General features: G+C 41.1%; 46 protein-coding genes, 1 tRNA gene and 1 pseudogene (2 of these 48 cut by a window edge). 25 read left to right on the plus strand and 23 right to left on the minus strand.

Features of this window, described 5'->3' with window-relative positions; translation table 11 throughout:
* From V7K62_RS14015 to urtE, 10 genes are all read left to right on the plus strand, one after another.
* Positions 1 to 139 carry the final stretch of a bifunctional metallophosphatase/5'-nucleotidase gene (locus tag V7K62_RS14015; protein ID WP_334864875.1) on the plus strand. Its footprint begins 1,907 nt before the window's first position, so only the last 139 of its 2,046 coding nucleotides appear in the window; its start codon lies off the left edge, out of view; its stop codon occupies positions 137 to 139.
* Between the two features lie 4 nt (positions 140 to 143).
* Positions 144 to 1,028, plus strand: a complete 885-nt coding sequence (locus V7K62_RS14020) for an isopenicillin N synthase family dioxygenase (RefSeq protein WP_334864877.1) — start codon at positions 144 to 146, stop codon at positions 1,026 to 1,028.
* Positions 1,029 to 2,189, plus strand: a complete 1,161-nt coding sequence (locus V7K62_RS14025; protein WP_334864879.1) for an NAD(P)/FAD-dependent oxidoreductase — start codon at positions 1,029 to 1,031, stop codon at positions 2,187 to 2,189. It abuts the gene before it with no gap.
* Between the two features lie 556 nt (positions 2,190 to 2,745).
* The gene (urtA, locus tag V7K62_RS14030) at positions 2,746 to 4,062 is read left to right on the plus strand and encodes an urea ABC transporter substrate-binding protein (RefSeq protein ID WP_334864881.1); all 1,317 of its coding nucleotides are present in this window, start codon (positions 2,746 to 2,748) and stop codon (positions 4,060 to 4,062) included.
* Positions 4,063 to 4,202: 140 nt separating this feature from the next.
* Positions 4,203 to 5,363: an ABC transporter permease subunit gene (locus V7K62_RS14035; RefSeq protein WP_334864883.1), complete on the plus strand. Its 1,161-nt coding sequence runs from the start codon at positions 4,203 to 4,205 to the stop codon at positions 5,361 to 5,363.
* 27 nt (positions 5,364 to 5,390) lie between these two features.
* Complete coding sequence (urtC, locus tag V7K62_RS14040) at positions 5,391 to 6,509, plus strand: urea ABC transporter permease subunit UrtC (protein ID WP_334864885.1); 1,119 nt, start codon at positions 5,391 to 5,393, stop codon at positions 6,507 to 6,509.
* Positions 6,484 to 7,230, plus strand: a complete 747-nt coding sequence (gene urtD / locus V7K62_RS14045; protein ID WP_334864887.1) for an urea ABC transporter ATP-binding protein UrtD — start codon at positions 6,484 to 6,486, stop codon at positions 7,228 to 7,230. The genes urtC and urtD overlap by 26 nt, the downstream gene beginning before the upstream one ends.
* Positions 7,231 to 7,293: 63 nt before the next feature.
* Positions 7,294 to 8,748 carry a DNA methyltransferase gene (locus V7K62_RS14050; RefSeq protein ID WP_334864889.1) on the plus strand — a complete coding sequence of 485 codons (1,455 nt, stop codon included), beginning with the start codon at positions 7,294 to 7,296 and terminating at the stop codon, positions 8,746 to 8,748.
* Between the two features lie 24 nt (positions 8,749 to 8,772).
* Entirely contained in the window at positions 8,773 to 9,885 is a 1,113-nt protein-coding gene (locus tag V7K62_RS14055) for a hypothetical protein (protein WP_334864891.1), read from the plus strand.
* A 175-nt stretch (positions 9,886 to 10,060) separates the two neighbouring features.
* Positions 10,061 to 10,759 (plus strand): urea ABC transporter ATP-binding subunit UrtE, encoded by a 699-nt coding sequence (urtE, locus tag V7K62_RS14060; protein ID WP_322684458.1) that lies wholly within the window; start codon positions 10,061 to 10,063, stop codon positions 10,757 to 10,759.
* Here the strand turns inward: urtE and V7K62_RS14065 are convergent.
* Both V7K62_RS14065 and V7K62_RS14070 read right to left on the minus strand, forming a co-directional pair.
* The gene (locus tag V7K62_RS14065; RefSeq protein WP_334864895.1) at positions 10,722 to 11,450 is read right to left on the minus strand and encodes a hypothetical protein; all 729 of its coding nucleotides are present in this window, start codon (positions 11,448 to 11,450) and stop codon (positions 10,722 to 10,724) included. The genes urtE and V7K62_RS14065 overlap by 38 nt on opposite strands.
* A gap of 180 nt (positions 11,451 to 11,630) precedes the next feature.
* The gene (locus tag V7K62_RS14070) at positions 11,631 to 12,413 is read right to left on the minus strand and encodes an ABC transporter permease (protein WP_334864896.1); all 783 of its coding nucleotides are present in this window, start codon (positions 12,411 to 12,413) and stop codon (positions 11,631 to 11,633) included.
* A gap of 149 nt (positions 12,414 to 12,562) precedes the next feature.
* Between V7K62_RS14070 and V7K62_RS14075 the strand changes: the two genes are divergently transcribed.
* Together V7K62_RS14075 and V7K62_RS14080 are read left to right on the plus strand one after the other, a co-directional pair.
* Positions 12,563 to 13,174 carry a DedA family protein gene (locus tag V7K62_RS14075; protein ID WP_334864898.1) on the plus strand — a complete coding sequence of 204 codons (612 nt, stop codon included), beginning with the start codon at positions 12,563 to 12,565 and terminating at the stop codon, positions 13,172 to 13,174.
* 142 nt (positions 13,175 to 13,316) lie between these two features.
* Positions 13,317 to 13,850: a hypothetical protein gene (locus tag V7K62_RS14080; protein ID WP_334864900.1), complete on the plus strand. Its 534-nt coding sequence runs from the start codon at positions 13,317 to 13,319 to the stop codon at positions 13,848 to 13,850.
* Here V7K62_RS14080 and V7K62_RS14085 read toward each other — a convergent pair.
* Positions 13,847 to 14,404, minus strand: coding sequence for a hypothetical protein (locus V7K62_RS14085; RefSeq protein ID WP_334864902.1), 558 nt, complete (start codon positions 14,402 to 14,404; stop codon positions 13,847 to 13,849). The genes V7K62_RS14080 and V7K62_RS14085 overlap by 4 nt on opposite strands.
* Before the next feature lie 427 nt (positions 14,405 to 14,831).
* Positions 14,832 to 16,451, minus strand: a complete 1,620-nt coding sequence (locus V7K62_RS14090) for a tetratricopeptide repeat protein (RefSeq protein ID WP_334864904.1) — start codon at positions 16,449 to 16,451, stop codon at positions 14,832 to 14,834.
* Between the two features lie 206 nt (positions 16,452 to 16,657).
* Between V7K62_RS14090 and V7K62_RS14095 the strand changes: the two genes are divergently transcribed.
* Positions 16,658 to 17,116, plus strand: coding sequence for an endonuclease domain-containing protein (locus tag V7K62_RS14095; protein WP_334864906.1), 459 nt, complete (start codon positions 16,658 to 16,660; stop codon positions 17,114 to 17,116).
* A gap of 280 nt (positions 17,117 to 17,396) precedes the next feature.
* A complete protein-coding gene (locus V7K62_RS14100) occupies positions 17,397 to 17,606 on the plus strand; it encodes a hypothetical protein (RefSeq protein WP_334864908.1) in 210 nt (69 codons plus the stop codon).
* Positions 17,607 to 17,643: 37 nt separating this feature from the next.
* Here the strand turns inward: V7K62_RS14100 and V7K62_RS14105 are convergent, their stop codons facing one another.
* The 5 genes and pseudogenes from V7K62_RS14105 to V7K62_RS14125 form a co-directional block, all read right to left on the minus strand.
* Entirely contained in the window at positions 17,644 to 18,468 is an 825-nt protein-coding gene (locus V7K62_RS14105) for a hypothetical protein (RefSeq protein WP_334864910.1), read from the minus strand.
* Positions 18,469 to 18,494: 26 nt separating this feature from the next.
* The gene (locus tag V7K62_RS14110; RefSeq protein WP_334864912.1) at positions 18,495 to 18,878 is read right to left on the minus strand and encodes an IS1595 family transposase; all 384 of its coding nucleotides are present in this window, start codon (positions 18,876 to 18,878) and stop codon (positions 18,495 to 18,497) included.
* Between the two features lie 157 nt (positions 18,879 to 19,035).
* Positions 19,036 to 19,167 (minus strand): annotated as a pseudogene (locus tag V7K62_RS14115) (DUF4058 family protein); the annotation flags it as partial.
* 355 nt (positions 19,168 to 19,522) lie between these two features.
* The gene (locus tag V7K62_RS14120) at positions 19,523 to 21,031 is read right to left on the minus strand and encodes a UbiD family decarboxylase (RefSeq protein ID WP_334864914.1); all 1,509 of its coding nucleotides are present in this window, start codon (positions 21,029 to 21,031) and stop codon (positions 19,523 to 19,525) included.
* A gap of 1,285 nt (positions 21,032 to 22,316) precedes the next feature.
* Positions 22,317 to 23,039, minus strand: coding sequence for a carbonic anhydrase (locus V7K62_RS14125; RefSeq protein ID WP_334864916.1), 723 nt, complete (start codon positions 23,037 to 23,039; stop codon positions 22,317 to 22,319).
* Positions 23,040 to 23,372: 333 nt separating this feature from the next.
* Between V7K62_RS14125 and V7K62_RS14130 the strand changes: the two genes are divergently transcribed.
* Positions 23,373 to 24,695 carry a hypothetical protein gene (locus V7K62_RS14130; protein WP_334864918.1) on the plus strand — a complete coding sequence of 441 codons (1,323 nt, stop codon included), beginning with the start codon at positions 23,373 to 23,375 and terminating at the stop codon, positions 24,693 to 24,695.
* Between the two features lie 974 nt (positions 24,696 to 25,669).
* On the opposite strand, the gene V7K62_RS14135 is transcribed toward V7K62_RS14130, so the two are convergent.
* Both V7K62_RS14135 and V7K62_RS14140 read right to left on the minus strand, forming a co-directional pair.
* Positions 25,670 to 26,398, minus strand: a complete 729-nt coding sequence (locus tag V7K62_RS14135) for an ABC transporter ATP-binding protein (RefSeq protein ID WP_334864920.1) — start codon at positions 26,396 to 26,398, stop codon at positions 25,670 to 25,672.
* Between the two features lie 77 nt (positions 26,399 to 26,475).
* A complete protein-coding gene (locus V7K62_RS14140; protein ID WP_104907250.1) occupies positions 26,476 to 26,700 on the minus strand; it encodes an indolepyruvate ferredoxin oxidoreductase subunit alpha in 225 nt (74 codons plus the stop codon).
* 381 nt (positions 26,701 to 27,081) lie between these two features.
* On the opposite strand from V7K62_RS14140, the gene V7K62_RS14145 reads away from it, so the two are divergent.
* Positions 27,082 to 27,234, plus strand: coding sequence for a DUF6888 family protein (locus V7K62_RS14145; protein ID WP_334864922.1), 153 nt, complete (start codon positions 27,082 to 27,084; stop codon positions 27,232 to 27,234).
* A 127-nt stretch (positions 27,235 to 27,361) separates the two neighbouring features.
* On the opposite strand, the gene V7K62_RS14150 is transcribed toward V7K62_RS14145, so the two are convergent.
* From V7K62_RS14150 to V7K62_RS14170, 5 genes are all read right to left on the minus strand, one after another.
* Positions 27,362 to 28,576, minus strand: coding sequence for an ATP phosphoribosyltransferase regulatory subunit (locus V7K62_RS14150; protein WP_334864924.1), 1,215 nt, complete (start codon positions 28,574 to 28,576; stop codon positions 27,362 to 27,364).
* Complete coding sequence (locus tag V7K62_RS14155; protein ID WP_334864926.1) at positions 28,576 to 29,526, minus strand: J domain-containing protein; 951 nt, start codon at positions 29,524 to 29,526, stop codon at positions 28,576 to 28,578. The genes V7K62_RS14150 and V7K62_RS14155 overlap by 1 nt, the downstream gene beginning before the upstream one ends.
* Positions 29,527 to 29,600: 74 nt before the next feature.
* Positions 29,601 to 30,413 (minus strand): inositol monophosphatase family protein, encoded by an 813-nt coding sequence (locus V7K62_RS14160; RefSeq protein WP_334864928.1) that lies wholly within the window; start codon positions 30,411 to 30,413, stop codon positions 29,601 to 29,603.
* 137 nt (positions 30,414 to 30,550) lie between these two features.
* Positions 30,551 to 31,132: a thermonuclease family protein gene (locus V7K62_RS14165; RefSeq protein ID WP_334864930.1), complete on the minus strand. Its 582-nt coding sequence runs from the start codon at positions 31,130 to 31,132 to the stop codon at positions 30,551 to 30,553.
* On the minus strand, positions 31,122 to 31,490 hold the full coding sequence (locus V7K62_RS14170; protein WP_179063903.1) for a 2Fe-2S iron-sulfur cluster-binding protein: 369 nt from the start codon (positions 31,488 to 31,490) through the stop codon (positions 31,122 to 31,124). The genes V7K62_RS14165 and V7K62_RS14170 overlap by 11 nt, the downstream gene beginning before the upstream one ends.
* Before the next feature lie 106 nt (positions 31,491 to 31,596).
* Here V7K62_RS14170 and V7K62_RS14175 point away from each other — a divergent pair.
* Positions 31,597 to 31,681, plus strand: a tRNA-Ser gene (locus V7K62_RS14175).
* 691 nt (positions 31,682 to 32,372) lie between these two features.
* Here the strand turns inward: V7K62_RS14175 and V7K62_RS14180 are convergent.
* The 4 genes from V7K62_RS14180 to V7K62_RS14195 all read right to left on the minus strand — a co-directional run bounded on the left by V7K62_RS14180 (position 32,373) and on the right by V7K62_RS14195 (position 38,208).
* Positions 32,373 to 34,607 (minus strand): glycoside hydrolase, encoded by a 2,235-nt coding sequence (locus tag V7K62_RS14180; RefSeq protein WP_334864932.1) that lies wholly within the window; start codon positions 34,605 to 34,607, stop codon positions 32,373 to 32,375.
* Positions 34,608 to 34,723: 116 nt separating this feature from the next.
* A complete protein-coding gene (locus V7K62_RS14185) occupies positions 34,724 to 34,954 on the minus strand; it encodes a NifU family protein (RefSeq protein WP_012408256.1) in 231 nt (76 codons plus the stop codon).
* 1,075 nt (positions 34,955 to 36,029) lie between these two features.
* Positions 36,030 to 37,796 (minus strand): sensor histidine kinase, encoded by a 1,767-nt coding sequence (locus V7K62_RS14190; RefSeq protein WP_334864934.1) that lies wholly within the window; start codon positions 37,794 to 37,796, stop codon positions 36,030 to 36,032.
* Between the two features lie 175 nt (positions 37,797 to 37,971).
* Positions 37,972 to 38,208, minus strand: coding sequence for a hypothetical protein (locus V7K62_RS14195; RefSeq protein ID WP_292778184.1), 237 nt, complete (start codon positions 38,206 to 38,208; stop codon positions 37,972 to 37,974).
* 556 nt (positions 38,209 to 38,764) lie between these two features.
* Between V7K62_RS14195 and lepA the strand changes: the two genes are divergently transcribed.
* From lepA to V7K62_RS14235, 8 genes are all read left to right on the plus strand, one after another.
* Positions 38,765 to 40,576, plus strand: a complete 1,812-nt coding sequence (lepA, locus tag V7K62_RS14200; protein ID WP_334864936.1) for a translation elongation factor 4 — start codon at positions 38,765 to 38,767, stop codon at positions 40,574 to 40,576.
* A gap of 348 nt (positions 40,577 to 40,924) precedes the next feature.
* Positions 40,925 to 43,591 (plus strand): PAS domain S-box protein, encoded by a 2,667-nt coding sequence (locus V7K62_RS14205; protein WP_334864938.1) that lies wholly within the window; start codon positions 40,925 to 40,927, stop codon positions 43,589 to 43,591.
* A 267-nt stretch (positions 43,592 to 43,858) separates the two neighbouring features.
* Positions 43,859 to 45,046, plus strand: coding sequence for a glycosyltransferase family 4 protein (locus V7K62_RS14210; RefSeq protein ID WP_334864940.1), 1,188 nt, complete (start codon positions 43,859 to 43,861; stop codon positions 45,044 to 45,046).
* 70 nt (positions 45,047 to 45,116) lie between these two features.
* The gene (locus V7K62_RS14215) at positions 45,117 to 45,290 is read left to right on the plus strand and encodes a hypothetical protein (protein ID WP_334864942.1); all 174 of its coding nucleotides are present in this window, start codon (positions 45,117 to 45,119) and stop codon (positions 45,288 to 45,290) included.
* A 334-nt stretch (positions 45,291 to 45,624) separates the two neighbouring features.
* On the plus strand, positions 45,625 to 46,668 hold the full coding sequence (locus V7K62_RS14220) for a cyanophycinase (protein ID WP_334864944.1): 1,044 nt from the start codon (positions 45,625 to 45,627) through the stop codon (positions 46,666 to 46,668).
* 1,432 nt (positions 46,669 to 48,100) lie between these two features.
* Positions 48,101 to 48,877, plus strand: a complete 777-nt coding sequence (locus V7K62_RS14225; RefSeq protein ID WP_334864946.1) for a toll/interleukin-1 receptor domain-containing protein — start codon at positions 48,101 to 48,103, stop codon at positions 48,875 to 48,877.
* Positions 48,878 to 48,892: 15 nt separating this feature from the next.
* Positions 48,893 to 50,593: a CHASE2 domain-containing protein gene (locus tag V7K62_RS14230; RefSeq protein WP_334864948.1), complete on the plus strand. Its 1,701-nt coding sequence runs from the start codon at positions 48,893 to 48,895 to the stop codon at positions 50,591 to 50,593.
* A gap of 18 nt (positions 50,594 to 50,611) precedes the next feature.
* The gene (locus V7K62_RS14235) at positions 50,612 to 51,568 is read left to right on the plus strand and encodes a DUF928 domain-containing protein (RefSeq protein ID WP_334864950.1); all 957 of its coding nucleotides are present in this window, start codon (positions 50,612 to 50,614) and stop codon (positions 51,566 to 51,568) included.
* Between the two features lie 382 nt (positions 51,569 to 51,950).
* Here V7K62_RS14235 and V7K62_RS14240 read toward each other — a convergent pair whose 3' ends face one another.
* The 3 genes in view from V7K62_RS14240 to V7K62_RS14250 are tightly spaced (at most 35 nt apart) and all read right to left on the minus strand, a layout consistent with a single transcriptional unit that may run on beyond the window.
* Positions 51,951 to 54,713, minus strand: a complete 2,763-nt coding sequence (locus V7K62_RS14240; RefSeq protein ID WP_334864952.1) for a CHAT domain-containing protein — start codon at positions 54,711 to 54,713, stop codon at positions 51,951 to 51,953.
* 35 nt (positions 54,714 to 54,748) lie between these two features.
* Positions 54,749 to 56,791 carry a ShlB/FhaC/HecB family hemolysin secretion/activation protein gene (locus V7K62_RS14245; protein WP_334864953.1) on the minus strand — a complete coding sequence of 681 codons (2,043 nt, stop codon included), beginning with the start codon at positions 56,789 to 56,791 and terminating at the stop codon, positions 54,749 to 54,751.
* Positions 56,781 to 57,671, minus strand: partial view of a two-partner secretion domain-containing protein gene (locus tag V7K62_RS14250; RefSeq protein ID WP_334864955.1) — the 3' end only. 3,135 nt of this gene lie beyond the right edge of the window; 891 of the gene's 4,026 nt are visible here — the last part of the coding sequence; the start codon falls outside the window, past its right edge — the gene reads right to left on this strand; it ends in the stop codon at positions 56,781 to 56,783. Before V7K62_RS14250 ends, V7K62_RS14245 begins: the two co-directional genes overlap by 11 nt.

Raw genomic sequence — 57,671 nt, forward strand, 5'->3', positions numbered from 1 at the left:
TGATGGTTCTGAACAAGATGCATTAGCAGAATATTTGGCTGCTAACTTTAAGCAGATTCCATTTGCTCTAGAAGATGTACCACCCACCGAAGATACTCGCATTCAAAATCTGAAGTTGCGTAAAGATGTGGTGTTTTGAATCAATGGTCAGAATTCCAGTAATTAATTTAACTACTTTTACCAAGGGCAATGCAGCAACTCGGCAAGCTGTCATCAAACAAATCTATGAAGCTTGTCATGAAATTGGCTTCATGTACTTGCAAAATTCGGTAATATCAAAAGACCTAATCAAGGAAGTATTCACTCACACCAAATCTTTTTTCAATTTACCTTTAGAAGTTAAGCAAAAGCAAGCTTGGAGTGATGAATTTAGTAATATGGGTTACGTTGGGATTGAGAGAGAACGTCTTAACCCCAATAAACCAGGCGACTTAAAAGAGGCATTTAATCTAAACAAACAAGCGGCTATGGGGATAGATGCTTCTATTGTCACCTTTTATGATAATTGTACAGAATTTGCTAACACGATATTACAAGTTTATGCGTTGGCGTTGGAATTGCCAGCAGATTTTTTTACTATAAAACATAATCAACAAAATCATACCTTGCGACTATTACACTATCCCCGATTGCAGACACCACCGAAACCCGGACAAGTGCGTGCTGGTGAACATTCCGATTATGGCAGTATTACCCTACTTTTCCAAGATGACATTGGGGGGTTAGAAGTACAGACAACATCTGGAGAGTGGATTGTCGCGCCTGTAATTTCTGATACTGTAATAGTCAATACTGGCGATTTAATACAACGGTGGACAAATCATCGATTTTGCTCAACTAAGCATCGAGTGATGATTCCCAGTGATAATCGGGTAAATCAGTCCCGGTATTCTATGGCTTTTTTCTGTCATCCTAATGATGATACAGAAATTGCTTGTCTGGAAAGTTGCCAGAAAGAACAATCGCCTATCTATCCCCCTATCCTTGCGGGAGAATATCTTTTACAACGTTTACAAGCAACATATTAGATGAAAACCTACGACTGGATTGTGGTTGGTGGTGGAATTACGGGTGCTGCACTCGCTTATGAACTTACTAAAACTGGCTTTTCTGTACTTTTGTTGGAGCAATACAGCAGACCACAGAATGCAACTCGCTATAGTTATGGTGGGCTTGCCTATTGGTCGGGTACTACACCACTAACTCGCCTATTGTGCGAAGAAGCGATGTCTACGACTGGCTACGCCAACGCACGTTACGATATTTTATCTCAAGAGTTAGACGCTGATATCCAATTTCGGGAATTAGATTTATTACTTACTATTTCTGCCGATAGCGACCCAGAAGCAACTGCGGCATCATATAATGATTGTGCCATCCCACCCCGTTTACTCAGTGTCCAAGAAGCTTGTGAGTTAGAACCGCAGCTAAATCGAGAGGCGATATCTGGTGCTTTAACTGTCAAACACGGTCATATTCACCCAGAAAAAACATCACTTGCTTACATCCAAGCTTTTGAGCGGGCTGGGGGTGAAATGCAGATTACCCAAGTATTGCAAGTGTTGCAAGATGGTGTAAAAACAACTACTGCAACTTTCCACAGTGCTAACGTTGTCATCTGTGCGGGTGGACTCAGCCGCCAGCTTCTCAAATCTGCTGGTATTTCCATTAAGTTATATTTCACCCACGCAGAAATCATTGAAACTCCAGCCGTTGATGTCAGGTTACGCACCTTAGTTATGCCAGCGAATCTGCAACGGTTTCAACTAGAAGCTGAATCTACTCAAGTTGATGAATTATGGGATGAACTTGGTAATGAGTTAGTACCGCCAATTTTAGATGTGGGTGCAATTCAGTTTCAAGATGGTAGTATCCGCATTGGGCAGATTAGCCGTGCGATCGCAAATCCTCAAGCCGAGGTAAACTCAGACGTAAGCGAAAAATGGTTGCGAAGAAGTGTTGGTCAAATTATACCAGCATTGGAGAATTTACCAGGGACTTGGTATCACTGCTTAGTGGCATTTAGTAGCAATCAACTTCCCTTAATTGGTGCTATCCCAGGATTTGAAGGTGTTCATGTTTTCTCTGGGTTTAGTAATCCCCTAGTACTTATACCACCTTTGGCAAAGCGCTTTGCTAATTTTGCAACTGGCCAGGAAGATGAAATTATTACACAAATGCTAATCTAAAAGCCCCGCAGTGAAAAACACAAATATTACTGATGCTGACAGATGAGGCACTGCACTGATTTTAGTTCAATCTTATACTTGGTTAATTGACAATAGTGCATCTTGTCTGTCTAAATAAATAATTAGAGTTCGCCTAATTTTCAGTAAAGGAATAGTAGCAATGTCTTCCATTGAGTAATTAAATATAAAATAAACTCCTAGTTTCTAGTGAGCGATTTATCGCTCAGAGCAAGGATTATCAGGACTAAAGTCCTTACTAGAAACTTTAAATTTATTTATGCCTAGATACTAGCAGTTTTTAACTGTCTAGAATCAAAGATGTTTGTGGAAGACAAAGGTTTTGTTCTTCCATAACGTATTGCATAGATATGAGAATATTTATAAAGTTAATAAAGCTTAATATTAAAAAGTTTGTTTTTTATTACAAAAACAAACTTTTTTGTATATAGCGTCACTTTTTACTAGTAAACTATCGCACTAATATCACACTTTAAAGATTGATATTGTCAGCTTCAGATGAGTTGGCTGATTCATCAACAGGAAAATTCATAAAAAGATGAGAAGACAATTTAACCGACGCAAGTTTTTAATCTACGGTTCTTTAACTTTTGGAAGCAGCTTTTTTTTGAAAGCTTGCGCGAATAATTCTCCAACTGCAACACAGAGTCCAGTTGCGCCTCCAACTGCTTCGCCAGCGGCGGCTACTGCTGGTGACACTATAAAAGTAGGTATTTTGCACTCTCTGAGTGGTACGATGTCTATTAGTGAAAAAAGCGTTGTCGATGCTGAAAAATTAGCAATCAAAGAAATTAACGCTGCCGGTGGTGTCTTAGGTAAACAAATTGAAGCAATTACCGAAGATGGTGCTTCTAATTGGGATACTTTTAGAGAAAAGGCTACCAAGCTAATCGATCAAGATAAAGTCGCTGTAGTATTTGGTTGTTGGACTTCTGCTAGCCGCAAGAATGTTAAGCCAGTATTCGAGAGCAAAAATAACATGCTCTGGTATCCGGTGCAATATGAAGGTCAAGAGTGTTCTAAAAATATTTTCTACACTGGCGCGGCGCCAAATCAACAAATCGAACCATCTGTTGATTGGCTGTTAAAAAATAAGGGCAAAGAATTCTTCTTAGTTGGCTCTGACTACGTTTTTCCCCGGACTGCTAACACAATTATTAAAGCTCAACTAGAAGCTTTAGGCGGAAAAACAGTTGGTGAAGATTATTTACCTCTTGGTAACACAGAAGTTACACCAATTATTACTAAAATCAAGCAAAATTTGCCCAATGGTGGCGTGATTTATAACACCTTAAATGGTGATAGTAATGTTGCTTTTTTCAAACAATTAAAAGGGGCTGGATTGACACCAGATAAATATCCCTCTATGTCTGTAAGTATTGCCGAAGAAGAAGTCAAAGCAATTGGTGTAGAGTATCTCAAAGGTCACTATGCAGCTTGGAACTATTTCCAAACAGTAGACACACCTGCTAATAAGAAGTTTGTAGCAGCTTTCAAAAAAGAGTACGGTGAAAATCGGGTGACAAATGACCCAATGGAAGCAGCATACATTGCAGTTTATTTGTGGAAACAAGCAGTGCAAAAAGCTGGCACTACAGACATAGCTAAGGTAAGTGCTGCGGCTTATGGTCAAACTATAGATGCGCCTGAAGGTAAAGTCACAATGGATGCCAATCATCACATATCCAAAATTGTGCGGATTGGTCAAGTTAGACAAGATGGTTTATTTGATATTGTCTATGCTAGTCCGACAGCAGTTGAGCCAGTTCCTTGGAATCAATTTGTGAAAGAAACTAAGGGATTTGCTTGTGATTGGAGTGACCCTGCTAAGGGTGGTAAGTACAAGAAAACCTAATTTTTGAAATTCTCGTTTCCAGGTTCTACCTGGAAACACTGCTTCTACAGGAAGGAGGCGGAGCCTCTTAATAGGCATTCCCAGTCTCCGACTGGGAACGAGGTACTAACTACTAGCTGATAGTTTTTGTGGAGAAATAAGTGTTAGCAGGATTCTTAGAAGCTGTATTTAATGGTATTAGTATTGGCGCGGTATTATTAATTGCCGCGTTGGGACTAGCCATTATATTTGGATTGATGGGCGTTATAAATATGGCGCATGGTGAATTGATGATGTTCGGTGCTTATACAACTTATGTTGTGCAAAATGTCTGCAAACAATTAGGTGGAGTGTGGTTTGAAGTCTATATATTTTTGGCTTTGATTATTGCATTTATATTCACGGCTGTTGTGGGATTAATTCTAGAAAGAGGCGTGATTCGTTATCTCTATGGACGCCCATTAGAAACTTTACTAGCAACTTGGGGAGTAAGTTTAATTTTTCAGCAGTTTGTCCGTAGTGTAAATTGGGTATTGATAATTGGCATAGCTATATTTTCTCTGTTATTTTTTGGAGGTTTATGGATTTTAAATTCTCGCACTGATTTGGGAAGGGTTCGTAACTGGATTGTGGCGGTGATATTTTTACTATCGCTGGGGGTGACAATCACAACAGGCAATTTATTGAGTCAAACTTATCAGTTAGCAGTGACTAAACCTTGGTTTGGCGCTCAAAATGTAGATGTAACAGCACCTACTTGGTTACAAGCGGGGATATCTTTAGGTGGTGTACAATTGCCCTTTGCCAGGTTATTTATTATTGCTTTAACAATAATTTGTGTGGCGGGAATTTACTTATTCTTACAACGTTCTAGCTGGGGTTTAAGAATTCGGGCTGTGACGCAAAACCGGAGTATGAGTGCTTGTTTGGGTATTCCAACTCAAAAGGTTGATGCGATTACTTTTGCACTGGGTTCTGGTTTAGCTGGTGTGGCTGGATGTGCGATTAGTTTACTTGGTTCTGTAGGGCCAAATACGGGACAAAACTATATTATTGATACTTTTATGGTTGTTGTCGTTGGAGGTGTGGGCAATTTAGCTGGGACGATTGTGGCTGCTTTGGGTATTGGTACGGCTAATTTTTTAATTGGTTCTGGTACTTTGGCTTTGTTGTTGACTCCTGTTAAACCTTTGGCAGATTTGTTTACTTTTTTTGCGACGACGAGTATGGCGAAGGTGATGGTATTTGCGTTGATTATTGTGTTTTTACAGTGGAAGCCTGGGGGGATTTTTCCGCAGAAGGGGCGTACTGTTGATGTTTAAACCGCAGAGGCGCGGAGGGCGCAGAGAATGAGGAAGAGGGGAGGAAGGTTATTAATTGAGGTGGGGGTGGCGATCGCGATCGCACTCTTCCTTATAATTATCATGCCACTGGTGCTGTCGGAGTTTCGCCTGAATTTATTGGGGCGATTTTTGTCGCTGGCGATCGCAGCTTTGGGTATTGATTTGATTTGGGGGTATACTGGTTTATTGAGTTTGGGACATGGTATTTTCTTTGGTTTGGGTGGATATGCGATCGCAATGTACCTGAAACTCCAAGTACCTACTGGAGAATTGCCTGATTTCATGGGGCTTTATGGGGTTACAGGACTTCCCGCCTTTTGGCAACCTTTTTATTCTTTTCCTTTGACAATAGCTTTGGTGGTACTAATTCCAGGGTTATTGGCGGGATTGTTGGGATATTTGGTTTTCCGTAATCGCCTCAAGGGAGTTTATTTTTCTATCTTGACTCAAGCCGGAACTATTGTATTTTTCAACTTCTTTAATGGTCAGCAACAATTTTTCAACGGTACGAACGGACTGATAGATTTTACAACTTTGTTTGGGGCAACGGTCAGCGATGCCAAAACACAGTTTATTTTCTACACGCTGACGGTAGTGTTTCTCGCAGCCACCTACGGCATTTGTCGCTGGTTGACAAGTGGACGCTTTGGGAGGTTGTTGATAGCGATTCGTGATGATGAAAGTCGGGTAAGATTTTCTGGCTATGACCCTACAGATTTTAAGGTGGTGGTGTTTGCAGTTTCAGGTGCGATCGCAGGTATAGCAGGAGCATTCTACACCATTCAGAGTGGTTCTGTATCACCCAGAGCAATGGATATTGCCTTTTCGATTGAAATGGTGATTTGGGTAGCTGTGGGGGGACGCGCTACTTTAATTGGGGCGATTGTTGGAACTTTGTTAGTAAATTATGCCCGCACTTTTTTAAGCGAACAATTTGCTGAAATCTGGCTATTTTTCCAAGGCGCACTATTTTTGATAGTCGTCACAGTCCTTCCCGACGGCATTGTGGGATGGTTGCGTAGTCAAAATATTTCTCTTTTCCACCGTCGTCAAGAAATTGCTACATATCCCAGCTTGGAAGAAGACACCGAAGTGCAAGATGAACGCGAAAATATTGGAAACTGAAAACGTAACTGTTAGTTTTGACGGTTTTAAGGCTTTAAACCAGCTTAACTTTAGTATGGATGTGGGTGAATTACGAGTAGTAATTGGCCCCAATGGTGCGGGAAAGACAACGTTTCTGGATGTGATTACAGGGAAAGTGCAACCAACTATAGGACGAGTTTTATTCAAAGGTAAAAATATCCGTTCTTTACCTGAATATAAAATTGCCCGATTAGGAATTGGGCGCAAGTTTCAAACACCCCGTATTTACTTAAATTTAACGCCCCGTGAAAATCTAGAAATTACCAGTAATAAGAATAAAAATGTCTTTTCTACCTTATTTGAACGTTCTAATGCTGTTGAAAAGAATAATATTAAAGGATTATTAGAAACCATCGGTTTAACGCCGAAAGCAGATATCAGAGCAGCTTTACTTTCCCACGGAGAAAAGCAACGTTTAGAAATTGGGATGTTAGTAGCACAGTCACCTGATTTGTTACTCGTTGATGAACCGGTTGCTGGTTTAACAGATGAAGAAACTTATAACATCGGCGAATTACTTTTAGCACTAGCGCAGAGTCATTCAATTTTAGTAATTGAACATGATATGGAATTCGTGCGTCAAATTGCCCGAAAAGTAACAGTGTTACATGAAGGTTCCGTGCTGTGCGAAGGTAATTTTGAGAAAGTGCAAAATGACTCTCGTGTGATTGAAGTATATCTGGGAAAACAGGAAGACTAAATTTTTATCTCAAAAGCTCGACATGGTACTCTATATTTAGGCTTCTCAGAGATAGAGTTTGACATGACTGCAAAGACCATAAAAGATATTAGCAATCCTGATACCTATAAAGGTATGTATTCTTTCCATAAATACTGGGGTAAAAAGCCAACTGAAAGTATTGTTTTTTTTATACAAAATTATACAAATGAGTCAGATATAGTTCTTGATCCATTTTTAGGTTCAGGTCTTATCAGTAGAGAATGTTTGTACCGAAGAAGAAGATTTATTGGAATTGATATTAATCCTTTTGCAATTGAACATACCAACTTCTTATTAGAACTTCCAAAAGCTTCGGAATTTAAATCAGCCCTACAAGAGATTGAAACAAATATTAAACAGAAAATCAATGAGACATATTTTACCATTAATGGAGAAATAGCATCGCATTATTTATGGAGTAGTGGTGAAATTTTAAAAGTATGGATGAAGCCAAAGGTAGGTAGGAGTAGAATTGAGATAGAAACAACAAGCTTTGATTTAGAAAAAGTTGACTATTTTTCTCAATATTCAATAAGGAATATTAGAAAACTTACTTTTTTTACAAATTCAAGAATTAACTCAAATAATCAAATGTCAATCTACGATTTGTTTACTCGTAGAGCTTTGTATAATATTGATTTAATACTGGATGAAATTAAACTATTTCCAGATGCAATTCAAAAAGCTTTATTATTAACTCTTACTTCTTCATCAGGGCAAATGTCATCTATGGTATTTGCAATTACCAATCGAGGAAAAACCAAGAATCAAATTTCTAATAAAATTGAGGTCGGCAGTTGGGTGATTGGCTATTGGAGACCAGAATTACATTTTGAGATTAATGTTTGGAATTGTTTTGAGAGTAGAGCTAAAAAACTCTATAAAGCATTAATTGATATTAGCGATCAGAAATATCCAAGACATAAATCAATAAGTGCGCTCTTAGAAAGTACACAAGGAGCATTAATTATTAATGATGATTGCATAGATGTACTGAAAAAGATACCAGAAAAAACTATAAAATTGATTTGCACTGACCCTCCACATAGCGATCGAATTCCATACCTTGAATTAAGTGAAATATGGAATTCTATTTTAAATAAAAATGTTAACTTTGAGAAAGAAATAATTGTTTCTAACGCCAAAGAGAGAAACAAAAAGAAGAAGCAGTATATTGAAAACATGAAATCGTTTATAGGTGAAGCTAGCCGGATTCTTACTGATGATGGAATGTTTTTAATGTACTTCAATGCCCGCGATCAAGAAAGTTGGAAATTCTTAGAAATACTTGAAAATAATTCTAATTTAAAATTTATTGGGGCTTTCCCTATGGAATATTCTGCAAACTCAGTAGTGCAAGATAATAGAAAAGGTGGAATGAAAACAGATTATGTTCTCGTCCTCAAACGAAAAGGGTGTAGTATTAATTCTCAACAGGAACTTAATAAGATACCAGGTTGGTCAACTTCAATACCCAAAATAGCGTCAGCAATATAAAATGAAGATTTGTAAGGATTTGCTATGAATAATTTTTCTTATTGGAAAGGATTATATGACAGCGATCATTTAACAGAATTTAATACGGATTATGCAGGTCAATTATGGTTAAAAACTAAATCAATCATAAGAAAAGAATTAGTTTCAGAATTTGTCAAAAAATATTCATTGGTCTTAAATACTAGTAGCTTAAACGGACAGTTCGAGGAATTATTCCTGCTTTTGCAATCAAATCTACCTCAGTCTCATCAGCAATTGGATTTATATATTAAGGAAAAGAATGTAAAAATATTGGAGGCCTTAAATAAGGAAAGTCTCGTTTCTGAATTATATAAATTGAAAACATTTGAATGGGGAGGTGATTATCAAAATTCACTGGATAAATACTTGGTAAGCCATTATATAAAAACGAAAGATATCATATCTTATGGCATATTGATGTCTAAGTTCGAGACAGAGATAAATCGTGTTGTTCAAGGATATGTATTGAATAGTTGGTATAACCATTGGTCTAGTATTTTAATTGAGCATATCTTTAAATCGCATCCATCTATTTTACCTACTGTTGGACAAATTAAGAGTGTCGATTTTTTCATTAAAAATATACCTTTTGATTTAAAGGTTACTTATTTTCCATCAGAATATTTAAAATCAAAGAGGAAGGAAAAGAATCTTCCTGTTGAACTTACTTTTTTAAAGAAAAAAGCAAAGGAGCTTTCAATTAACTTTGATAAAACTGCAAAAACTTCCAATATATATTATGAAATAACTGAAAAGTTAAGAGATCGAAATGACAATGTATCTGAATCTGTTCTTAATCAGTTAAAATCTGAAAACGTAGCAATTGTTAACGAAGCTCAACAGAATCCTAGAAATCTAGCAAAATGGTTGTATGAGAATCAGGGAGAAATGCGTTTTGGATCAGAAAATCGCTTATTTCTTATATTAATTGATACGAATGATTTTTCAAGTTCATGGAAACTTAAAAGGAACTTAGACCTTTTAACACCGACGATAAACACTTTTCTTGATGCTTTTAGCTCAAAGCAAATATCAGATTTAAAGATGAATTTTAATTATCCTGGTAAACCAAAAATATTCAGTGCCTTAACAGATGTTATTTTCGTTGTAAAGTAAAACATTTTCATCAATATTTTTTAATGATTATGCATTTAGGTGAGCATGAATAAATAGCGGTCTAGCCTTCAATTATGAAACCCATCGGAATAATTCCATCTTGATACAAAAATATCAAAACTCTATCTTTCTCTCTGCACCTCTGCATTAAATTTTAATATCTACGTAATCTAGAATGCTAAAAATCTCTAACCTTAACGTTTACTACGGCGAAAGCCACATTCTCCGCAATGTAGATTTAAGCGTACCATCTGGGCAAATGGTTTGCCTAATTGGACGCAATGGTGTAGGAAAAACCACCCTACTCAAAACCATCATGGGTTTACTCAAACCCCGCAGCGGTACTATTAACTTAGCTGAAGAATTAATCAACTCCAAATCGCCCGACCAAAGGGCAAAGTTGGGAATTGGTTATGTCCCCCAAGGACGAGAAATTATCCCCCGTTTGACAGTTAAAGAAAATCTACTGCTGGGGCTGGAAGCTAGACGCAAACCAGTCAAAAAAGCAGAAATTCCAGAGGAAGTTTTTAGCTTATTCCCGGTGTTAAAAACCATGCTTTCGCGGATGGGTGGTGATTTGAGTGGGGGACAACAGCAACAATTAGCGATCGCCCGTGCTTTAATGGGAGAACCTCAATTACTCGTCTTGGATGAACCCACCGAAGGTATTCAACCCTCCATCATCCTAGAAATTGAAGCCGCTGTTCGTCGCATCGTCGAAACCACAGGCATTTCAGTTTTATTGGTAGAGCAACATTTGCACTTTGTCCGTCAGGCGGATTACTATTACGCCATGCAAAAAGGTGGTATTGTCGCCTCTGGTTCCACAACTGAACTTAGCCAAGATGTGATTCAGCGCTTTTTAGCTGTTTAATTTTTGAGATTTCTATATCAATTGTGTCAGAAGCAATCAAGTTTGCTGCTTCTTGTAAAAGCTCATTTTGTTCCTTTTGAATTGCTTCTAAACGACTAGAAATTTCTATTAATCGCTGTTGTTTATTTGGTGGAAAATTTTCAGGTAGTAAAGTAGGCAGATTATCAGTTGTTTTAGCACCTGTGATTCGTTGAACAGCAAAACTGCCAACTTTAGTTAAAGCTAGAAAACTAACTTTAATCAAAGCCTGAAGTAATTTTAACGGAACTTTGAGTATTGACCAACTAGCTGTTTCAATCAAGCGGACAATTGCTTTGATGATGCTCCAAAGTAGAGCAAGTGCAAACAGCAGAATTACTACACTAATAATTGGGTGATTAGCTCCCCAGCCTAGTATTTGAACTAACCGAAAAAATATCGGGTGTTGTGTCAGCCAATCACTTGCAGAAGATGTAATAGCATCTTTAACTACTCCCGATGTTGTACTCTTAAATTGCTCTGCTGTTTGCCAACTTTGTTCTAAACTTGTTGTAACTGTATCAATTGCTCTACCAGTTGTTGTATTCAAAGACTCTCCAGCTTGTTGTGCTGAATTACTTAGAGAGTTAACGCTTCCGTCGACAAAATCTTTCACATTTTGCAAGCGTTGTAAAACTCCATTAGGTAAATGTATGTCTATTTGAGATGCCATAAAACATTTTACCGAGGTTTAAATCTAACCCGCAACCCATCTTTAGGGCGATTAGTGGGAACTGCAACTACCTCTAAACTTTGATTGGGTAATATCTCCCAATGATAACAAGGGGAGTGTTTCACCTAATACAGGTATACCAAAACTTCCAGAAGGAATTTGATTACTTTTCATATCTCTCTAACTCGAAGCACTAGTATAAAATCGCAACGCAAACCGCCAAAACCAAGTAGAAGCGAAAAACAGCACTACTGCTAATATTGCCGCACCTATCAACCAACTAATTTCACTCCGACCCAACAGCGCTTGGGCTGGTACAGTAGTTAAAAAAGCTACTGGCATCACAAAGGTAAAGAAAAAGCGGTAAGCAGTGGGATATGCAGCTATGGGATATCGTCCAGCTTCCAACAAACCACGCAGCACTTCGGTAGCGTTGTATATTTTGACGAACCAAATACTCGTCGCTCCCAGCATAAACCACAGGCTGTACAAAATTACCAAGCTGAACAATAACGGCAGTATAGCAAGTAGATAGTCATCTATCCCTACACCAAGGCGTTTACCTGCATAGCCAATGATAATACCACCAAAAATTAGATCCGGCAGTCCCCAAGGTGAGAGGGTATGGGTGGAAAGCCAAAACTGACTGCGGATAGGTTTTAATAATATAAAGTCCAAAGTGCCTTCCTCTACATGGCGGACAATGCGATTCAAGTTCGACGCCAGAAAAGTAGCAGAAAATCCTTGGAGTAAGGTAAAAATTCCTAGAACTATTAAAGCTGCTTCCCATGTCCAGCCACTAAAAGTGTAGCCAGTGCGGTAAAACAAGAATAGTCCAAAGAGGCTGCCGACAAGATTTCCCAAGCTGCTGAGGGTAGCTATAAAAAAGTTAATCCGATATTCCAACTCAGATGCGATCGCAGCACCCCAAAATAGTCTTAGTACTTTCAAATATCTTTGCATCTTGCACCTTTAACCCAAAACCTGTTACCTGTCATTACATTTCCCAAAATTACATAATAACTTTATGTAAATTTAATATTACTTTTTATTCAATAAAATTGCTGAACGTTAAGATATTTTAGGCTTATTGTTTAACAGTAAAAGATTTTATGCATTTAAATTTACCAGACCTAATTACAAAAATTGGCTACTTTGGGGTATGGGCAATTATCTTTGCAGAATCTGGCTTGCTAATTGGTTTTTTTCTGCCAGGAGATAGTTTGCTATTTACTGCTGGATTTCTTGCATCTCTTCCGAACTCCGGGTTTAACATTTGGGTTTTGGTTTTTGGTGCTTTTGTTTGTGCAGTTCTTGGTGATAATGTTGGCTACGCTACAGGACACAGATTTGGCAGAAAATTATTTCAGAAAGAAGATTCATGGTTGTTTCATAAAAAACACTTGGTAAAAACCCAGGATTTTTATGAGAAACATGGCAAGAAAACACTAGTTTTGGCGAGGTTTACACCGATTATTCGCACTTTTGCGCCAATTGTAGCTGGACTTGGTGCGATGCATTACCGAACATTTATGTCTTACAACTTAATCGGTGGATTCTTGTGGACATTCGGAATCACCTTTTTAGGGTTTTTCTTAGGAAAATCTTTGCCACCTGAACAGGTAGATAAGTATTTGTTACCGATTATTGGATTAATTATAGTTGTTTCTTTAGTACCATCGATTATTCATGTAATACAAGAAAATCGAGCAAACAAAGGTTAAAATCTTCTTCGTACTTCTCTTATCCCAAGCGTATTACCCGATAAAGGTTATATGTGATAAGGGTATAGGGCAAAGTCTTTAGTCTGCAAAAATACTACTTAGGGAGAATGACACGCAAACCCGACAATTTGATAATACCCTCATGACTTCCTTAAACATCAACCTCTATCTGTTCCTAGAAAACCTCCTCTTTTTCCTAATTGCCACACTTTTTATTGTGGTTGTGAACTGGGGGTGGAAAAATACAAAGCCTTATACTCTACCTTTACCATTTCCCGGTTGGTATAAAATCTGGTTTGGTTCAGTGCAACTGCTAGCAGTAGTGCCGCCATTAGTAGCCATGCTATTGTGGGGTGTATGGTGGGGCGATCGCACGGTCTTAACTGTGCTTGGTTGGTATTTTATCGTATTAGGGTTGCAAATCATCTCTGAGAGAGTGACGCTTAGGCAGTTGCAAAATGTGGTGTGGGTGATGGTTCCTTATATATATCTCCCTTACCGCTTCTGGCAGTTGTATGAGGGTTTGACACTTTTGGATTCTACAAGCGAGTTGCAGGGGGTACGATATTTATTGGTTTTTGAATTGGTGATGTGGATTGTGAACTACGCCATAGATGTATCTCAATTGCCGCGGCTGTTTCGTTGGGAAGTACAATCAAACTCTGACGTTAGCTAGGGATTAATCGCAGAATTAGCCATTTTTACTAAAGAAGTGCGATCGCCTGCTTTCAACCCAACAACATATTGCACACCCTGTTGTCTCCAAGTCAAGGTAGCATCTGAGCAACCAGCACCACAAGTAAAATCTACAAAATAGCCAGTAATGCCCTTAGCTAAGGATACACGTTTCCCAGTCAGGCGCGGTGTTTTGTCGGTTACGGCTTCAGCCGTAACAACGCCTAAACGACAAGCAGAAGCACCATTACAGTCGGGAGTGAAACCCAGTAAAATCTCATACTTTTTTTGCGTAGCAGCTTCTATAGTTGCGTAAATTGGATTTTCCCCATCCGATTCCGGAATAAACTTCGGTAAAAGAATCCGAATTTGAGTCTTTTGCTTTAATTTAGGCAGAATAGATTTAAAAACTGGGTGTGGCTGGGTTTTAATCTGCTGTGCTATCAGTTGGGACTGGTTGTTTATATTCGCTATGGCTGACTTGTGAAAGCTGCTAACACTGACTAATAAAAATACGGCACACACAGCACTAGTATTTCTGAAGCTTGAAATCATCTTTGAAAACCTATTTGATCTAAAGTACTTATTTGTAATACCCAGTTTGAGTATAAAACTACGCATTTAACAAATGAAGCGATCGCTGGGAATAATAAATACAAAATTAATCAGCTAACCTAGTTGGCAAATGACTCAAAATCACAATAGACCTCTTCATCCCCGCTGTTTCGTGGAGGGGGCTAAGATGCAATACAGTTGAGTTAAACATTTATTTATGTTTTAGCCTTAACCCCAGCGCATTCAGCTAAAATGTGACACTTAGAGGATGTTTGAAAAGTATTTGGCTGTGATTTTAGGCACTTTGATCCCCCTTTTTAAGGGGGGAACCGGAATCAAAGTCCCCCTTTTTAAGGGGGATTTAGGGGGATCTAAAATGTTTTGATACCGACAAGAGGACTTTTCAAACAACCTCTTAGGCAATTGTCTAGAAGTTTAAAATATCTAATGATTCTTCTATTTGTAAATCTAATATTATTTCTCGTGTATCTTTGAGTGCTTCTAGCTTACCTTCTTTACGATAGATGTCTGCCGCTTTTTGAAAATCTTCAATTGCTCCCTGTTTATCTGCAATTTCTAAACTAATATTGCCACGATTATAATAAGCATCAGCATAATTTGAATTAATCTGGATTGCTTGAGTATAATCTTCAATTGCGCCCTCAAAATACCCTAAATCTGAACGAGCATTAGCACGATTGTAATAAGCATCGGCATAACTAGGATTAATCTGGATTGCCTGAGTATAATCTTCGATTGCGCCTTCAAAATCTCCTAAATCAGAACGAGCATTACCACGTTTTTTATAAGCTATAGCATCTTGAGGATTAATCTTGATTGCTTGAGGAAATCCCGGTTGAGAGCCTAATAAATAACGAGCAATCCCACGATTTTTATAAGCATCAGCATAATGAGGGTTAATTTTAATAGCCTGGGTATAATCCTCAATTGCTCCTTGATTATCTCCGATATGAGAACGAGCCTCAGCCCGATTTTTATAGGCTACAGCAACATGAGGATTAATTCTAATAGCTTGGGTATAATCATTAATTGCTTCTTCTAATCGCCCCAGTTGATAGAGCGCTAAACCTCGTTTATTATAAGATTTAGTATCATGAAGATTCATCTGGATTGCCTGAGAATAATCTGCGATCGCAGCCTCATAATCTCCTCTTTGATAGTGAGCTAAACCTCGTTTATAATATAAGTCAATATGACCATGATTAATTTCTAAAGCTTGATTATAGTTGGTAATTGCATTCGTGTATTCTCCTTTCTCAAAATATTCATCACCCAAGTTAACATAAAGTAGAATTAAATCTTCATCACAATATTCAGGTTGAAAAGAAGATTTGAACGCCTGATTAATAGTTGGCTTAGATACAATTTCCTGCTTAGGTAGATATTTGTAAATTGGTGTTTGTTGCCGAGAAGAATTATTTATAGAAGATTGTAACTGTTCTAGATAGCACCATAAACCACCGCCATATAGTAATTGTTCAATCCCAAATGAAATTTTACCAGTCTTCAACTTAATCATTCGGGTTGGGAGAAAGCCAGCCAAAAAAAGATGATACTCAGATTGTGCTTCACTCACATCCTCTTGAATCAAAATGCAAACTACAACTGCATTTTTTTCAACCTCTTCAGAACTAATTGACCATCGTACTTTGTCAATCCGACCATGACGAGATTTTACCTCAATACCAATAGACGGGTCAGAAGTCAAGGTAAAATCTATATTACCATCGCCGCCGAATCGCTTTTCATAATCGACTTCCGTAATAAAATCAGCTAAACGTTCTTTGACAACTTCCTCACCCAACTTACCTTTAAGATAGCTAAGAAAAACGTCACGGACTGGTAAAACACGCTTATATTTCTCAGCCATCAGCCAGCAAAATTCCCGTAGTGCCTTTAACCTTTCTCCAGAGATGATAGTTAATTCACTATATTGACCTTCTGTTTCACAATGAAGCAGACAACCAGATGTTAACCTTTTAACAAAATCAGACTGTAGCGATCGCAGTAGTGTAATCCAGTCCATTTATATTTCTGCGAATCTTTTGATGAGATTATTCTATTAAAATATGCATTCGGCGTAAACCTTTCAATTAGCTTGGCAAGATTTATATCAGTTTTTTAGGTGCGGCCATATCTGATTATGCCAGAGTTTTGACTGCTAGTGAGGGGTGTGAGAGTGCGATCGCTGGGAATAATACATGAAATATTAGCTAACCACCAATCGCGCAAATGACCAAAGATCAAAACCCCAACCCAAACCTCATCACCAACTCCAGTCCCCCCTCATCGCTTGCGGGGAGGGGGTTAGGGGGTGGGGTTCCAGGATCTCCTTGGCAAACTCCACAGGAACTTTGGAAAAAACTGAAACCATTGGCGCGACAGATGCGGGGTGAACCAACTCCAGCAGAAAAGTTACTTTGGCAGAAGTTGAGAGACAAGCAAATTTTGGGTTTCAAGTTCCGCCGTCAGCAAACAATTGACCGTTTTATCGTCGATTTTTACTGTAATGAAGCGCGGTTAGTGGTGGAAGTGGATGGCGAAATTCACGACTACACCCAAGAAGAAGATGCGATACGTCAAGAATTTTTGGAGAGTTTGGGGTTGCAGATTGTGCGATTTAGAAATGAGGATGTTTTGGAGAGGATGGAGGGGGTATTGCAGGATATTGGTGCTTGGTTGCAGAGATAGAACCCCACCCCCAACCCCCTCCCCGCAAGCGAGGAGGGGGCTAATTATGTGGTTTTTGGTGGTGTGGGCGATCGCGCCAGAAGCATTTTTTAAGTATGCTCACATAGTGGCTTCACTAGCTGATTCAGAGCTTTTTTATAAATTGACGAAGCTAAACCAAAAAAAATCATTGTGTCATAGTTAACGGTAGTGACTTTTGAGGGATGAGTAAATATTCTAATTAGTAAATCCAGCTAAAATTGTTCATTGATCACTATAATCTTTTATGAGTAGTTATAATGTGCCAGACTCTCCAAATGAAGATTTACAACTCCTGCTCTCTTATCAACGAGAAATAGAAGGAATTCTACAAGAATTAAGAACTATAAGTGGTTTACCACAGTCGTTAATTCAAAGACTTAATACGCTTCAAACCCGCATTCTTTGGGATATACAACAACACATAGAGACAGAACCAATACCAGCACCTACTGAATCTATTGATTTTTAAAATCTCAAGCACATTTCAGCATAAGTCTCTAATTATTTTAAGGAGAACTATTTATTTGTTGTTCAGATAACTCCTGTATTTGATCTACTAAAAATTGAATCATTTTTTCTACATTAGGCGTTTTTTTATAAAATTCTTTGGTTTTGTGTTGGTTTTTAAGAGTTTCTTTAATAGCATTCAGTGCAATTTTATATGGTTCAGATGTACTAAATGAAACTTTTTTCATTGCTGAAACATATCTCTCTGGCTCAAATGTCCGAGGTTTTCCATCTTCAACACTGTAACGCAACCAAATAATACACTGGCGGATGTTATTGTCAAGTTCATGTCTGTACTTTTCATTAATTTGACATTTTGAATTTGATACTGAATCCATAGCAACTTCTATCAAGATTCTTTTATTATCTTTAATCTCCAGCCAACTAGCAATTTTTTTATCTGCTTCACGACGGACATTAAATTGTTTCTGTGCTGTTCGTATACTTTCAAACTTATGTATTAACCTGCTGCGTTGCTCATCAGAAATATTAATGTTTAAATCACCAAGCTCTTTATTGAAATCCTCTATATCTTGGATGTAATCACTCTTAAATAGCTTCATTTCTTCTTTCAATTTTTCTGCTACATTTATATTCGTTTTTGCTTCAATTTCTTTAGATACGATGGAATCAATCCATTTAATACTACCAATTGTGATAGCACTAGAGCCAAAAAAATAAGACCAGATCATCTTATCTTTATCAGAAGGATTTTCGGGAAACTGGCTATATTTATAGCCGATTAATCCAGTTAATAAACCAAAAATAAGAATGAAAATTGAGGAAGGTCTTAGCGTGAAAAATTCTTTCCAATTATTATTCATATAAAAATGGAGTATAGAGAATAAAGTTAAAAGTTTTTTGGGCGATCAATCTCTGTAATTTTATTTAAAAATATTTGCTCTTGAATCTGAGTTTTGCGTATACGCTCAATCATGTAAGCTGCCGTATTTCTGTTGACTCCAATCTCTTTGGCAAGCTGACGCACGCTAATACCCCCTGGAGAATTTAGTACAAGGTGAATTGCTACAAACCACTTTTGTAATTCTACATGAGTCTTGTGAAAAAGTGTACCCACTGTAACACTGTATGAAGTAAAGCATTCGTTACAGTGATACCTGCGTTCATTCTTATATGCAGTAGCGTTGGTTGATTCGCAATATGGACACTTTGGCTTCCCATTCCAGCGAATTTGCTCAAGTAGCGCAACGCATTCTTCGTGATTTCGTGACATGGTTATTCTCAGAACTCTGAGAATAACCATGTCAAAAATTACTCTTTAATTTTCTAGCAATATGTATCAAGCGTTAAGGAAAAACCAAGGTAATCTGGCGATCGCATAAGTATATACTTAGAATTCACAGTATTTTGAGTTACCGTAAACCCTTATGCTACAACAGTGCATCTACCCAAACTGCATCTGCTTGTGACAACCCTGGTACTGGCTGTTGACTATAATCTACTACCAAATCATAGCCGTAGATATCACATACTTCATTTAACAATGTCTGCAAATCTATAACTGGTTCCGTATCTCAAAAACGCAAAGGCAGGGGAAAAGGTGGAGTTATATCTGGTAAATTAAAAGCATAAGTACTTGGACAGAAATATTTACAGTCATTGCGTTCGCCTTTGGCGTTCTCGTAGAGTACGAAGTGTTCGCGGAGCGTCTCGTAGAGAAGCAATCCCAGCCGCAAGCGAATTGCTTCATTCCGCTTTGCTCCATTCGCAATGACTTTGTGTAATTAATTCTGTCTGACTACTTATAAGTCAGCATAAGGACGGCGATCGCTACGATAAACTAAAATTCGATTTGACTGATAAAAATCAGTTAAGCTGATAGCCAGCATAGATTTTTACCAGTTTTTATCTAATACATTACCTCATATCATAGCCAAACAAATTCGGGTCTACTTCTCCTAACTGCAACTCTGCCAAACCATACTCCGCCCATCGTCTCTCTACCATCGCCGCCACATCTGGGTCAGATTCCAAAGGCAAACCCCATTCATGGTCTGTTTCCGGCGGAATCTTTGTAGTTGCATCAATTCCCATTCGTCCACCTAAGCCAATCTTTTCACTGGCAAAATCCAACGTATCAAAAGGTGTATTCGGCAGAATAAAAACATCCCGCACTGGGTCAACTTTGGAACTAATCGCCCACACAACTTGACGCGGATCGCGAATATTTATGTCTTTATCCACAACAATTACAAATTTTGTGTAAGTAAATTGTGGTAAAGCACTCCAAAACGCTAAAGCTGCCCGTCGCGCTTGTCCGGGATATGCTTTATCAATGGAAATAATCGCTGCTTTGTAACTCAAAGCTTCCATTGGGAGGAAGAAATCGACAATTTCTGATACTTGTTGCCGCAGTATGGGCGTATAAATGCGATTTAATGCGATCGCCATCATCGCTTCTTCTTTAGGTGGACGACCGCTAAATGTTGTTAAGTAAATCGGATTTTTCCGGTGCGTCATACACTCAAAGCGTACCAACGGCGAATCTTCCACGCCGCCGTAATAACCCATGTGGTCGCCAAAAGGCCCATCTGGTAAAACTTCCCCTGGTGTAATCGTCCCTTCCAAGACAAATTCGGAATCTGCGGGAACTTCCAAATCTACGGTTTTACACTTCGCTAACTGCACACCTGAACCGCCGTAAAGCCCAGCAAATAGCCATTCTGATAAATCTACAGGGATAGGTGTAGCTGCTGCCATAATAATTAAAGGATCTACACCAAGTGCGATCGCAACTTCTAATTTCTTCCCACGTTCGGCCGCTTTTCGCAAATGCCTCGCCCCACCCCGCACTGATAACCAGTGAACCGTCATCGTATTCTGAGATTGTAGTTGCAAGCGATACACACCTACATTTGGAGTACCCGTCTCACAATCTTTGGTAATTACCAGTCCCAGCGTGATAATCTTGCCAGCATCACCAACATAAGGACGTATCAAAGGTAACTTGTTTAAATCTAAATCATTACCTTTAAGCACAACTTGCTGACAGGCGGGGAAAAAGTCTCGTCCTGGTTTCGCCTTCACCACGTCAAACAGCACTTTTCCAAAATCTATCGCCTGGGAAATCTTCTTCGGCGGTTTTGGCTGTTGCAGTATACTCAATTTTTTCCCCAGAGTTTCCAACTCCTCTGGATGCTGCATATTCATCGCCCAGCAAATCCTTTCCACAGTTCCCATCAAATTCACCGCCACCGGGAAGGAAGCGCCTTTGACGTTTTCAAACAACAACCCTGGCCCACCTTTTTGCAGCATCCGGTTGGAAATTTCAGCAATTTCTAAATCTGGGTCAACTAAAGCTGAAATTCGCCGTAATTGTCCCTTATCTTCCAAAATTTTAATGAATCCCCGCAAATCTCTTGCCATTGTTCTAATAAAGCTGATTATTTAAGAAGTGTGAAGCGCTTTCTTATATTATGGGGTATGGGGCATTGGGCATTGGGAAGAGACAAGGAAGGAATTTGTTCAATAATTCTCCTTGTCCCCTTCTTCCTCATCTCCCCATTCGGGACATTGTTGGTTTTAATTGGAAATTAACCTATTTAGTAACTTTTCTTAACTGTGTTGTCCAAAGGATTTAGTTATTGTATCTAGGGATACGCAATTATTTTTTATAAATAAGCGCTAACCAAATCAAACATGGCCAGAATATACTATACCTTCCTGGCAGGCGGCTTTGTTATATGGCCCCTGCTGGGTTTATTTGTTACAAGCTTGGGCTGTGCATTGCCTTTAAGTTTTTCTAAATTTTTATGAGTTTGCGTTAGCCTAGCCTAACCGTAGAGACGTACAGATGTACGTTTCTACCAATGTATATATAACGGGTATTTGTAAAATAATAGGACTTACGCACTGTACAAACGCCTCGTGATGTGAATTAACGATCCTCCCGGTTGTTTCAGGCTTTTCTTAATTATCCTGCGATCGTCAATAGACCAGAATTGTAGGGGCACAGCAATGCTCATTGGTGTCAACTTAACGTGAAAGCAAGTCTAGAACTAGCTTTTAGATTGCCTCGTTAAGAGTGCCTCGTTCCCAGTCGGAGACTGGGAATGCTCGTCCTTGAGGCTCCGCCTCTCTTACTGGCGGCAGAGCCGCCAGGAGCACCATTTCTAGCCTCTGGCTAGAAACGAGGTTTTAAAGGAGTTTCAGCTTAAGTTGACACCAATGAGCAATGCTGTGCCGTTACGAAAGATGTGGTTTTTAAACTTATTCATATTTGGTATTTATTGTCAATGTGTAAGTCCTAAATAATATAAGAGGTTGTTTGAAAAGTCTAATTTATTACTTGCCTCGGCGATTGGAAATCACGGCTACACATGCAAAACCCTTGTTTTGTATTAGTCCACGGAGGTGGACTAAGTTTTGTGTAGTAGCGAATTCTATAGCGTTTCCTAATCATACAAAGTACATCTTAGCCCCCTCCTTGCTTGCGGGGAGGGGGTTGGGGGTGGGGTTCTTGTACCTCACAAGGGCCGAAAACCGCTATATTCGCCCAATACTTTTTAAACATCCTCTAAGTGAATATTTTTCTAAATTGAGCAATTAATTTGATTAATTTTCCAGATTATCAATAAAAAATATTTGATAACTAATAGTTTTTTGCAACATCATTCAACTAAAAATTCTACGCCTAAAAGGTGTGAGATATTCAAGTAATAATGTTAACTTTACCAGTGTCAATATCGTAACAAGCACCAACAATTTTTAGTTTACCTTCACGGAGCAATTTGGCTAAAATTGTTGAGTTTTCCTGCAATTTTTCAGTCTGATATTGAATGTTAGCTATAACCGCATCCTGCATATTATCACCCGTCCTGAACTTTACCCTTTCTATCGATGGTTTAATCCCCTCAATAATCAAACCAATTCTGCCAGGAAGTGGTTCGTTTTTCATTGCTTCTGCGACTGCACCGCATCTTCTATGACCCAAAACCACAATCAACTGCGAACCCAATACTGTTGTAGAGTATTCCAGACTACCTATAACCGTGTCACTGACGACATTACCAGCAACTCGCACGACAAATAAATCTCCAAGTCCTTGATCGAAGACGATTTCTGCAGGTACTCTAGAATCTGCACAGCCCAATATGGCGGCGAAAGGATACTGAGCTTTAGCAACTAATCGCAGGTGTTCTAATGATTGATCGGGATATTGACGTTTTTGATGGATAAATCTTTGATTACCATCCAGCAAGCGTCTGACGGCTTCATTCGGACTGATTGGATTAGGGTTAACTGGGTGAATATCAGCAACAGCAGTTTGCTCTGGATTCCAAAAGCTATCACCAAAAGCAGTAGCCGCAATACCTAGCACACTGGCGAATTTTAAGAAATCACGTCGCCCTACAAATCCATTAATTCGATTCATCAATCTACCTGATAACAACAAAGCTGTTCCCAAGAAGATATCAGACTTAAGCAAGATCCGAGAGTACCTGATTACACGATTTAAGAGTCATTTAATTTTCACATTGCAGCAGAATTTATAATTTATATAATGTATAAAATCACTATTATGTAAGTCAATCAAATTTGATAGATTATATCAAATTTAAAGCCGAGATTAGCCATAAATAGAAGATTTTTTCTCAGACATTATCTTCTGATTAGGAAAGAGTATAATTCGTGTCAAAAGCCAAAACGAGCTATTGTTGATATTTCCTGTTTTTTGGGAATACTTAATAGAGTACTAACTATAGATATGGCTTTTTTAAACAAAATAAACTGGAATTTACTACGTAAAAATGCTCCAAATAGCTCTGGCATAGATCCGTCTGCTCCCAGCCTACAACATGTAGTGCAAAAGCAACCTGCAACACCATCAACCCCCAAAAACCTTGCTGAATTAGAGCATGAAATGGAGTTAGAGGCGCGGGTTCTCAAAACATCCCCTCAGCAAGTGCATCGCAAAGCCAAGCGCGGTATAGGTAGTAAACTTATTTGGATAGCAATACTTATAGGCATTCCCGTTGGTGTAATTTGGGTGGCAAACCAACCTTACCCGGTGATTCGCCGTCCGGTGATGCTTCATGCACCTTTTTTGTTGCTACCCAGCTACATCAGCATGGATAATCACTATCGGGAGGCGTTGGTATCAGTCGAGCAAGCTGAACAATTGATTGAAAAAGCTACTAGTCCCGCTGATTTGGCTTTGGGAGAACAGAAGCTACAAGAAACACAAAAACATCTAGATCAATTACCAACTTCCTTTGTCAACGATTGGTCAGAATACAGATATTGGTGGTATGACTCGCGCTTTAGCATCTACGGTTTTAATGCATTTCGGAGTAAAGTTGGGCAGCTAGAAGCTCAGGTTTTTCAAGAAAAGAATGCTCAGTCTTTGCTTACCGATAATATGCAGACCTTCTTAAGTGCAAAACAGCAATATGAACGGGCTGCAACAGTAATTGATAAACAGACTGCAACAACTGCTTGGCAAACGGCGCTGAATCAATTTGAGCAGATTCCTGGTCAAACTCTGGCAGGAAAAACTGTACAAAATCAACTAGATAATTATAAGCGTGAGTTTAAGGAAGTTGTTGGATTGGCAGCTGGGAACGATCGCATCAGTGCCTTAATCACCGCAGCGCGACAATTTTCCTGGCAAGCTGCCAAAGCTGGTCAAAATCCGCCGCACACCGTAACTGAATGGCGACAGATAGAAAATTTGTGGATAGAGGCAATTGAGCGGCTTAAAGATATTCCTGCAAAAGACGTAGCGGGTTATACCGAGGCACAGAAGTTATTAGCAATTTATGAGGCGAATTTAGGTCAAGTTAAAGTCAGACGGCAAGCTGAGACGGATGCTGTGGAAGCAATGGAATTAGCGCAACGAGAAATCGAAAGCTTATTGGCTTCAATTCCTACTGATGCTCATGATGTGAGGCGCAATCGGGTGTTGAGTCAATTGCAAAGTATTATTAATCAATTAGAAAAGGTGCAAAATGGCACAACAGCCTATCTGAAAGCTCAAAAGTTACTACTATCGGCAAATAATAAACTAAGGCAACTACAAGTTAAATAAATAGTGGCGATCGCTTTAATTATGATCCCCTTTGCTAAGTGATATCTCGTCATCACCTGACTTAAATCTGTATAAGTCCATTTGTACTATAGGACTAGTATTTGATTTTTGAAATGCACGTAGTGGACTGTCTAGGCTTTAATAGTGCATTAGACGTAGGTTGGGTGGAGGCTTTGCGTAACCCAACATATATCAGGATGTTAGGGTTGCGCTCCGCTCCACCCAACAAAGCAATTTTTTGCAACTGACTTAAATCTGTATAAGTCCATTTGTACTATGTATTTTCTGTTTGATTTCTAGCCAGTTGTGTGAAGCGGTGACACTTGCGCTGCATCCACTTTAGGGTGGTTCGGAGAGCGTGGGCGTCAACAACTGGCCAATTGGGTGGGATTTTGAGACGGGAATTCATCCCTTGTAGAATTTTCTCTATTTCCCTGTAACCCTGTTGATATCTCAATTAAAACTCCAACAGAAAAACTTTGGATGCCAAATTGCCAAAAGCACTCAACATAATTACTAATTCGTAATAACGCTCTCTAAAGACGCTGCGGCTAGCTTGTAACGCTACGCTAAGGTAAGTAATTCGTAATTAAGAAACCAGTTAGAGTAAGACACCTATATAGGTGGCGACCTTATGGTTGGGATCTAAATACCCATCCATGACGCAACTCAGAATTGCGAATTGTGAATGGGGATTCTAGCAGTTCCGGGTAATTTACGTTTTGGTCATTTTTTCCTGAATGAATGTCCTGTTTTGCCTATCGACTAGCTGTAGATGTGATTAGAAACGGATTATTGGGGAGAATTCTTTGAGCATCGAAAATGACGGTCGCGGCAGTGGCAGGTAGTCTTATGGCTTTTGTATTAGTTATAGATAGCGTCGGCGCAACCCAATCTAGTTATCGCTATCGACTGGTGAAGCTCCCATATTAAGCTGGTGTTATGTTGAATGGGGCAAGAGTGATTAAAAAGGGTTAATGTCTCTTACCTGCTCCCAGATATAGCTCGCCCACTTTCGGGTCATTCAACAATTCTTCACCACGGCCGGAGATCGCATCACGTCCCGACTCTAATACATATCCACGATTAGCCATCTCTAAAGCTTTACGGGCATTTTGTTCTACTAGTACGATCGCAGTACCCGCCTGATTAATTTGTTTAATCTGCTCAAAGACTTGTGTCACCAAAATCGGCGACAAAGCAGCAGATGGTTCATCTAAAATCAGCAAACCAGGTTCCAACATCAAAGCTTTGCCCATCGCTAGCATTTGGCGTTCTCCTCCAGAGAGGGTACCAGCGCGTTGACGACGGCGATCGCTTAATCTGGGAAACATAGTAAATATTTTATCTTTAATTGGTTTCAGAGGAACGTTAAGCACAAAAGCACCCATCTCCAAATTCTCTTCAACACTGAGGGAGGGGAAGACATTGGCGATTTGCGGTACGTAGCACATTCCTCGTTGGACTATTTCATTGGACTTTAGTCCCACAATATTTTCACCTTTGAAGGTAATTGTGCCTGTGTGGGGGAGCAAAAGCCCAAAAATTGCTTTTGCCAAAGTAGATTTACCCGCACCGTTGGGGCCAATCACTGTTACCAATTCTCCTGGTGCAACCCGAAAATTCACACCTTGCAGGATATCTACATCTTTGATGTATCCAGCGTGGACATTTTGAACGTCTAATAAATAGTCATTTGTCATTGGTCATTTGTCATTGGTCATTGGTCAACAGTCAAGTCAAACATAACTATTGACTATTGACTGTTGACTATGGACTATTACGGAGTTTTTTGCAACTCTGGTCGTTCTTCTGGAAGAATCGCCCCTTCTACTGGGCAAACTTGGAGACATATACCACAGTCGATGCAAGTAGCAAAGTCAATCCAGTACCAATCGGTTCCCTTGGCATTTTTGCCTGGGCCATCATGAATGCAAGCTACTGGACAGGCATCTACGCAGTCAGCAACGCCTTCACAGACTTCTGTAACAATTGTATGCGGCATGTTCTCGATTCCCTCTTTTCTGTATCGGCTATTTCTAGCCTAGCAGGGGAGTGGGGACTGGGGATTGAAGATACTGGTGTCAAGGTGAGTCTGGATGAGACTGCAATTTCTATTCATTACTAGCTCATAACAATTAGCGAAGATAAGTAGATAAACAAAAATATTTACAGTCATTGCGAGCGGAGGGAAGCAATCCCAGCCCTTGCTATTGCTTCTCTACGAGACGCTCGGCGAACGCTCCGCTCGCAATGACATTGTGTAATTAATTGAGTTAGAGACTGGGGTAATTCAAATTATTTACAAAACTTTATTATATAGATGCCCAAGCAAGCAAAAAATTTTTAGCTAAATATTTGGCACTTATCCACTCAAGGAGGTGAAATGGAACCAACGCCAGAGCAGAAGACGGTGATGTACAGAATTTGTCAACAATTAACAAAAATGTACACGCCTGTATATTTAGTAACTACCGACACGAGAACAGGCGACTTAATCATTATTGCTGGTGAAGAGATAGAAGCATCAAAACAATAAACTCAGGAAAGTTAAAAGGGACTGGGGAGTAAAAATTTTAGATTTTAGATTTTGGATTTTAGATTGAAATTTAATCCAAAATCTAAAATCTAAAATCCAAAATTGAATTGCCCAATCCCCAACTCACTTAAGGCAATGATTCAATGGTTGGTGAGCCATTAGCTTTGATCCAAGCAATTTGGGCTATGCTGCGATCGCGTGCATATTGGCGAATAGCCTCTGCATCCCTTCCCCCCAAATCAATTTCTACCCGCACCAAATCAGTAGAATCTCTGAGTTTTTGCGCGTAGGCAAAGGCAAAGGCGTTAGCACTGGTTGTCTCTGGTGCTACCAACCAGTCACTCGCTGGAGTTGCCTGTGGTAATTGCTGAGTAGACAACAGAACTTGGTATAAATCTTCGATGTTTAATCCAAAACCAATTCCGGGGATATTTTCTCCTTGAGGATGATATAGCCCCAAAAGCTGGTCATAGCGACCACCTCGCCCTAAAACTCTGGCTTGGGATTCGGTATCGTTGACAACCTCAAAGACAATGCCAGTGTAGTAATCTATCGTCTGGATGAGGCTGAGGTCGAGGATTAACGGCAGTTTTTTTTCTGATTCTAGTAATTCTACCAGGGATTTGAGGTTATTTACTGCCTCTCGCTGTTCTTGATCTAGATCCAAACTACTTACTTTTTGTAACACTTCTGCACTTGGCCCGCGCAAATCCAGGATGATTCGGGCGCGATCGCGGAGTTTGTCACTCAGAGGTAAATTATCTATAGTAATCCGATCAAGATGAGCGATCGCACTGCGAACTTGATCTTGGAGATTAGCAGGAAAGGCACTCAGGAGCGATCGGGTAATTCCCGCCTCACCTAAAATTACATGCCATTCCTGCAAACCTAATGCTGCTAAACAATCTGCTACTAACAGCAGTACCTCCGCATTCGCCAGCAATCCGCCAGCACCTAACAACTCCACCCCAGCTTGATAAAACTCTTGCTGGCGATTGTGTCTACTTTCCCAAGTGCGGCGAAACACATTGGCATTGTAGTACAACCGTTGTGGATAACGCAGACCTGCCATACGAGTGACAACAGTACGAGCAATGGATGCTGTTAATTCTGGACGTAGCCCTAATTCATCATCTTCGCCATTTTGTTGTAGTTGAATCACCATCTGACGCTGGATTGCTTCCCCCGCCATCAGGGTATCCATGCGCTCTAAAGTCGAGGTGATAATCCGGTGATATCCCCAACGATGAAACACCTGCTGTAACCGCTCTTCAATCCAGCGTTTTTTCTCCACATCCAAGGGTAATAAATCCCTGGCTCCCGCTGCTGGTTGATACACCATTATTTTTTCTTCCCACCAAACAAACCACCGAACAAACCACTACCAGATTTATCTGGTTGCTTATCTCCATTATTGGGGGATGAAGTCACCTTATGATCGCTATGTTGTTGTCCTAAAGCCTTATCTATTTTAGGTTTCCATTGCAGAGCAGTTTCGTCACTGGGATCTAATTTTAGAGCGTTGTCAAAGTGGATTTTGGCCATTTTTAGCTGATTTTGCCTTAAATACACCATTGCAATTAAGCTATGACAGCGACTATTTTTCGGTTCTAGCTTCAGGGCCTCTTGCAACTCTACTTTGGCTTGGGCAAATTGATTTTTGTCAATTAAAGATTGAGCGCGACGAACATACTGTTCTACAATCAAGTCTTCTTTTGGTGGTGCTGGTGCTGGTGGTGTATTTTTTGGTGTATTTGGCTGAGGTGTACCTGATTGAACTTTGGGTTGAGCAGATGGCGGCGCGGTGGATGATTTACCCGCATTTCGCATTAAATACACTAAATTCAACTCACTAGCTTGGGCAATGACTTGCAGCGCTTGTTCTAAAGAATCATATTGAGTTTGGGCTAGTTTAGCGATCGCAGTTTTATAGAAATGATCGATATTAGCCGCCTCAACTAACTGTTTAGCCAAGTCGGTGTTTAGAGTTACCGAAGTAGACTCTTGTACCAGACGCTTGCCAATTTGCGACAAAATTAGAATATATTCAGTGCGAGTGCGATCGCCAACAAGTTTTTCGTAAGCTGGGTTAACCAGCTTTGATAACAATTCGTTTCCTAGCTGTTTTTGAGCAGCCGTTTCAGTAAAACTACTGTCTGGATGCAAACGACGAGCGACTTGGAGATAGCGTTTGCGAATCTCTTTGACATCCGCATCAACTGCAACGCACAACACTGCGTGATGATCTATGAAATCATATTTAAATAGTCCACGATCTATTTTGAAAGACATATAGAGGTTTTGCACCAAAGGAGCAGTCAGATTCCTCTTAGTTTACCCAAAGTCGGGGGGAAAGCCCCCACCTCTTACACCCAAGCTGACAGCGGCGGAACTTGTAAAAGTTCGCTACTGAGAGAGTCGTGAATATAACCATTTGTGGTGAGAATTCTACCTGACTCAATTTTGACAGCAGTGCCATCGTAGGCGGTGACTTTGCCCCCGGCTTCTTGTACCAAAATTATGCCGGCGGCAATATCCCAAGGAGAAAGTCCCCGTTCCCAGTAACCATCAACACGTCCACAGGCAACATACGCCAAATCTAGCGATGCCGAACCGCTACGTCTGACTCCTTGGGTAAGATGGGTGAGGTGACTAAATTCTGCGTAGTTGTTATCAGAAGTTTCGCGGCGATCGTAGGCAAATCCTGTCACCAGTAAGCTTTTACTCAGTTCCGATGTTACTGAAACCTTGATGGGCTGACGGTTACGCGTTGCTCCTAAGCCAGCAGCAGCACGAAATAACTCATTGTGAAATGGATCATAAATTACACCAACTTGCGGAACGCCATTAATTAACAGCCCGATGGAAACGGCAAAAAATGGGTATTGATGAGCGTAGTTGGTTGTGCCATCTAGAGGATCTATTGCCCAGAGGTATTGATTCTCTTGATTACCTAATTTCCCTGATTCTTCAGCGAGGATCGAGTGCTGGGGAAAGTGGCGACGCAAAATTTCTAAAATCAACTCTTCTGAGGCTTTATCAGCAGCAGTGACTAAATCACCTGGGCGTCCTTTTTCAATAATTGCGTCTTCTAACTTACCCAAGTAACCTTGCAAAATAGCACCAGCAGCTAAGGCCGCTTCCGTAGCAATATCTAGAAAAATTTGTAGATTAGTCATTAGTCATTAGTCATTGGGCACTTGTACTCAGCTTTGCCGTTGGCGCTGCCTCTGTCTGTGACACGCTGTTCGGGTTCGTAAAGAAGTATGGGGTATTGGGCATTGGTTCATCTCCCCCAGTCCCCAGTCCCCAGTCTTCAAAGATTTTGGCGGCGAAACTCGGCGGGAGTAAGGCGCATGGGTTTCTCTGGGTTCCAGATTCCTTGGCCCATGAGTCTAGCCCATTGTTGGGCACGTTCTAAACGCTGGTCATACTTATGGTTAGGCGATCGCCCCACAAACATTGCATTCCCTTGTTTGACTAATTCTTCATTCAACAACACCTTATTTTTCCACACATAAGCTAGAGTTCGCCCAATTTTGTCTTTTGCTTCTAAATCAAACTCTAGCGTTACCGATTGTTCTACACCACCAATTAGATTCTCTAACTGTTCTTTTGCTGCTTCCCCCCAAGGGCGCTGTCGCAAATCTGGTGCATCAACACCTACTAACCGCACTTGGGAAATCAAATTTGGTTGTTCAGCCATACCTAACACTTCCAAGCTTTGCCCACTAACTACCCGCGCTACTTTTACCTGAGCCTCATTGTTTGGCAGCTGGTTTTTACCTTGGCAACTCACCAAGAGCAATAAGCAAGCCAAAATAGCTATTTTTCGCAACCAGTCACCAAAATGTACAGGTATCAGAAATTCGGTGATTTTGAATTGTTTATTCCTCATCTAAGGGTAAACCCGCTTTAATTCTCCCCCTAGCAAAATAGCGTCCAAACTGGAGTTCGTAGACTTCATCTTCGTCTTGCGTTTCCACTTCCAAGTCAGAACGGGGGTAACTCACACACAACAAGGCATAACCTTGGCGACGTAAATCTGGTGACAAGCCGATCGCCTCTGGTTGGTAAATTTCTCCTGACAACACTCTCACAGCACAAGCGGTGCAAGCTCCGTTGCGGCAGGAAAACGGTAGTTCTACCCCTTGTTTTTCGCCAGTGTGCAGGATGTAGCGGTCTTCGGGCACTTCTAGAGTGTATGTTTTGCCAGTGGCGCGATCGCGAACTTTAATTGTGTATGTACGGGACATCTGGATTTGCGTTTTAGGATTGGGACTTTCAGATTCAATCTAGAATATCTTTCTTTATCTTTGCATTTTCTGGGATTCTATAGTATGATCGTAACTTGTGGCACCTGGAGAGGTGGCCGAGCGGTTTAAGGCGCAGACCTGGAAAGTCTGTTTAGGGAAACTTAACGAGGGTTCGAATCCCTCCCTCTCCGTTCTCAAACCTAAGTCTAAATATATAGTTTGAACCAGACTTCTACAAATAGTTGGGTTGACTAAAAACCAGAATATAGCCAAATATATTTAGGACTAGAAAAACTAAATATGATTTTCAAAAATCTTTGTAACATAATGACTCATCTGTAAAGGCGCACAGATGTAGAAGTTATTACCCTCATCCCCTAACCCCTTCTCCCCTGTTGGGAGAAGGGGAACTGGAGAATTTGCTCCCCTATCCCAATTTTGGGAGAGGGGCTGGGGGTAAGGGTAAAACTCATACATTCAGAAGATTTCAGATAAGTTGACACCAATGACAGATGTACGCCCCCAATATCCCTGTTCTGTCACTCTCCGAGAGGGCGATCGCTAGAAGCCTCATGAGGCAATCAATACAAGCTATCCTATTAGAAAAAAATTGTGATTGTATTTGTTATTAGAAAAAAATCGTGCGTAGGCGTAGCCCGTCGTAGACATCCCTTCCTATACAAAGGCTCTAGAATTCAGAAATGGCAAGAGTTTTCGGAGAGTGACAGAAGAGGGATATAGCGTTTCCTGATCACATGAGATACATCATAGTCCCCTCCTCGCTTGCTCTTAGGGGGTTGGGGGTGGGGTTCTTGTACCTCACTCAACTGAGAACCCCAATAAATATTTCGTGAAATGGTATAACACCAAGAATATTGAGTGTTAAGGCACCTCAATGGGAATCAAAGCATTTTCTGGCAAGTAGTTGGAAAAACGCCCTTCATCTGCAAGCACCAAAATCAGGCGCAGGGAATAATCTGGCGGAACTTGCAAGTCTGCCCACGGTACTGCCAACTCTAAACAACTATTTATTGCTACTTGAGCGCGACTGAAACGGGGATGCCACTGATGATTGTCTCCAGCTTCCCGAAACTGAATCGATTGCGTCAGCAAGTTAACTTCTAAAAGATGGTGGAAAAGGTAATTCAGTGGGGCTGCATCTGGTACATCTGCCAAGGGAACTGGGCTATTCACCATTGTTTTTTCTGGATAGAACCACAGCAAATTCAACTCTGTTGGCAAATCTTGCCCTGGTGCAGCACCACTTTTAAAGTCCAGTCGCAAATAGAAATTTAAGTGATCGACCCCATACCAAAGTCGCTGGATGACGCTGCTATTGTGCATTGTCCCCCGCGCCCCGCCGATTTCTATGCGTCCTGCTTTGTCCCAATCTTGCTCATCACCCTTACCATCGATCACAGGGTGAATAAACCCTTGTGGGGCGTGGTTTCCCTGTGCTGCGTGGTTTTCCACTGGTTGCTTGAGATAGGGCGGTACAGGTTCATTTAATGCCTTGTAAATACCAAACAGATGTTCTCGAAACAATCGGTCAAAGATGGCATCCTGATTTGAGGAGTGTCCTGCACCAAACCACCAGAACCAGTCGGAACCCTCTGCGGCATACAATGCTTCCCACGCTTCGGGGTTGTTTTCTTCTGTCGCTTCGGGATGATTTGCGAGCATTTTTCTTGCTTCTGTCAAGTAATCCCAAGCACGATTTTTAGCGGGATCGCCGATCCAAGTGGTGAAGCTGCCATCCACCCAAGAACCACTATGTAATTGTCCTCCGGGAATGGTGGCTGTGGCTGGAAATTCTTCCAGAAATTCGGAGACAGTGACGAGTTTGAGGTGGGGTTCATCGCTCAAACTTTGATACAAAGCTTCTAGGAAGGGTTTGCCATCTTGGGGATAAAACTCCCAGCAATTCTCCCCATCCAAAGCAATGGTAACTAGCCAAGGTTGTTCACTTTGACTATCTCTTTGCATTTTAGCGATCGCTTGCAAATGTCCCACTAAATTCGCTGCTGCCTGTTTTGCTGGCATTGCACTATAAGTAAAGCCAATCAAATCTGATAATCTGTGGTCACGAAACACAATTGACAAGTCACCCTCGGCGGTTTGTAGGCGATAGGGTCGGTACAACAATTCTGGTTGCTGCACATTCCCCGCCCCATCCCGATGAAAAAAGTGTTTCAGCGTCCACCCTAAGACGGCTTCATCTGAGCATATCCACTTAAATCCTTGGTTAATAATGTGTGGAAGTACCGCCGGACTTACTGACTGTTCCGAAGGCCACAAACCACGAGGGATCTGTCCAAAGCGGTCTTTATAAAAGTCCCAAGCTTTTCGCAAGTGGCGGGGAATATCTTCCGCCCACTGAAATTGCTGGTTAGGTAGTGTCATATTGGGCACAGCTACCCGACCGGAGTTAGTATCAGCTAGTAAGGGTAAAATCGGGTGGGTGTAAGGCGTGGTAGTAACTTCTAGCTGCCCAGCCTCCTGCATTTTCCGATGTTGAGGGATAATCCGCCTGAGAATTTCTCGCTGTTTGGAATAAATGCGCTGGCGATCGCTTAAAGTAAAATTCCGACCCTGTTTTAACCAAGCAGCAATTTCCGGGTCATCCCAAAACAGCGGATCGATCCAAGCCAAATTGTGCCAAGCTAGCAAATCACCATAATCTGGCAATTCCCAATTTGCTAAACACCAAGCTTGCCCTTTTTCCTGCCTTTGCTGGTACAACTCGGCATAGCGGGGATGGGGGTCAATCAGGGTATGGTGATTGGCATCGAAAAAGTGTTGGATAATAAATTCGCGCTGTTGCTGGGTGAGTTGCTCATCCGGTGTCAAGCTGGCTGTGAGGTAAGGGTCAAAGGCAGTGCCAGCAATATAATCTTCGAGTTGCAATATCAGCGATGGAACTAAATTCACCGTTTGGTGTAACTTAGGATATCGCTCTAAAAGCAATACTAAATCCAGATAATCTTTAGTCCCATGTAAACGTACCCAAGGGAGACGGTACTGTTGACTCGGAGATAGCGAAACGCCGCTGCCAGGAGATTTGTACAGCGGCTGATGTTGATGCCAGATAAAAGCAATGTACAGAGGATGGGACATAATGAGTGATTAGGAGTTAGGAATTGAGGATTAGAAATTAGGGATTAGGTATTAATGATAAATTATGAATGAAAAAATCCATTCTTCCCCAGTCCCCAGTCTCCAATCCCCAGTTCCTAGACTACTTGCTCAATTTCTGCAATTTCGGGAATCATTTCCTTGAGGCGGCGCTCAATACCCATTCTCAGGGTCATAGCAGAACTGGGACAAGAACCACAAGCACCTTGCAGCCGCAGTTTTACAACAGGCCCATCAAGTTCTACTAGTTCCACGTTGCCGCCATCAGACATAAGATAAGGGCGCATTTCATCTAAAACTGTTTCAACGTTGTCAATTGTGAGTTCCATAGTTTATACCTGCTAAGTTAGGGATGGGCATTGGGAATTGGGCATTGGGAATTGGCAATTGGGCATGGGGCATAGGGCATTGAATAATAACGATCCCTGTAACCAATGCACCCTTACTCATTAACCATTATCCAAAGTTTTATTTTCCAGCTTTGTTTAATCGATCCTAAATCTAATTGCCGCTAGATTGTCAGGTGTCAGTTTTTAATGACTTTTGACTAAACCACTGCTGGTTTTAGCAACTTGATATTAGATTAGCTGAAACATTGTTTTCCTGTGAGCCTCCTACTTTACTCTAGCCTTTAGGTTCTGTTTTGCAGTCCAACGGAAGGCAGGATTTAACGCTCCTAAGTACACTCACCATAAAAAGGGGTCAAAAATCTATTTTTCGCAGGTTAAGTAGAGCAAAGCAAAGGCCAACATTTAGACGTTTGTTGTGTTTTGTTCTTTAACCCAACCTAAAATTAGACAATTCTGTGGCTAGGGATGGAATGCTTTCCAATCTCCATCCCCAATTTTGTTATTTATTAAAAAATAATTGCTAAAAAACTTTAAAGTTGAAAACTCAAAACCCAGTACTGCCAAGTATCCAAACTCAGCACGCGCTAAACCCTAGCTAGCCGCTAACAGCACTCAGCACGGGCTAAACTAGGACTTACGCATTGACAAGAAATATTAAATATATATAAGTTTAAAAACCACATCTTTTGTAAGGGCACAGCATTGCTCATTGGTGTCAACTTAACGTCAAAGCAAGTCTAGAACTAGCTTTTAGATTACCTCGTTACCTCGTTACCTCGTTCCCAGTCGGAGACTGGGAATGCTCGTCCTTGAGGCTCCGCCTCTCTTGCTGGCGGCAGAGCCGCCAGGAGCAGCATTTCTAGCCAGAGGCTAGAAACGAGGTTTTAAAGGAGTTTCAGCTTAAGTTGACACCAATGAGCATTGCTGTGCCGCTACAGCATAGTCTATTTACGATCGCAGGATAATTAAGAAAAGCCTGAAATAACCTATTTTAGTTAATGCAGATCACGATGCATTTGTACAGTGCGTAAGTCCGATAAACCCTAGCTATCCGCTAAGAACATTCAGCACTGTTTGTTGAGTCGCTATCATTAGATGAAACCATGACTGGTTGTTGATATAGTGGCACGGTGAATGTGACTGTTGAGCCAAGTCCTTCGCCCAGACTATAAAAATGTACCTCGCCGCCCATTGCCTCTACTAGCTTCTGGGATATTGCCAGTCCTAAACCTGTGCCACCGTACTGGCGGGTGCGGGAACCATCCACCTGAGAGAATAATTGAAACAGTTTATCTTGTTTATCCAAGGAAACACCAATACCAGTGTCTGCTACACGTACTCTCACCATGCCAGGAAATTGCTGATCTTGAAAGTTCGCCTTTTTGAGTACTAAATCGGCGCTGACGGTGACGCCACCCTCATGGGTAAATTTGATGGCATTACCTACCAAATTGAGCATCACTTGTAGCAACCGTTGGTAGTTGCTTTGGACAATGATTTCATCGGAGGTAGCAGGCATTTGCATCCGAAAGCTGAGGTTTCTCATTTCTGCTTGCGGACGCATGAAACTTTCGACATCACTGAATAGCTCATCTAGCTTGACTGGAGCGTAAGTTAGCTCCATTTTGCCAGCTTCGATTTTGGCAATGTCCAAAATGTCATTGATGATATTCAGCAGATGTATCGATAAGTGATGAGCTTCTGCCAAAAACTGGTTTTGTTCTTCTGGGTCATCTGCCATCCCTTCCAAAATCAGCTTCAAGAAGCCAATCATGCCGTTGAGAGGGGTACGAATTTCATGGGATACATTAGCCAGAAACTCGCTTTTGAGGCGGGAAGCTTCTTCGGCTTTTTGACGAGCTGCTTCTAATTCTTTATATAAAGTAGCATGTGCGATCGCAGTTCCCAATTGATCTGCTGCTTCTTTTGCCAGTTCTAATTCCGATTCTGTTAATGTGTAGCATTCATCCTGCCAATTCAAGGCAACCAATCCATTGGCTCGGTCTTGATAGCAAGTCGCAACTACCAAAGTTTTCTGCCGCCCAGACCCTATATATCCAGCTACTTCCATCACAACTGGTTCTAGGGTTGCCAAAGCTTGAGCAAAGGCCGGCTCTGAAGGTATATCTATTTCGGAGCCAAGCATTGATATGAGTTCTGGCTGGCGATACTCAGCCTTCACCTGCGCTTTTGAGCTTGAGGGCTGATAAGGACAAATAATGCAGCGTTCTAGTCGCAGTGCTTTCCCCAAACTGTCAACTGTTTGCTGCCAAATAATATCTAAATCCAATGTCCGACGAATATTTCTGGTAATCCGATTTACCAGTTTTTGGTGTTGCTGCGATCGTAAAGCCAACTCTATTTGTGTGGGCGTTTTACATGCCACCCGCGCTTGTTTTTTGTTGAGTGTTGCTTGCACTAAGCGTCCCATTACTAAAACTGTAGTGGCAGTGGTTCCCAAACTCGGCATAATCGGACTAATCACTAAGTCCAACTCAAATAATTCCTGGTGGTAGCTAAACCAACACTGAAACCTTTCTGGCACCAAATTTGTCAAAATTCGGTGTAATCGTTCCAAATAACTAACCTTATCCACCGGAGCAAAGGTTTGGGTCTGGTTCAGTTCGTCAACTATTTTTTCACTATTTAATCCCAGGAGTTCGCTGTACTGCCAACAAAAGGTCAGATAGCACCCTGCCCCATCTTGCGTATACACCAACTCGGCTCCTAGAGTTGGTAATGAGCCATCAGTCTTACTGGTAATAGATTCCAGATTTTGGGAAAATACATTCGTCAATTGGGAATTGGCAGTAATAGTCATTAATTGAGTTGGATAGACAAAGCGTGTCCGACCGTAATTTTACTAAAGCTGCTCAAATTTACATATAAATTTTTACAGCTTTTTTTGTTTTTGATTGAGTATCTCTTAGTGTTGTGAAATCCAGATTGGCAAACTTTACTTTTTTTAACTTGCATTGACTAGCTGACAGATAGCGTCAATCGTTCCATTCGCCGCGAGGAGGAACAGGGGTACGCACAGGTGTGCGCGTCAGTTCGTCATCTCTGAGGATTTCACCCCGCAACCATTGGCGAATCGCCACCTCAATCACTTTACTTGGATCATTGGTGAGATGCTGAATTTGTTCTAGTAACTCGGAGTCCAGGCGGACAGCAATTTCTACCTTATCGGCTTGTGTGTTTTCCGCTTCGGTAGTTTTCTCTTTCATATTCATAGGTTTATATACTCTGAATTCTCGGAATTGGTTTTGTCTAAAGCTTTGTAAAGTAGTTATATTCATTATTTGGGCTAATTCGCTGAAAAATCTTCAAGGGCACAGTTAGATAGTTCCCTGAAATAGCACCAAATTAACAGGCTTTAAGTTTCAAATCGCATTTTTCATATAACTGACTAGACAATGGCTCTAGAAGTTTTGCTGATAAATCAATGATTCTGGGCGATTAAGGGTCGCAATTGCTCATGATCCCTAGATGATCCCTACATGTACTTATTTACATTTATTGTACGCTCCTAGCTGTTGAATACTAGCAGCGACAAATAGACTTTCATAATATTCTTAAAAGTCCACCTTTTTAGATCGAAAGTTAAAGATGGGGTGAAGAGGGGGAGATGAGGGAGCAGGGGGAGCAGGGGAGGCAGGGGGAGCAGAGGAAGAATAATAACTCCTAACTCAGCACTAAAAGCAAGCAGCGTCTTGGCTAAGAAAGCATTAAAATACATTAAGTAAATTGCTCTTTTAACTTTGGTTGCTGCTAAGGCAAAGATAGTATATGACTGACGTTCCCGCAGTTCGCATTCGCAATTTTTGTATTATTGCTCACATCGACCACGGGAAATCAACCCTCGCCGATCGCTTGCTACAAGCTACTGGCACTGTTGAAGACCGGCAGATGAAGGAACAGTTTCTCGACAATATGGATTTGGAACGGGAGCGCGGCATTACAATTAAGCTGCAAGCTGCCCGGATGAACTACACAGCTAAGGATGGTCAGCAGTATGTGCTGAACTTGATTGACACTCCGGGACATGTGGATTTCTCGTATGAAGTCTCCCGCTCTCTTGTTGCTTGTGAAGGAGCGCTATTGGTAGTAGATGCGTCCCAAGGTGTGGAGGCGCAAACTTTGGCAAATGTATATTTAGCGTTAGAGAGTAACCTGGAAATTATTCCGGTTTTGAATAAAATTGATTTGCCAGGGGCTGAACCAGAACGGGTAATTGGCGAAATTGAAGAGATTATCGGTTTAGATTGCAGTGGGGCGATTCTGGCCTCTGCTAAAGAAGGAATTGGTATAGATGAGATTTTAGAAGCAGTTGTTGAGCGGATACCGCCACCGCCCAATACGATAAATGAACGCTTACGAGCCTTAATTTTTGATAGTTATTACGACAGTTACCGGGGAGTAATTGTATATTTCCGGGTGATGGATGGCACCGTGAAAAAAGGCGATCGCATCCATTTAATGGCATCCGGTAAAGAATTTGAAATTGATGAGTTAGGCATCCTTTCTCCGACTCAAAAACAAGTTGAAGAACTGCACGCTGGGGAAGTAGGCTATTTGGGTGCGGCAATTAGAGCTGTAGCTGATGCACGGGTAGGCGACACAATTACCCTAAGTAAGGCGAAAGCAGAGACACCCTTACCAGGCTACGCAGAAGCGAACCCAATGGTTTATTGTGGGATGTTCCCCATTGATGCTGACCAATTTGAAGATTTGCGGGAAGCCTTGGAAAAGCTCGAACTCAACGACGCAGCGCTGCATTACGAACCAGAAACTTCTAGCGCGATGGGTTTTGGCTTCCGTTGCGGATTCTTGGGTTTGCTGCACATGGAAATTGTCCAGGAACGCCTAGAGCGAGAGTATAACCTAGATTTAATCATTACAGCCCCCTCGGTGGTTTATAAGGTGATTACCCTCAAAGGTGAAGAACTGTACATCGATAATCCTAGTCGTTTACCTTCTCCCAACGATCGCGAAAGAATTGAAGAACCCTACGTGCAAGTAGAGATGATTACGCCGGAAACTTATGTCGGCGCTTTGATGGAGTTGTCACAAAATCGCCGGGGCATCTTCAAAGATATGAAATATCTCGCCCAAGGACGAACCACCCTCACTTACGAACTACCTTTGGCGGAAGTTGTAACTGACTTTTTTGATCAAATGAAATCGCGATCGCGCGGTTATGCCAGTATGGAATATCACCTGATTGGCTACCGTGAGAATCCTCTAGTAAAGTTGGATATCATGATTAACGGCGATCCTGTGGATTCTTTAGCGATGATTGTGCATCGGGATAAAGCTTACAACGTCGGGCGAGCAATGGCAGAAAAACTCAAGGAACTAATTCCCCGCCATCAATTCAAAGTGCCAATTCAGGCATCTATTGGCAGTAAAGTTATCGCCAGCGAACACATCCCCGCTTTGCGGAAAGATGTACTAGCTAAATGCTACGGTGGTGACATCAGTCGGAAGAAAAAACTTTTGCAGAAGCAAGCAAAAGGTAAAAAGCGGATGAAATCTGTAGGTACTGTAGATGTACCCCAGGAAGCCTTTATGGCAGTACTGCGCTTGGATCAAAGCTAATTTAAGAGTGCCTTAATCTTCAGAGACGAATTTCTGCTGACGACGGCTACATCTCGATCTGAAAAAACATCAAAGACCTAACCCCCTTCCCGACAAGAGAAGGGGGAGTCAAAGCCTGTCTCCTTTTAAAAGAGAGGCTAGGAATATTTCTGGTTTAGCATCCGTTAATTTTAATTACAAAGGCTGTCAACAGCAGCCTCAAGTGTATGAGTTTCAGCCTGCTGCTGGCAGGTTTAGCTTCCAGAAAGCCAGACTGACTCGCTGTTGGCTCAAGCATCCTTGAATGTGCCTCTAATGCGGGATTTCTAACAGCAAAAATGATAATTTATTGTAGAAATTCAAAACATTATGAGTGGCAACCAGGCGGAAGAACAACTCTCTGAGGTAGAGCAAAAGTATCGCACTCTGGTAGAGCAAATTCCGGGCGTTATTTATATCTCACCGATTAATACCACTGCAAAAGTTGCTTATATTAGTCCGCAACTGCAACAATTATTGGGGATTGCTCCCGAAGATTGGAATCCTGGTTTTTTGAATAGTTGGTCAGATTACACTCATCCAGACGATCGCGATCGCCTTTGGCAAGCTGTAAACACTACAATCGCTACCGGAGAGCCTTTGAGCGTCGAGTATCGGATGATTAGGGGCGATGGCAAAACAATTTGGGTACGAAACCAAGCTAATCTCGTTCTCTGTGCCGATGGACAAACTCAGCTACTTCAGGGTTTAGTATTTGATATTAGCGAACTCAAACAGGCAGAAGCCGTACTACAAGAAAGCGAAGCGCGTTCTCGTGCCATCCTCGAAGACCAAACGGAATTGATTGCTAGAGGCTTACCCGATGGTACTGTTACCTTTGTTAATGAAGCTTTCTGTCGATTTTTTGGACTGAAGCGAGAAGAGATTATCGCCCAGCACTACGAACCTGTTGTATTTGAAGAAGATCGGGAACGTGTGTTTAGTCTGGTAAATTCCATCAGCTTAGAAAATCCCGTCATCAGCATTGAAAATCGAGCTATAGCTTGCGAAGGGGTGCGGTGGACGCAGTGGATTATTCGAGGGATATTTGATGACGAGGGGACGATTGTAGAACTTCAATCTGTTGGACGAGATATTACTCACCACAAACGGGTAGAACAGGCTCTAAGTGAAAATGAGCAAAAATTCCGGGCGATCTTCAATCAAACCATTCAGTTTATGGGATTGCTTCAGCCGAATGGAATTGTATTAGAAGCCAACCAAACAGCACTAGACTTTGCTGGGATTAATCGAGAAGAAGTAGTAGGCAAGCCATTTTGGGAAGCAAAGTGGTGGACAATTTCTCTAAATACTCAAGAGCAATTAAAAACTGCGATCGCCGCTGCTGCTAATGGTGAATCTATTCGCTATGAAGTTGACCTTTTAGGTCGGGATCATCAAGCGATCACGATTGATTTCTCACTGCGTCCCATACTCGATGAAACCGGGCGGATTAACCTACTCATCTCAGAGGGACGAGATATTACTGAATATCAAACCGCGCTTCACGAACGCCACAAAGCTGAAGAAGGATTGCGCTCAAGTCAAGACTTTCTACAAAAGGTTGCTAATACCGTACCGCATATTTTGTATCTATTTGACCTCTTACAAGGAACAAGCGTTTATCTTAACGAGAAAAGTGTAACTATTTTAGGCTACTCTCCAGAGGAATTTTGTCACGCAGATCCGCAGTGGTTGATAAATTGCTTTCATCCAGACGATCAATACCTCTGCTATAACTTACCAAGTCGCTTCGTCAACCTCAGCGACAATGAAGTACTTTCCACTGAATATCGATTCCGACACAAAAATGGAGAGTGGCGTTGGCTAAATACACGAGAAGTAGTATTTGCCAGAGATCCTAACGGCACTCCAACGCAGATTCTTGGCTCAGTAGAAGATATTAGTACTCGCAAACAAGCCGAAGGGATGCTGCGACAACAGGCAGAGGGAGAACGGCTAATTACCGAAGTAACTCAACAGATTCGGCAATCACTGAATTTGGAGGAGGTTCTGAATACAACAGTCAATAGTATTCGACAGTGTTTAGGTTCAGATTCCGTAGCTATCTACCAGTTAGAATCTGACGGAAGCGGCAATTTGGCGGCGGCATCAGTGGGTGATGGCTACCCGCAGAGATTAGAGCAGACAATGCACCCATTTTCGATCGAACAAGATTTTAGCCACTACTACCAGGGATTACCTACAGTCCTGCATGATATTCAGGAGTCTGATTTTTCAGCCGATGTTTTTGAGTTATTACAACTCTATCAGGTTAAGGCTGCTATGGTGGTGCCGATTTTGAATGGGGAGCATCTGTGGGGTTTACTCATTGTTCACCAGTGTGGCGCACCTCGTTATTGGCAAGCGTTTGAAGTTAATTTGTTGCAGCAATTGGCTAGTCAGGTAGCGATCGCTATTCATCAATCAGTACTTTACCAGCAAGTGCAAGCTGCCAATAAAGAACTACACAGATTAGCTACCCTAGATGGCTTGACTCAAATAGCCAATCGCCGCCGATTTGATCAGTATCTTGAGGCTGAGTGGCAGCGACTCAAACGTGAGCAACTGTCACTGTCTTTAATTTTGTTCGATGTCGATTTTTTTAAACTTTACAATGATACTTATGGTCATTTAGCCGGGGATGATTGTTTGCGGCAATTGGCAAGTGCCCTGAAAAATATTGTTAAGCGTCCAGCCGATTTAGTCGCTCGTTACGGTGGAGAAGAATTTGCTGTCATTCTGCCTAATACAGAGATTCAAGGAGCAAGCTATGTAGCTCAAACTATTCGACAAATAGTCCGCGACTTGGCCATTCCCCATACTCAGTCTCGCGTGTGCGATCGTGTTACTGTTAGTCTAGGCGTTGTCAGCATTGTGCCAAATTGTGAAATTTCGCCGCCAGACTTGATTAATGCAGCGGACAAAGCACTTTATCTAGCCAAACAACAAGGGCGCGATCGAGTTCATGCCGTTTGCGTCGTTATCCCTTCTTAAAGCCTGAGTTGCCAAACGGGCGCTCAATTAATTGTCCTAATTACGAATTACGTAGCTTCATACTCGCCTCCGGCGAGTATGAGGAATTAGTATCATACCTTGCTTCCTATCCTTAGCTGACAGCTGATAACCTTTGATAAGCTTTAACAAAATCACTGTTAAAAAATCTAAAAATTTTAGTAAAAGTACTCACTGCATTGTCCAGACTTGTATTTTTAGGTAAATGTAGTTTGTGAGATATTTGTAAAGTGTCGGGGAGTCTAGTAGATGAAGATACTGGTACTGAGTTGGGAGTTTCCACCAAGGATTGTTGGGGGAATTGCGCGGCATGTCGCGGAGTTGTACCCGGAACTGGTAAAGCTAGGGCATGAAGTCCACCTGATTACAGCAGAGTTTGGTCATGCATCGATGTATGAGGTCGTTGAGGGAATAAAGGTGCATCGAGTGCCAGTCGCACATAGCAATGACTTTTTCCACTGGGTAGTCAATCTCAACCTGAGTATGGGAGATCACGGTGGTAAGTTGATTTTGGAGGAAGGGCCCTTTGATTTAATTCATGCCCATGATTGGTTAGTCGGAGATGCTGCGATCGCTCTCAAGCATAATTTTAAAATACCATTAATTGCCACAATTCACGCTACAGAGTATGGACGCTATAACGGTATTCACACAGGCATCCAAGGTTATATAAATGGCAAAGAAATCTTGCTGGCTGACAACGCTTGGCGGCTGATAGTTTGTAGCGACTATATGCGCCAAGAAGTAGAACGAGCGCTCTACAGTCCTTGGGACAAAATCGATGTCATTTATAACGGTATCCGAGCCGAAAAGAAACAACATCACATAGATTTTCATGCTTTGGATTTTCGCCGCCAATTTGCCATAGACGATGAGAAAATCGTTTATTATCTCGGCCGTATGACCTACGAAAAGGGTGTACCTATATTACTTAATGCCGCACCTAAGATACTTTCGGAACTGGGAGGTAACGTTAAATTTGTGATCGTTGGTGGCGGCAATACTGACCATCTCAAGCGCCAAGCCTGGAATCTGGGAATTTGGCATCATTGCTATTTTACAGGTTTTCTCTCCGATGAATACTTAGATAAATTTCAAACTGTCGCTGACTGTGCCGTTTTTCCGAGTCTTTACGAACCCTTTGGGATTGTGGCTTTAGAAAGCTTTGCTTCTCGTGTACCTGTAGTAGTTTCTGATACTGGTGGTTTTCCGGAAGTGGTGCAACATACCAAAACAGGCATTGTAACTTGGGTGAACAATCCCGATTCTTTAGCTTGGGGAATTATGGAAGTGTTGAAAAATCCAGGTTATCGCCAATGGCTGGTAGATAACGCTTATGAGGATTTAGAGCGACGTTTTAGCTGGCCGAAATTAGCTAAGCAAACCGATCAAGTTTATCAGCGAGTTGTACAAGAGCGATCGCAAATAGCCTGGTAAAAAAGATCCCCGACTTCTTCAAGAAGTCGGGGATCTAAAATTTTATTGATTTGAACTTGCAGAAATCCTAGTGGCACTTAACTTTGGCGATCGCGATCGGAGTATACCCTTCTGCTTCCCAATTGCTGACAATTATCAGGAAAAACTAAATGGTGAAAATAATTTAATCGGCGTTCCCAGTTATCCTGAATACTGGGTAACTATTCCCAAGAACTACGGAAGTATCTGGACAACCAACACCTAATCTATTTTAAATTTCATCTGGCCGGAATTAAAAGCTACAAGTAATGTAGATATTTTCGCATAGTAGCGTAGAGAATTAATGATTACTCTGTGTTATTTTGCGTTAAAAAACAGTACAAGACCTGTACGCTGGAAATTTTACCCTCTCTAGTGCGACAGTTAAGCTAATGCGCCTCTAAATTGCACATTTTTCGTTAAGACAGTCATTTGTCATTGGTTATTCACAAAGTACAACTGATAAATGACTAATGACAAAGGACAAATTTCACGAATAAATAAGCAATTAAAATGCGTCACAGCCCAGCAATAATTGCAGTTTGCTCCAGAAGCTTAGTATGACAAAGGCATTCCCAAACATCTCATGGCGCTTGAAGAGTACAGCAATCCAGTTGTTGAAGATGGGAAGCTTCCTCATAACCCGTTTTATCGCAAACTGGAAACGCTACTTCCTGGGTGACACTGTTGATATCCGCCCCTCCCCTTCCTCTGATGTCCGTCCTTCCTTAGCGGGCCCAGTCCTAAGTCTAGGTGGGGGAGGCCCCGATGTCGATGATGCTATCCAGTGGATGATTAACCAAGTTAGGGAAAGTAGTAACTCCGGTACTAAAGTTAATGTTGTAGTTCTCCGCACTAATGGTAATCACGATTACAATCGGCTAATTTATGCCATGAAGGGCGTAAACTCTGTGGAAACTCTTGTGGTTAGTAATAGACAAGAGGCAAACAAAGCCGAGATTTTTGAAAAAGTTAGAAATGCTGATGTGATTTTCTTTGCTGGCGGCGATCAATGTCAATACATCCGCAACTGGAAAGATACCAAGCTTGAGGCTGCCGTTAAGTCAGTTTACCTTAAGGGAGGTGGTATTGGTGGCACTAGTGCGGGTGCAATGATCCAAAGTGATTGTGTCTATGATGCTTGTGCTTCTTCCGAAAAAGGCATTGAAACTAGAGACGCACTTGAAGATCCCTACCGAGACATTACTTTTACTTACAACTTTTTCAATTGGAGTAATTTGAAGGGAACTATCGTAGATACGCACTTCGACAGACGGGAAAGAATGGGTCGAATTATGACTTTCATTGCCCGTCAAATTAAGGATGGTGTATGTAGCAGTGTTTTAGGTATAGCGGTTAGTGAAAGTACATCGGTTCTTGTGGATAAAAACGGTTTGGTGAAAGTTATGGGTAGGGGTGCGGCATACTTTGTACTTGGCAATCATCTGCCAGAAGTATGCGAACCCCGAACGCCTTTGACCTTTTCCAATTACAAAATTTGGAAAGTTCGCAGTGGCGACACCTTCAACTTGAGAAACAGACCAACCTCTGGGTACTATCTCAGGAGTGTTAAAAGGGGACGGATTGATTCAAATCCCTATTGATTGGAGAGTGGGGGGATGAGGGGCAGGGCTGTTAACCACCCTAAAAAAGGTAAAATTGCAAGTGTTAAAGGGATAAAAATCATGGGTGCAAATCTGATTGAACAGCCGCTGCAAGTCGAAGACATCCGCTTTGGTTAGTATTACTGTTTGTAATAATTGGCACTATGATATCATGTCTGCTTCATTACTTATCAAACCCGAAGAAACCTAAAGAGCTAAAGCTACGCATTGTCTCCCCTTCCCTAGTCTTCTGAGAGGATGTCTGAGAGGTTGTTTGAAAAGTCCTCTTGTCGGTATCAAAACATTTTAGATCCCCCTAAATCCCCCGATAAAAAGGGGGACTTTGAGAGAGGTTGCCCCCCTTTTTAAGGGGAGCCAGCGCGGTCTTGGGGTCTCCCCAAGTGGAGCGACTGGCGTGGGTTAGGGGGGATCAAAGTGCCTAAAATCACAGCCAAATACTTTTCAAACATCCTCTGAGAAGTATCAGATATTTGCTGATCCCCCCTAACCCACGCCAGTCGCTCATGGGGGAAACCCCCTGTTCCCGCGCTGGCTCCCCTTAAAAAAGGGGGAATAAGAGTCTCAAAGTCCCCCAATTGATCGGGAGATTTAGGGGGATCTCTAAGCATTCGCTGTATAGAAAAAACTTTTCAGACACCCTCTGATCGGGCATATATTTTGGGTAGTTTGCCGTTGATGATATCATGTATAAGATATACTTTTTATGAAGTTACAAGTAGAGATACGGCAATATTGTCAATTTTGATTATCTGGAATCATCTTTGTATGGTATTTTTAACTACAATACAGCCAAGAATCGCATTTTAAAATAAAATCAATATTTTTGAGATGTTGGCTTTTTGAAGCGAGCCAGACGAAAACGCAGATATACAAACCAATACTCTCAATGCAATTTTGCGTTTTGGCTATTTCACTTCAGATTCGGGAAACGAAATACAAGGTCTTGTATTTAAATTAGACAGACATATAGCGTTTCCTAATCATACAAGGTACATCATAGCCCCCTCCTCGCTTGCTCTTAGGGGGTTGGGGGTGGGGTTCTTGTACCTGACTTAAGCGAGAACCGCTATAAACCGATTTTACACTCTAGTCCTACCAACAAACTAGATTATGTTTTCCTACAAGTCGAGAAAGACATTCTCAAGGCTCAACAAAATATCAAAGCTGCTCGTTGGGACGTTAATAACCTTCCTCTTCAAGGAATGGGAATTAATGTCTTACAGCAAGCATCCTGAAGAAAAATTAATGAAAATATTATTAATAATGCGGAAAGTGCAGGGTATTTAGAAAAATTTCTTTCTTCAGCAATTGAGAACAATTCTGGTAATCCAAAGTTACAAGCTATTCAACGAACCTACTGCCAAGAATTTTAAGTGAAACGAGTCAGGAAAGTGAAGGAGACAAAATCAACATGGATCTATCTGAACACCGTAAAGAATTACGCGAAGCTATTATTAGCGCTTACCCTACCAAAGCTGAATTCCAAACAATGATCCGTGATGAGTTAAAACGAAAACCGGATGAAATCGTTGAAGAAGGCAAGCTGACTGAGATGGTTTCTAGCTTAATTGAATGGGCAGAAGCTCAGAGCCAGGAAGAACAATTGATTGAGGCAGTATCTCGGGGTAATTCTAATAATAAAAGTTTAAAAGCAGTTACACAGAAACTACGACCAAGTGTCTCATCTATCATTCAACCAATAGCAAATAATCAAACAACATCTGCAACTTTATATAGTGCTTTTGAAGTCTTCTTCTCATACTCTCATAAAGATGAAGAACTGCGGGATAAATTGGCAACTCATTTGAGTACTTTAAAACAGCAAGGTGTGATTAGGGCTTGGTATGACCGTGATATCAGTGCTGGCTCTCAGTGGAAAAGGGAAATTGATGATCATCTGAATTCAGCACAAATAATCCTACTATTGATTAGTGCCGATTTTATTGACTCTAACTATTGCTTTGAGATTGAAATGAAACGAGCAATAGAGCGTCATAGTTCTGGAGAAGCTCGCGTGATTCCTATTATCCTCCGTCCTACAGATTGGAGAAGCTTGGAGAATTTGAAAGATTTACAGGCATTGCCGAAAGATGCCAAACCTATAACTACTTGGGACAATCTTGATGCAGCTTTTTTAGATGTTGCTCAAGGAATCCGTAAAGTAGTTGCTCAGATGAAAAATACTTAATATTGGCGTAGAAAAATGAATAAGCAAACTGAAACAGGCAAAATAGATTTATCTGAACACCGTAAAGAATTACGCGAAGCTATCATTAGCGCTTACCCTACCAAAGCTGAATTCCAAACAATGATCCGTGATGAGTTAAAACGAAAACCGGATGAAATCGTTGAGGAAGGTAAGCTGACTGAGATGGTTTCTAGGTTAATTGAATGGGCGGAAGCTCAGAGCCAGGAAAAACAATTGATTGAGGCAGCATATAAAGGAAATCCTAATAATAAAAATTTAAAAGATATTACATCTAAACTACTCCCAAATTACTTACCTGTTCCACCAGACCACCTGAACTATGAGAAAGATAAAAAACTATTATGGTATCAGCGCATTCGCCGTCTCTGTAATAAAAATACATTCCTAACAAGCATAGGTTTAACTACTTTAATACTAGTTATGCGCTTGTTAGGATTGTTTGAAGGATCAGAACTTTTGTTTTTCGATCAGATGATGCGACTTCGACCAGCCGAGAATCAAGACAATCGCCTATTGCTCGTTAAGATTACTGAAAAAGATATTATAAAGTATTCTAAAGATAAAAATAATCCTGCTAAAAATGGAGCTTCCTTGTCAGATGAAGTTATTTATCAACTACTATCGAAACTACTTAGCAAAAGTCCACGAGTAATAGCTATGGATATTTATCGTTCTGCTAAAGCTGAAGGAAATTTAATTAAACTAATTAATAAGGCTCAAACGGACAAGCATTTAGTTTTTATTTGCAAATTTCCAGATCCAACTTCAAACCCAGATGGTGGGCGTCACGATCCCCCGCCTGATGTTCCCATACAGCAAGTAGGCTTAAGTGATTTTCTTTCTGATCGTGATGGAGTTATTCGTAGACAACTTATTAATATGGGGACTCCGACAACTCAAAATACTCAAGATTCAAATTGTAGAAATCCGAATGACTTAATGAATTCCTTCAGCTTTGAAGTTGCTCAAAAATACTTAGAAAAAGGAGATGGCAAAACAAATATTGACAAAAGATATACTATTTTAAATCAAGAAAAGAATAACATAGTTTCTGGCTCCACTATTTTGCCATCACTTGAGCATGATACACAAGGTGGATACAATTTAAAAGAAATTGATGGCTATCAAATTTTGTTGAATTATCGTTATTCTCGTCCAGCGGATAACTCAGCTAATCGTTCTGTTAGTAATATCGCTCCACAATTTACTGTTCAGCAGGTATTGGAGAATCCTGATATTAATGAAAATTTTGTGAAAGATAAAATTATTCTAATTGGAACAACAACTGAGGGCTATGATGGTCTCTCTTCCACTCCCTTTTCTAGTGGAGGCCCAGATAACCAGATGCAAAGATTATTTATTCAGGCACAAATGGTTAGTCAGCTTGTCAGTGCAGCATTAAAGGAACGACCTTTGATAAAAGTTTGCTCTTTTGAATGGGAAATCCTCTGGATTTTATTTTGGTCGTTAATTGGTGCTATCTTAGCTCAGTTGTGCAAACAACCTCTCAGATTAATCATAGTAGGAGTCATTTCTCTTGCAAGTCTGTGTGTTATCTGTATATTTTTATTTATTTACACAAACTTTTGGATAACACTATATCCTTGTACTTTGGCGTTTTTAAGCACTGGAGGAATGGTAGTATTGTTGGAGTTTCGATCTCAGAAAAAAGTTAAAACCGAACAAACTTCCTAATCTCCTAGATTACCTATTATGTTTTCGACTCAGTTATTTGCCATTAGATGGTTTAGAACTATCCTCACTAGCACTTTTGTATTGATTTTTTTAATAAGTTATGCTCCTCCAACTCTAGCAAGTACTTTTATTGATAGTTTCTTAGCTGTATTTGGTTTTCAAAAGCGAAACCCAAAAGGAGTAGCAGCAAGCCGTCCAACGGGTGGAGGGGGACGCGGTGAGTGTTCTAACTTAGCATCTATTGATACAGATAAACAACTGACTGCACTCATCCCCCAAATTGAAATATCGTCGCAGCCATTATCACTCAGTTCTTCATCATCTGTAGAATTCAAATCATACCTAAAGTCAAATTCATTACCTCAAAAAGTCTTGCTATCAAGCAATACCATTGATAAAAAATCAAAGACAGTCTTGCTCTGGAGCAAAACTATTGAAGAAAAACCAACTCTCTGGTTCTATATTCCTTATAAATATGATGAACAATCAGAGCTAGAGTATGCAAAACTGGCGCTAATAGACCAAGACAAACACCTTGTTGAAAAACCGATTTATTTCAAGCTTCCAAAAAAACCTGCTATTGCTCAGGTTCGTTTGCCAATAAGTTTAGCTAAAGGTAAAGCATACCAATGGTTTTTCTCGGTGGTGTGTGATGAAAATAGACCTTCTAGGAATCCTAGTGTTACAGGCTGGATTGAGAGAGTCGAACAAAACAATCGGAAATTTGTAGAGTCATCTCAGGCATACATTTATTATGCAAGATTGGGGTTATGGTACGATGGGTTTACTCGACTTGCTAAAGTTTACCAACTAACAAAAAACCAAAACCAGAATCAGTCATACCCAAATTTCAGGAATGATGAAGCTACAAGAATTCAAGAGGATTGGTTTAATTTTTTTAAAACATTACAATTGAGCGATGATATTCCTAAAGAAGCCGATATTTTAGAGTTAGAGTGGGATATCGACAAATAATAATCAGCAATGTGAGCAATTAAGAGTGCTGAGTCAGTAGATGAAAAAATCTAAATTTGAATTAGGGTGTGTTATGCCGTAGGCTAACGCACCTTGAATTGTTGACGGTGGGTTACACTTTCAGCTAACGCACCCTAGATTTAAATTTCTTAACTTGCCAAGCGGGGACTACAGGAGAGTCTTGTTATGTGCATCTTCATACAAATATTCGTATGAGTAATACAGCAGATTGCAACTTAGTGAGGTACAGATAATCGTAGGGGCACAACATGTTATGCCCCTACCCGTGTACTTCATTTACCTGAAATACCCTGTAAATTATTTTTGTAGTTAAGCTCAACCTAGTGATTAGCTCTTTGAGCTTAACTACAAATAGATAATCTTACAACCAGTTTCCTACCAAAATGTAGGGTGCCCAGTATCTGGGATGTTCGCGCCCAGTTAATTTTTTCATGAGGTATTTTTGAGTATTTTGTAAGGCTTGAGCTTTTGTTTGGTTTGGGTTATTAATCAGATACTTGTAGAAATTCTTGGTAAATTCAACGCTGTTTTGATCATCCAATGTCCATAGAGAAGCAATAGCGCTGCGAGCGCCTGCTCGTACCGCAACACCAGAAAGTCCTAAAGTGGCTCGTTGATCTCCAGATGCGGTTTCACACGCACTCAGTACAAGTAGCTCGATAGGTTCCTGCTGATTTTGAGCTTGCTTTTTGAAAACTTTATCTAATTCATTGACTCGAATCAGTTTGTCAAAAGCTAAGATAAATGTATTTTCAGCAATGGAACTGAACTCACCGTGTGTAGCCAAATGGAGGATTTGAAAATCAGAATAATTGATGTTAGATTGAAGGTTTTCAGTTTTGAAATTCTCGTTTTCGAGTTCAGTAACTGAAAATTGAGAATTACTCTTTTCAATGTCATTCAATGCGTCTAATTCAGCCTTTACATAATTCAACCTAGAAAATTTTTGTTTTTGTTGTTGATTGAATTTTGGTTCTGGTTCAGCTAGCCCAGCCGCCAAAACTTTTATTTTTCTGTCTTTGAGAACTGTAGGAGTTGGAATTGACAATCTGGGAGATAGGGCGATCGCATACTTTTCAATTAGATACTTAGGCTTATTTGATATCTTCTCGTTATCGTAAACTAGTGCTGCTAAGGGAATATTTCGCAAATTTGTATCTAAGGCAAACACCAATGTATTAATGTCTTGGCTGAGGTATTCTTCTGAGCCTTTCAGGAGCCATTCATATACTTTAGAAGCTTCGTTTGTCACATCATCAAATGTATACTCTTCTTCTAAATCTACCTGTAACTTTCTAATTTGTTTTTCAACTTCAGTCCGATTAATAAATGTTTTGTAGTGTTTTAACTGTTGATCTCCGTCTTCTTGATTAGTTGAATTGGTAGGTAATTTAAGAATCACTTCTACTCTATCTTCTAAGACAATAGGAGATAGGAAAGCCGTATTTTTAGCTCGTTCATCAATAATCTGGTCAATCTCCCTGACGTTGTACTCTGGACAAGCTTGGCGCAAAAAGTTTTCGAGTTCTACTGCTTGGAGAGAGGCAATCACCTCGCGAGCTTTTGAGAGGAAATTAGCAGCAGGTTCCTGATCGTGGAGCAACAGATCAATGTATTGCCGATACACCCTTTCGGTATCATTTTGAAAAGAAAATTGAGTGTCTGAGCTAGCTGTTGCTAACTCTCTGCGAAGAGATTCTAAGGTTTGGAATGCTCCTTGATAAGCAGAACGTGCTTCTTTCAAATCATCTTGCAGTTCCTTTGTGCTGGCTTGTCCCTTTGTGGAAGCTTCAGATTTATAGATGCGCCCTAGTTGCCACTGCCACTGATACATTATGTCTGGCGATGGAATGGATTGAGCTATCAGCAAAGCCAGTTGAGTCTTGGTTTTAGCTAATTCCCATTGCCTGCTGTCTTCAAACAGCTTGCCAAGATATCCTAAAGCATAGGATTCTACTTTTAAATTGCCCGTAGCTTTGGCTTGGTCAATTGTAGTGTTGAGAAATAGTTCTACTTTCTGAAATGAACCAGGGACATCCTGAAGACGCATCAAGTTATGGGCAAAGTTGAGCCTAGTATAAAGTGTTGTGTGACTTGGCGGCAACTGCTCAACCTGCTGCTGAAGGTTATCAATCTGCGGCAACTGAATCAGCGGGTTTTGACTCGACAACTGCTGATTTAACCAATCACGAACTTCTTTAGTAAATTTGAATTCAAAACTTCTAGGTTTATCAAACTTAGGGTTGGTCAGTTGATTCCAGCAATTTTCTTCTTTTTTAAGCAGAAAAATTTGAGGCTGTCTAAATACTTGCTCTAAAACATCATCTTTCTGGTTAGTCTGTTTCTGGATTTTATTGCGCCAATCTTTGATATCTAATAAGAGACTCAGCTGATTTAGCTGTGCCTGTTGTGCAACAACAGATTTTGAGTTGGATGTGAAGCTAGTATTATCTAAAGCTTGTTGGTAGGCATCTTCAGCTACGTAAGCATCTATGAGCGCACAAACGATATTTTGCTGATCCTGAGTGCGATCGTATAAATCTTGTTCTTTATTACTTAAAGCGCGTCTAGTGTTACCTAAGTCAAGCCAAATTGCTGTTTGGTCATGGGTTTGATTATTGTCCAAACTCAGTAATAACACCTGATGAGACAAATCTAGTTCACCCATTTCTCGCAGGACGTTGCCAAAACTGTGTAAACCAGTCATTTTGGCAGGAGAGTTGGCTTGTAGCCCTAAATTGATCTTGAAATCCTCACGCTTTTTCTCGTCTTGTAAAAAAGTAGTGCAGTCTTCCTGTCCGTAGATTTGCACTAGGGTATTACAGGCTCGTGGGTATAGTCCCAATGCTTGCTCTGCTTGAGCCTGGTTGATTCGATTATTGACGCTTTCGGGATCATTTCCGGCCTGGTGGTAGGCAGCAGTGGCTCTTTGCCAGCAATCTATTGCAGTGTCGAAGTGCCCCTGCTCATAACTAGTTCTACCCTCTGCACTTAACTGTTCTGGGCTGAGATTTGGTGTACTTGAGCAAATCAATTGTGTGGTCTCTGGCTGTATAGCGATCGCTCGTTCTCTGGAAAATATTTGAATGCCAAAGGCTAAAATTAGCCCTAGAAGAGCTAGCATGATTGTGGTAATTGCGCGGTTTGAGAATCTACGTTTTAAAAAGGGTTCCATAGCAGAGAAAAATACAAACCATTTTCTTGTAAAGTTCGTCCATTTGAATCAGCAGATACGATGGGAATTCCCCAGTCAAAGCGGGCATCTAGGCGATCGCTTAACTGAAATCGCAAGCCTAAACCCGCAGAGGCGAGGAAGCCAGGATCAAGGTTGGGGCCTTCAGAACTGTTCCAAGCTGTACCAATATCCACAAAGGGGATGAACTGTAAAAGTCCCTCCTCTTTACGAAGCCGAAAAATTGGCAAGCGTAGTTCGACGGAGCCAAAAGCGCCGTTATCAGCCAGCAAGGCATCCTGACGATACCCTCTGATACTTGCTTGCCCACCCAATCCAATTTGCTCTAAGGATACAAGCCTTCTATCTGCTAGTTGCACGTCACTCCGCAGTACTAGGAGGGTATCTTTGGCTAGTAGACGCACCAATTGAGCTTGTCCTCGCCAAACAAAAAAGCGACCATCCGGGTCAGTTTGATTAATGGTGGCATCTAGTGCATCAAGTCCTAAACTAAATTGAGAACGCAGTGCCAGAACAGAGCGATCGCCTCTTTGTGTCCATTCCTGAAAGAAACGCAGTGCTGTAATGTTAGTGCGTCCTTGATTGTCAGCCCCTGGTGAAAGTGGAAAGCCTCCAGTATTTTCAAAACCTAAGAAAGTCTGGCTTTGCCGATGAAAGGCGGTTAGTCCTAGAGCAAGTTCTTCTCTGGGAGTTTGAATTACTGGATGACGCAAGGTTAATTGATAATCATGGGAATTGGATGAAATATCTAGCTCGTCAAAGGGTTTCTCAATGACATTATTAGAGGAGTAGCCATAGTTGAAACTCAAGGTAGTGTTCTGGGGATTGAGAGGGATCGTGTAGCCAACATTCACCTGATTGCTGCCATCAGTGTTGGCATAGAATAAGCTCACACTATCTCCTCTGCCTGACAAGTTGTCTTCACTGAGTCGAATACTACGTTGCAAACTGCCGACGCTTGGTGAGCGGTTATTATCCAAACTGAATTGGGTATGAAAGCTTCTGGCCTCCTTCACCTTAACTAAGAGCAAATTGTTGCCAAACTGCGAGCCACTAGACAACTCGGCAGATAAACTTTCGATCAGGGGATTTAGTTGTAATAGTTGCAATGCTTCGAGCAAGCGATCGCGATTCAGGGGCTTTTTATTGGCGCGTTGTAAGCGACTGCGAATATAGTTCTGATTTAATCGACGAGTGCCAATAATTTTAATGTCTTCTAGGCTACCCTCAGCAATTTGAATCTGGATCACACCTCCACCGGGTGGCAGCGTTTGTTCTGGAATCAGCGCCCCGGAGGTGATATAGCCTTTATCAATATAAAGTTGGGTAATTGCCGATCGCGCCTCTAGCAGTTGAGCAAAAGAGAGTTCTACAGGTGGATCTTTCTCAGTTCGGGGAAGCTTTTCACATTGAGGTTCTTGACAAAATCTGCGATCGCCTCCAGCCAGCAGAGCTTTTTCGATAGCTTGCAGCAATTCCTCGTCCTTGAAAACCGTACCCCCTGTAAATGTAAACTTTGTCACCAAAAATTTCTCAGGAACCACTTGCGGGAATTTTTCTGGTGGTTGGGGAGGTTGTTTACGTAACAAGTCTTCTGAAGGAGACGAAGGAACTTGTGGTTGTTGAGGAGTTGGCAGAGGTGGAGGAACTACATCTTGGGGAGGAGGTAGAGGTTGCGGTAAGTTTGGCGGTGTAGGTACTTGAGCCACTTCTACGGCATGGGCGCTGATAGAAATAGGTAAGCTGAGTGCTAATGTTGCGATCGTCAAGGGGAGTCGAGGTAATGTTCTCAAACTTCTGCTCATGCACCTCCAACCTTGTTTAGAAAGCAAGGCTATTTCATTTGATCGGGCGATCGCCCGAAAATCAATTTTCTGGCTGATAGCTAAGGTTCGTTTAAATGGACTAGAAGTATTACTAAACAAGGTTTTTAGTCTTATTGAAATGACTTGAGCTTTTTGCCGGGCATTTACAACCCTTGGTAGTTGAACACGGGGATTATTTTTCATTGCAACCTGTGAACCTCTGCCAAGAACTATAAGAGGCAAGTTTGGATGGGTTAGCAGTGAGAATAATTTCTCCTTTGGGGCCGATGTTTACGCCTTGGGCTTCTACAGTGGGTACTGGGGAGGAGCTTGTGAGACTACTTTGCTCACCTGCATTACCTACAAGAGCGCCACTGCTAAGTGCAGAACCAGGGTTTGGTGGTAATCCTCCGCGTCCTGTGACAACAAATTGACTAGTTGCTCTCTGTCCACCTACTGGGCAACTCTGGGCAATCAATTTTGACGAATCACCCAAATCTTCTGGTAACTGAATTAACCCGCGACTGGGGTCTACATCGGGTAGACCAATTGACACAATACCCGCCAAACCACTTTCAGAAGTAGCAGTGATATCATTCAAATCCGTTTGCTGTTTTCGGAACTCTATGCCATAGATGCCTAAAGGTGTGCCTTTGATTGCGACTAAACCACCAGTACCTTGTTTAGCATTAGCAGAAATATCATTATCGTCGTTGTTATTTGGTGGAAGCGCTAGGAGTAATCGAGTGTTGATAGCGATGTTGCCACCTTTAGCAAAGTCGTTGGCATTAGCCTCTATTAGGCTTCCATTTCGCAACAGCAGAAAATCAATAGAAGAACCAGGCAAACTCTCTCCGCTTAACTCACCTTTATCTATCTGTGACACTAAGTTTATCACTGCCTCATTTGCCTCATCACCATTAGTTTCTTTTCCTAATAGGAAAATATTTGCCCCTACCGCCTGACTTCCTTCAAGTCCAGTTGTAGCACGGAGTGTCCCATTATCTAAGCGGATTTTTTCTGCAAAAATTACCACATTACCTGCTTGTCCTTTTTCACTGCTTACAGTCACTGAACTGCCGTT

Source organism: Nostoc sp. (genome assembly GCF_036917935.1).
Lineage (GTDB): Bacteria > Cyanobacteriota > Cyanobacteriia > Cyanobacteriales > Nostocaceae > Nostoc.

Coding starts and splice junctions, on each gene's coding strand:
- V7K62_RS14020 (WP_334864877.1), top strand. CDS start 144: ATGGTCAGAATTCCAGTAATTAATTTAACTACTTTTACCAAGGGCAAT.
- V7K62_RS14025 (WP_334864879.1), top strand. CDS start 1,029: ATGAAAACCTACGACTGGATTGTGGTTGGTGGTGGAATTACGGGTGCT.
- urtA (WP_334864881.1), top strand. CDS start 2,746: ATGAGAAGACAATTTAACCGACGCAAGTTTTTAATCTACGGTTCTTTA.
- urtC (WP_334864885.1), top strand. CDS start 5,391: ATGAGGAAGAGGGGAGGAAGGTTATTAATTGAGGTGGGGGTGGCGATC.
- urtD (WP_334864887.1), top strand. CDS start 6,484: ATGAACGCGAAAATATTGGAAACTGAAAACGTAACTGTTAGTTTTGAC.
- V7K62_RS14050 (WP_334864889.1), top strand. CDS start 7,294: ATGACTGCAAAGACCATAAAAGATATTAGCAATCCTGATACCTATAAA.
- V7K62_RS14055 (WP_334864891.1), top strand. CDS start 8,773: ATGAATAATTTTTCTTATTGGAAAGGATTATATGACAGCGATCATTTA.
- urtE (WP_322684458.1), top strand. CDS start 10,061: ATGCTAAAAATCTCTAACCTTAACGTTTACTACGGCGAAAGCCACATT.
- V7K62_RS14065 (WP_334864895.1), bottom strand. CDS start 11,450: ATGGCATCTCAAATAGACATACATTTACCTAATGGAGTTTTACAACGC.
- V7K62_RS14070 (WP_334864896.1), bottom strand. CDS start 12,413: ATGCAAAGATATTTGAAAGTACTAAGACTATTTTGGGGTGCTGCGATC.
- V7K62_RS14075 (WP_334864898.1), top strand. CDS start 12,563: ATGCATTTAAATTTACCAGACCTAATTACAAAAATTGGCTACTTTGGG.
- V7K62_RS14080 (WP_334864900.1), top strand. CDS start 13,317: ATGACTTCCTTAAACATCAACCTCTATCTGTTCCTAGAAAACCTCCTC.
- V7K62_RS14085 (WP_334864902.1), bottom strand. CDS start 14,404: ATGATTTCAAGCTTCAGAAATACTAGTGCTGTGTGTGCCGTATTTTTA.
- V7K62_RS14090 (WP_334864904.1), bottom strand. CDS start 16,451: ATGGACTGGATTACACTACTGCGATCGCTACAGTCTGATTTTGTTAAA.
- V7K62_RS14095 (WP_334864906.1), top strand. CDS start 16,658: ATGACCAAAGATCAAAACCCCAACCCAAACCTCATCACCAACTCCAGT.
- V7K62_RS14105 (WP_334864910.1), bottom strand. CDS start 18,468: ATGAATAATAATTGGAAAGAATTTTTCACGCTAAGACCTTCCTCAATT.
- V7K62_RS14110 (WP_334864912.1), bottom strand. CDS start 18,878: ATGTCACGAAATCACGAAGAATGCGTTGCGCTACTTGAGCAAATTCGC.
- V7K62_RS14120 (WP_334864914.1), bottom strand. CDS start 21,031: ATGGCAAGAGATTTGCGGGGATTCATTAAAATTTTGGAAGATAAGGGA.
- V7K62_RS14125 (WP_334864916.1), bottom strand. CDS start 23,039: ATGAATCGAATTAATGGATTTGTAGGGCGACGTGATTTCTTAAAATTC.
- V7K62_RS14130 (WP_334864918.1), top strand. CDS start 23,373: ATGGCTTTTTTAAACAAAATAAACTGGAATTTACTACGTAAAAATGCT.
- V7K62_RS14135 (WP_334864920.1), bottom strand. CDS start 26,398: ATGACAAATGACTATTTATTAGACGTTCAAAATGTCCACGCTGGATAC.
- V7K62_RS14140 (WP_104907250.1), bottom strand. CDS start 26,700: ATGCCGCATACAATTGTTACAGAAGTCTGTGAAGGCGTTGCTGACTGC.
- V7K62_RS14145 (WP_334864922.1), top strand. CDS start 27,082: ATGGAACCAACGCCAGAGCAGAAGACGGTGATGTACAGAATTTGTCAA.
- V7K62_RS14150 (WP_334864924.1), bottom strand. CDS start 28,576: ATGGTGTATCAACCAGCAGCGGGAGCCAGGGATTTATTACCCTTGGAT.
- V7K62_RS14155 (WP_334864926.1), bottom strand. CDS start 29,526: ATGTCTTTCAAAATAGATCGTGGACTATTTAAATATGATTTCATAGAT.
- V7K62_RS14160 (WP_334864928.1), bottom strand. CDS start 30,413: ATGACTAATCTACAAATTTTTCTAGATATTGCTACGGAAGCGGCCTTA.
- V7K62_RS14165 (WP_334864930.1), bottom strand. CDS start 31,132: ATGAGGAATAAACAATTCAAAATCACCGAATTTCTGATACCTGTACAT.
- V7K62_RS14170 (WP_179063903.1), bottom strand. CDS start 31,490: ATGTCCCGTACATACACAATTAAAGTTCGCGATCGCGCCACTGGCAAA.
- V7K62_RS14180 (WP_334864932.1), bottom strand. CDS start 34,607: ATGTCCCATCCTCTGTACATTGCTTTTATCTGGCATCAACATCAGCCG.
- V7K62_RS14185 (WP_012408256.1), bottom strand. CDS start 34,954: ATGGAACTCACAATTGACAACGTTGAAACAGTTTTAGATGAAATGCGC.
- V7K62_RS14190 (WP_334864934.1), bottom strand. CDS start 37,796: ATGACTATTACTGCCAATTCCCAATTGACGAATGTATTTTCCCAAAAT.
- V7K62_RS14195 (WP_292778184.1), bottom strand. CDS start 38,208: ATGAATATGAAAGAGAAAACTACCGAAGCGGAAAACACACAAGCCGAT.
- lepA (WP_334864936.1), top strand. CDS start 38,765: ATGACTGACGTTCCCGCAGTTCGCATTCGCAATTTTTGTATTATTGCT.
- V7K62_RS14205 (WP_334864938.1), top strand. CDS start 40,925: ATGAGTGGCAACCAGGCGGAAGAACAACTCTCTGAGGTAGAGCAAAAG.
- V7K62_RS14210 (WP_334864940.1), top strand. CDS start 43,859: ATGAAGATACTGGTACTGAGTTGGGAGTTTCCACCAAGGATTGTTGGG.
- V7K62_RS14220 (WP_334864944.1), top strand. CDS start 45,625: ATGACAAAGGCATTCCCAAACATCTCATGGCGCTTGAAGAGTACAGCA.
- V7K62_RS14225 (WP_334864946.1), top strand. CDS start 48,101: ATGGATCTATCTGAACACCGTAAAGAATTACGCGAAGCTATTATTAGC.
- V7K62_RS14230 (WP_334864948.1), top strand. CDS start 48,893: ATGAATAAGCAAACTGAAACAGGCAAAATAGATTTATCTGAACACCGT.
- V7K62_RS14235 (WP_334864950.1), top strand. CDS start 50,612: ATGTTTTCGACTCAGTTATTTGCCATTAGATGGTTTAGAACTATCCTC.
- V7K62_RS14240 (WP_334864952.1), bottom strand. CDS start 54,713: ATGCTAGCTCTTCTAGGGCTAATTTTAGCCTTTGGCATTCAAATATTT.
- V7K62_RS14245 (WP_334864953.1), bottom strand. CDS start 56,791: ATGAAAAATAATCCCCGTGTTCAACTACCAAGGGTTGTAAATGCCCGG.